General features: G+C 70.9%; 53 protein-coding genes and 1 pseudogene (2 of these 54 only partly in view). 41 read left to right on the top strand and 13 right to left on the bottom strand.

All coding sequences use genetic code 11. The features are described 5' to 3' along the window. The 11 genes from mraY to ACH4S7_RS01455 all read left to right on the top strand — a co-directional run. Positions 1–266, top strand: the 3' end of a protein-coding gene (gene mraY / locus ACH4S7_RS01505; RefSeq protein ID WP_398519007.1) for a phospho-N-acetylmuramoyl-pentapeptide-transferase. 805 nt of this gene lie to the left of the window's left edge; the window shows 266 of its 1,071 coding nt (coding positions 806–1,071); its start codon lies beyond the left edge, outside the window; its stop codon occupies positions 264–266. Continuing rightward, positions 263–1,723 carry a UDP-N-acetylmuramoyl-L-alanine--D-glutamate ligase gene (gene murD / locus ACH4S7_RS01500; RefSeq protein ID WP_398519006.1) on the top strand — a complete coding sequence of 487 codons (1,461 nt, stop codon included), beginning with the start codon at positions 263–265 and terminating at the stop codon, positions 1,721–1,723. Before mraY ends, murD begins: the two co-directional genes overlap by 4 nt. Positions 1,724–1,813: 90 nt before the next feature. Further along, on the top strand, positions 1,814–3,292 hold the full coding sequence (gene ftsW / locus ACH4S7_RS01495; RefSeq protein ID WP_398519005.1) for a putative lipid II flippase FtsW: 1,479 nt from the start codon (positions 1,814–1,816) through the stop codon (positions 3,290–3,292). A 6-nt stretch (positions 3,293–3,298) separates the two neighbouring features. After that, positions 3,299–4,393: an undecaprenyldiphospho-muramoylpentapeptide beta-N-acetylglucosaminyltransferase gene (gene murG / locus ACH4S7_RS01490; RefSeq protein WP_398519004.1), complete on the top strand. Its 1,095-nt coding sequence runs from the start codon at positions 3,299–3,301 to the stop codon at positions 4,391–4,393. Positions 4,394–4,445: 52 nt separating this feature from the next. Then, a complete protein-coding gene (locus ACH4S7_RS01485; RefSeq protein ID WP_398519003.1) occupies positions 4,446–5,252 on the top strand; it encodes a cell division protein FtsQ/DivIB in 807 nt (268 codons plus the stop codon). A 278-nt stretch (positions 5,253–5,530) separates the two neighbouring features. Continuing rightward, the gene (gene ftsZ, locus ACH4S7_RS01480; protein WP_398519002.1) at positions 5,531–6,739 is read left to right on the top strand and encodes a cell division protein FtsZ; all 1,209 of its coding nucleotides are present in this window, start codon (positions 5,531–5,533) and stop codon (positions 6,737–6,739) included. Further along, positions 6,736–7,521, top strand: a complete 786-nt coding sequence (pgeF, locus tag ACH4S7_RS01475; RefSeq protein ID WP_398519001.1) for a peptidoglycan editing factor PgeF — start codon at positions 6,736–6,738, stop codon at positions 7,519–7,521. The genes ftsZ and pgeF overlap by 4 nt, the downstream gene beginning before the upstream one ends. Further along, the gene (locus ACH4S7_RS01470) at positions 7,518–8,237 is read left to right on the top strand and encodes a YggS family pyridoxal phosphate-dependent enzyme (RefSeq protein WP_398519000.1); all 720 of its coding nucleotides are present in this window, start codon (positions 7,518–7,520) and stop codon (positions 8,235–8,237) included. Before pgeF ends, ACH4S7_RS01470 begins: the two co-directional genes overlap by 4 nt. A 122-nt stretch (positions 8,238–8,359) precedes the next feature. Next, on the top strand, positions 8,360–8,989 hold the full coding sequence (locus ACH4S7_RS01465) for a cell division protein SepF (RefSeq protein ID WP_398518999.1): 630 nt from the start codon (positions 8,360–8,362) through the stop codon (positions 8,987–8,989). Between the two features lie 70 nt (positions 8,990–9,059). Continuing rightward, positions 9,060–9,350, top strand: a complete 291-nt coding sequence (locus ACH4S7_RS01460; RefSeq protein WP_352190508.1) for a YggT family protein — start codon at positions 9,060–9,062, stop codon at positions 9,348–9,350. 63 nt (positions 9,351–9,413) lie between these two features. After that, entirely contained in the window at positions 9,414–10,661 is a 1,248-nt protein-coding gene (locus ACH4S7_RS01455; RefSeq protein WP_398518998.1) for a DivIVA domain-containing protein, read from the top strand. Positions 10,662–11,060: 399 nt separating this feature from the next. On the opposite strand, the gene ileS is transcribed toward ACH4S7_RS01455, so the two are convergent. Further along, positions 11,061–14,198, bottom strand: coding sequence for an isoleucine--tRNA ligase (gene ileS, locus ACH4S7_RS01450; protein ID WP_398518997.1), 3,138 nt, complete (start codon positions 14,196–14,198; stop codon positions 11,061–11,063). Positions 14,199–14,767: 569 nt separating this feature from the next. Between ileS and ACH4S7_RS01445 the strand changes: the two genes are divergently transcribed. The 5 genes from ACH4S7_RS01445 to ACH4S7_RS01425 all read left to right on the top strand — a co-directional run bounded on the left by ACH4S7_RS01445 (position 14,768) and on the right by ACH4S7_RS01425 (position 19,573). Further along, entirely contained in the window at positions 14,768–15,619 is an 852-nt protein-coding gene (locus ACH4S7_RS01445; protein WP_398518996.1) for a TraR/DksA family transcriptional regulator, read from the top strand. Positions 15,620–15,679: 60 nt separating this feature from the next. After that, positions 15,680–16,240 (top strand): signal peptidase II, encoded by a 561-nt coding sequence (gene lspA, locus ACH4S7_RS01440; RefSeq protein ID WP_398518995.1) that lies wholly within the window; start codon positions 15,680–15,682, stop codon positions 16,238–16,240. A gap of 84 nt (positions 16,241–16,324) precedes the next feature. After that, positions 16,325–17,266, top strand: a complete 942-nt coding sequence (locus ACH4S7_RS01435) for an RluA family pseudouridine synthase (protein ID WP_398518994.1) — start codon at positions 16,325–16,327, stop codon at positions 17,264–17,266. Positions 17,267–17,269: 3 nt separating this feature from the next. Then, positions 17,270–17,800, top strand: coding sequence for a GNAT family N-acetyltransferase (locus tag ACH4S7_RS01430; protein ID WP_398518993.1), 531 nt, complete (start codon positions 17,270–17,272; stop codon positions 17,798–17,800). A 186-nt stretch (positions 17,801–17,986) separates the two neighbouring features. Beyond that, complete coding sequence (locus ACH4S7_RS01425) at positions 17,987–19,573, top strand: Na+/H+ antiporter (protein WP_398518992.1); 1,587 nt, start codon at positions 17,987–17,989, stop codon at positions 19,571–19,573. Between the two features lie 47 nt (positions 19,574–19,620). Here ACH4S7_RS01425 and ACH4S7_RS01420 read toward each other — a convergent pair whose 3' ends face one another. Beyond that, positions 19,621–20,748: a mechanosensitive ion channel family protein gene (locus tag ACH4S7_RS01420; RefSeq protein WP_398518991.1), complete on the bottom strand. Its 1,128-nt coding sequence runs from the start codon at positions 20,746–20,748 to the stop codon at positions 19,621–19,623. Positions 20,749–20,771: 23 nt separating this feature from the next. On the opposite strand from ACH4S7_RS01420, the gene ACH4S7_RS01415 reads away from it, so the two are divergent. Then, entirely contained in the window at positions 20,772–21,374 is a 603-nt protein-coding gene (locus ACH4S7_RS01415) for a dienelactone hydrolase family protein (protein ID WP_398518990.1), read from the top strand. 171 nt (positions 21,375–21,545) lie between these two features. Here the strand turns inward: ACH4S7_RS01415 and ACH4S7_RS01410 are convergent, their stop codons facing one another. The 3 genes from ACH4S7_RS01410 to ACH4S7_RS01400 all read right to left on the bottom strand — a co-directional run bounded on the left by ACH4S7_RS01410 (position 21,546) and on the right by ACH4S7_RS01400 (position 24,655). Continuing rightward, entirely contained in the window at positions 21,546–22,364 is an 819-nt protein-coding gene (locus ACH4S7_RS01410; RefSeq protein WP_398518989.1) for a thioredoxin domain-containing protein, read from the bottom strand. Between the two features lie 180 nt (positions 22,365–22,544). Then, positions 22,545–23,228 (bottom strand): hypothetical protein, encoded by a 684-nt coding sequence (locus ACH4S7_RS01405; RefSeq protein WP_398518988.1) that lies wholly within the window; start codon positions 23,226–23,228, stop codon positions 22,545–22,547. A gap of 62 nt (positions 23,229–23,290) precedes the next feature. Continuing rightward, complete coding sequence (locus tag ACH4S7_RS01400) at positions 23,291–24,655, bottom strand: DUF2252 domain-containing protein (RefSeq protein ID WP_398518987.1); 1,365 nt, start codon at positions 24,653–24,655, stop codon at positions 23,291–23,293. A 239-nt stretch (positions 24,656–24,894) separates the two neighbouring features. On the opposite strand from ACH4S7_RS01400, the gene dnaE reads away from it, so the two are divergent. Then, entirely contained in the window at positions 24,895–28,434 is a 3,540-nt protein-coding gene (gene dnaE, locus ACH4S7_RS01395) for a DNA polymerase III subunit alpha (protein WP_398518986.1), read from the top strand. A gap of 165 nt (positions 28,435–28,599) precedes the next feature. On the opposite strand, the gene ACH4S7_RS01390 is transcribed toward dnaE, so the two are convergent. After that, positions 28,600–28,779: a hypothetical protein gene (locus tag ACH4S7_RS01390; RefSeq protein WP_398518985.1), complete on the bottom strand. Its 180-nt coding sequence runs from the start codon at positions 28,777–28,779 to the stop codon at positions 28,600–28,602. Between the two features lie 352 nt (positions 28,780–29,131). Here ACH4S7_RS01390 and ACH4S7_RS01385 point away from each other — a divergent pair, with 352 nt between their 5' ends. The 4 genes from ACH4S7_RS01385 to ACH4S7_RS01370 are packed head-to-tail and all read left to right on the top strand — an operon-like array spanning position 29,132 to position 32,882. Continuing rightward, entirely contained in the window at positions 29,132–30,376 is a 1,245-nt protein-coding gene (locus tag ACH4S7_RS01385; protein WP_398518984.1) for an NYN domain-containing protein, read from the top strand. 37 nt (positions 30,377–30,413) lie between these two features. Continuing rightward, positions 30,414–31,388, top strand: a complete 975-nt coding sequence (locus ACH4S7_RS01380) for an ABC transporter ATP-binding protein (protein ID WP_398519989.1) — start codon at positions 30,414–30,416, stop codon at positions 31,386–31,388. After that, on the top strand, positions 31,385–32,212 hold the full coding sequence (locus ACH4S7_RS01375; protein ID WP_398518983.1) for an ABC transporter permease: 828 nt from the start codon (positions 31,385–31,387) through the stop codon (positions 32,210–32,212). The genes ACH4S7_RS01380 and ACH4S7_RS01375 overlap by 4 nt, the downstream gene beginning before the upstream one ends. 34 nt (positions 32,213–32,246) lie before the next feature. Continuing rightward, positions 32,247–32,882, top strand: a complete 636-nt coding sequence (locus ACH4S7_RS01370; protein ID WP_398518982.1) for a DUF2567 domain-containing protein — start codon at positions 32,247–32,249, stop codon at positions 32,880–32,882. A gap of 447 nt (positions 32,883–33,329) precedes the next feature. Here the strand turns inward: ACH4S7_RS01370 and ybaK are convergent, their stop codons facing one another. The 4 genes from ybaK to ACH4S7_RS01350 all read right to left on the bottom strand — a co-directional run bounded on the left by ybaK (position 33,330) and on the right by ACH4S7_RS01350 (position 37,591). Then, positions 33,330–33,824, bottom strand: coding sequence for a Cys-tRNA(Pro) deacylase (ybaK, locus tag ACH4S7_RS01365; protein WP_398518981.1), 495 nt, complete (start codon positions 33,822–33,824; stop codon positions 33,330–33,332). Positions 33,825–33,843: 19 nt separating this feature from the next. Then, positions 33,844–34,584, bottom strand: a complete 741-nt coding sequence (locus ACH4S7_RS01360) for an LON peptidase substrate-binding domain-containing protein (RefSeq protein ID WP_398518980.1) — start codon at positions 34,582–34,584, stop codon at positions 33,844–33,846. Positions 34,585–34,595: 11 nt separating this feature from the next. Beyond that, positions 34,596–35,627 carry a hypothetical protein gene (locus ACH4S7_RS01355; RefSeq protein WP_398518979.1) on the bottom strand — a complete coding sequence of 344 codons (1,032 nt, stop codon included), beginning with the start codon at positions 35,625–35,627 and terminating at the stop codon, positions 34,596–34,598. Positions 35,628–36,046: 419 nt separating this feature from the next. Then, positions 36,047–37,591, bottom strand: a complete 1,545-nt coding sequence (locus ACH4S7_RS01350) for an oxidoreductase (protein ID WP_398519988.1) — start codon at positions 37,589–37,591, stop codon at positions 36,047–36,049. Positions 37,592–37,842: 251 nt separating this feature from the next. Here ACH4S7_RS01350 and hisD point away from each other — a divergent pair, with 251 nt between their 5' ends. The 8 genes from hisD to ACH4S7_RS01310 all read left to right on the top strand — a co-directional run bounded on the left by hisD (position 37,843) and on the right by ACH4S7_RS01310 (position 44,539). Then, on the top strand, positions 37,843–39,174 hold the full coding sequence (gene hisD / locus ACH4S7_RS01345; RefSeq protein ID WP_398518978.1) for a histidinol dehydrogenase: 1,332 nt from the start codon (positions 37,843–37,845) through the stop codon (positions 39,172–39,174). Then, a complete protein-coding gene (locus tag ACH4S7_RS01340; RefSeq protein ID WP_398518977.1) occupies positions 39,153–40,268 on the top strand; it encodes a histidinol-phosphate transaminase in 1,116 nt (371 codons plus the stop codon). Before hisD ends, ACH4S7_RS01340 begins: the two co-directional genes overlap by 22 nt. Further along, on the top strand, positions 40,265–40,858 hold the full coding sequence (gene hisB / locus ACH4S7_RS01335; RefSeq protein WP_398518976.1) for an imidazoleglycerol-phosphate dehydratase HisB: 594 nt from the start codon (positions 40,265–40,267) through the stop codon (positions 40,856–40,858). Before ACH4S7_RS01340 ends, hisB begins: the two co-directional genes overlap by 4 nt. After that, positions 40,855–41,019: a hypothetical protein gene (locus ACH4S7_RS01330; protein ID WP_398518975.1), complete on the top strand. Its 165-nt coding sequence runs from the start codon at positions 40,855–40,857 to the stop codon at positions 41,017–41,019. Before hisB ends, ACH4S7_RS01330 begins: the two co-directional genes overlap by 4 nt. Continuing rightward, positions 41,016–41,660 (top strand): imidazole glycerol phosphate synthase subunit HisH, encoded by a 645-nt coding sequence (gene hisH, locus ACH4S7_RS01325; protein ID WP_398518974.1) that lies wholly within the window; start codon positions 41,016–41,018, stop codon positions 41,658–41,660. Before ACH4S7_RS01330 ends, hisH begins: the two co-directional genes overlap by 4 nt. After that, positions 41,657–42,382, top strand: coding sequence for a bifunctional 1-(5-phosphoribosyl)-5-((5-phosphoribosylamino)methylideneamino)imidazole-4-carboxamide isomerase/phosphoribosylanthranilate isomerase PriA (priA, locus tag ACH4S7_RS01320; RefSeq protein WP_398518973.1), 726 nt, complete (start codon positions 41,657–41,659; stop codon positions 42,380–42,382). The genes hisH and priA overlap by 4 nt, the downstream gene beginning before the upstream one ends. 58 nt (positions 42,383–42,440) lie before the next feature. Further along, a complete protein-coding gene (gene hisF / locus ACH4S7_RS01315; protein WP_398518972.1) occupies positions 42,441–43,196 on the top strand; it encodes an imidazole glycerol phosphate synthase subunit HisF in 756 nt (251 codons plus the stop codon). A 137-nt stretch (positions 43,197–43,333) separates the two neighbouring features. Beyond that, positions 43,334–44,539, top strand: a complete 1,206-nt coding sequence (locus ACH4S7_RS01310) for a cytochrome P450 (RefSeq protein ID WP_398518971.1) — start codon at positions 43,334–43,336, stop codon at positions 44,537–44,539. 261 nt (positions 44,540–44,800) lie between these two features. Here the strand turns inward: ACH4S7_RS01310 and ACH4S7_RS01305 are convergent, their stop codons facing one another. Continuing rightward, positions 44,801–45,439, bottom strand: coding sequence for a TIGR03085 family metal-binding protein (locus ACH4S7_RS01305; RefSeq protein ID WP_398518970.1), 639 nt, complete (start codon positions 45,437–45,439; stop codon positions 44,801–44,803). Between the two features lie 85 nt (positions 45,440–45,524). Here ACH4S7_RS01305 and hisI point away from each other — a divergent pair, with 85 nt between their 5' ends. The 11 genes and pseudogenes from hisI to lgt all read left to right on the top strand — a co-directional run bounded on the left by hisI (position 45,525) and on the right by lgt (position 55,198). Further along, positions 45,525–45,968 carry a phosphoribosyl-AMP cyclohydrolase gene (gene hisI / locus ACH4S7_RS01300; RefSeq protein ID WP_398518969.1) on the top strand — a complete coding sequence of 148 codons (444 nt, stop codon included), beginning with the start codon at positions 45,525–45,527 and terminating at the stop codon, positions 45,966–45,968. 11 nt (positions 45,969–45,979) lie between these two features. Further along, entirely contained in the window at positions 45,980–47,479 is a 1,500-nt protein-coding gene (locus tag ACH4S7_RS01295) for an anthranilate synthase component I (RefSeq protein ID WP_398518968.1), read from the top strand. Between the two features lie 6 nt (positions 47,480–47,485). After that, on the top strand, positions 47,486–48,133 hold the full coding sequence (locus tag ACH4S7_RS01290) for a TIGR02234 family membrane protein (protein ID WP_398518967.1): 648 nt from the start codon (positions 47,486–47,488) through the stop codon (positions 48,131–48,133). A gap of 286 nt (positions 48,134–48,419) precedes the next feature. Further along, positions 48,420–48,656: pseudogene (locus ACH4S7_RS01285) on the top strand (HGxxPAAW family protein); the annotation flags it as partial. A gap of 190 nt (positions 48,657–48,846) precedes the next feature. Continuing rightward, positions 48,847–49,284, top strand: a complete 438-nt coding sequence (locus ACH4S7_RS01280) for a DUF2752 domain-containing protein (RefSeq protein WP_398518966.1) — start codon at positions 48,847–48,849, stop codon at positions 49,282–49,284. 160 nt (positions 49,285–49,444) lie between these two features. Further along, a complete protein-coding gene (trpC, locus tag ACH4S7_RS01275; RefSeq protein WP_398518965.1) occupies positions 49,445–50,254 on the top strand; it encodes an indole-3-glycerol phosphate synthase TrpC in 810 nt (269 codons plus the stop codon). Between the two features lie 8 nt (positions 50,255–50,262). Next, complete coding sequence (gene trpM / locus ACH4S7_RS01270; protein ID WP_398518964.1) at positions 50,263–50,460, top strand: tryptophan biosynthesis modulator TrpM; 198 nt, start codon at positions 50,263–50,265, stop codon at positions 50,458–50,460. A gap of 309 nt (positions 50,461–50,769) precedes the next feature. After that, positions 50,770–52,008: a tryptophan synthase subunit beta gene (gene trpB / locus ACH4S7_RS01265; RefSeq protein WP_398518963.1), complete on the top strand. Its 1,239-nt coding sequence runs from the start codon at positions 50,770–50,772 to the stop codon at positions 52,006–52,008. Then, entirely contained in the window at positions 52,005–52,829 is an 825-nt protein-coding gene (trpA, locus tag ACH4S7_RS01260) for a tryptophan synthase subunit alpha (protein ID WP_398518962.1), read from the top strand. The genes trpB and trpA overlap by 4 nt, the downstream gene beginning before the upstream one ends. Positions 52,830–53,075: 246 nt before the next feature. Then, complete coding sequence (locus ACH4S7_RS01255; protein WP_398518961.1) at positions 53,076–53,915, top strand: DsbA family protein; 840 nt, start codon at positions 53,076–53,078, stop codon at positions 53,913–53,915. Positions 53,916–54,169: 254 nt separating this feature from the next. After that, positions 54,170–55,198, top strand: coding sequence for a prolipoprotein diacylglyceryl transferase (gene lgt / locus ACH4S7_RS01250; protein WP_398518960.1), 1,029 nt, complete (start codon positions 54,170–54,172; stop codon positions 55,196–55,198). 274 nt (positions 55,199–55,472) lie between these two features. Here the strand turns inward: lgt and ACH4S7_RS01245 are convergent, their stop codons facing one another. Continuing rightward, positions 55,473–56,378 (bottom strand): HpcH/HpaI aldolase/citrate lyase family protein, encoded by a 906-nt coding sequence (locus ACH4S7_RS01245; protein WP_398518959.1) that lies wholly within the window; start codon positions 56,376–56,378, stop codon positions 55,473–55,475. Further along, positions 56,375–57,385: the 3' portion of a CaiB/BaiF CoA transferase family protein gene (locus ACH4S7_RS01240; RefSeq protein WP_398518958.1), read on the bottom strand. It continues 213 nt past the right edge of the window; 1,011 of the gene's 1,224 nt are visible here — the last part of the coding sequence; its start codon lies beyond the right edge, outside the window; it ends in the stop codon at positions 56,375–56,377. The genes ACH4S7_RS01245 and ACH4S7_RS01240 overlap by 4 nt, the downstream gene beginning before the upstream one ends.

Below are 57,385 nucleotides of genomic sequence, written 5' to 3'. Positions count from 1 at the left end.
CGGGCCTGGCGATCTGTTCCCGTACGGAGCTGCTGCTGGCTCTGCTCGGCGGACTCTTCGTGCTGATCACCATGTCCGTGGTCATCCAGGTCGGTTCGTTCAAGATGACCCGGAAGCGGGTCTTCCGTATGGCGCCACTCCAACACCACTTCGAACTCAAGGGGTGGTCCGAAGTCCTTGTCGTGGTCCGCTTCTGGATCATCCAGGGCATGTGCGTGATCGTGGGCCTGGGCCTGTTCTACGCGGGCTGGGCGGCGGACAAGTGAGTGCGCCGCACGGGTCGGACGGCCCGGACCCGCGCACGGAGCAGTGGCGCGGCAAGCGCGTCACCGTCGCCGGTCTCGGGGTCTCCGGGATCCCCGTGGCGAAGGTCCTGCACGGGCTCGGCGCCGTCGTCACCGTCGTCAACGACGGGGACGACGAGCGCTCCCGCACCCAGGCCGCCGAGCTGACGGCGCACGGCGTCACCGTGCGCCTCGGCGACGGCGACACCCTGCCCGACGGCACCGAACTGATCGTCACCACCCCGGGTTGGCCGCCGCACAAGCCGCTCTTCCGGGCCGCCGCCGAGGCGGGCGTCACGGTCTGGGGTGACGTCGAACTCGCCTGGCGGCTGCGCGATCTGGACGGCCGGAAGCCGGCCGCCTGGCTCGCCGTCACCGGCACCAACGGCAAGACCACGACCGTACGGATGCTCGCCGCGATCCTCGAAGCGGCCGGGCTGCGCACGGCGGCCGTCGGCAACATCGGCGTCTCGCTGCTGGACGCGGTCCTCGGCGACTTCACGTACGACGTCCTCGCCGTCGAACTCTCCAGCTACCAGCTCCACTGGGCGCCCTCGCTGCGGGCCCACTCCGGCGCCGTGCTCAATCTGGCGCCGGACCACCTCGACTGGCACGGCTCGATGGCTGCGTACGCCGCCGACAAGGGCCGGATCTACGAGGGCAACAGCGTCGCCTGCGTCTACAACGCCGCCGATCCGGCGACCGAGGACCTGGTGCGCGCCGCCGACGTCGAGGAGGGCTGCCGGGCGATCGGCTTCACCCTCGGCACCCCGGGGCCCTCACAGCTCGGCGTGGTCGACGGCATCCTCGTCGACCGCGCCTTCGTCGAGAACCGCCAGCAGCAGGCGCAGGAGCTGGCCGAGGTCGCCGACGTCAACCCCCCGGCGCCGCACAACGTCTCCAACGCCCTCGCGGCGGCGGCGCTGGCGCGCGCCTACGGCGTCCCCCCGGCCGCCGTGCGCGACGGACTGCGGGCCTTCCGGCCCGACCCGCACCGGATCGAGAAGGTCGCGGAGGTCGCGGGCGTCGACTGGATCGACGACTCCAAGGCCACCAACACCCACGCGGCCGAGGCGTCCCTCGCCGCCTATGATCCGATCGTGTGGATCGCCGGTGGTCTCGCCAAGGGCGCGACCTTCGACGAACTGGTCCAGAACGCCGCCCCGCGGCTGCGCGGCGTCGTCCTCATCGGCGCCGACCGCGCACTGATCCGGGAAGCCCTCGCGCGACACGCCCCCGAGGTCCCGGTGGTCGACCTCGACCGGACAGACACTGAGGCCATGTCCGCTGCCGTGCGCGAGGCGGCCCGGCTCGCCCGGCCGGGGGATACGGTTCTCCTGGCCCCCGCCTGCGCCTCGATGGACATGTTCGTCAACTACAACAAGCGGGGCGAGGCGTTCGCGGACGCGGTCCGCGCACTCGCCGCCGAGCGCGCCTGACCGGCCCGACCTCCGCGCCGTGCCGAGCGTCCCGGGGACGGTCCCCGGGACGCCGACGGGCCTCACGCACGACTGGAGGGGACAGCGTCCATGCCGGCCGATGACACCAACCCCGCCCACCACCGGGCCGGGCCGCGCGCCCGCGGCTGTTTCCCGGCCTCCCCGGCCTTCGCGGGACTCCCCGGCGGGACCTGCCCGGCCGGCGCCGCAGCGGCGCCGGAGCGCCCCGGCCTCGCCCTGCGCGGGCGTACCGGGGGCGCGACCGGGCGTCGGCCGCCCGCCGCCGCCGGGCGCGCGCCCCGCCGCACCACCGGCTCCTCCCGGCCGCCACGCGGCAGCGGTCTGCGCCGGCTCTACGAGCGCGCCCGCCGCACCTGGGACCGGCCGCTCACCGCGTACTACCTGATCCTCGGCAGCAGTCTGCTGATCACCGTGCTCGGTCTGGTGATGGTGTACTCCGCCTCGATGATCAAGGCCCTGGAGCTGAACCTCTCGGCCTCGTACTTCTTCCGTAAACAGTTCGTGGCGGCCGTCATCGGCACCGGACTGCTGCTGCTCGCCTCCCGGATGCCCTCCAAACTCCACCGGGCGCTGTCCTACCCGCTCCTCGCGGTCAGCGTCTGTCTGATGGCGTTGGTGCAGGTTCCGGGCATAGGGCGGTCGGTCAACGGCAACCAGAACTGGCTCTACCTCGGTGGCCCGTTCCAGCTCCAGCCCAGCGAGTTCGCCAAGCTGGCGCTGATCCTGTGGGGCGCCGATCTACTCGCCCGCAAACATGACAAGCGGCTGCTGGCCCAGTGGAAGCACATGCTGGTGCCGCTCGTGCCGGTGGCCTTCATGCTGCTCGGGCTGATCATGCTCGGCGGCGATATGGGCACCGCGATCATTCTCACCGCGATCCTCTTCGGGCTGCTCTGGCTCGCCGGGGCACCCACCCGGCTCTTCGCCGGGGTGCTCGGCATCGCCACCCTCGTCGGCTTCATGCTCATCAGCACCAGCGAGAACCGGATGTCGCGGCTCTCCTGCATCGGCGCCATCGACCTCGGCCCGAAGGGCGAGTGCTGGCAGGCGGTGCACGGAATCTACGCCCTGGCCTCCGGAGGATGGTTCGGATCCGGGCTCGGTGCGAGTGTGGAGAAATGGGGGCAACTGCCGGAGCCGCACACCGACTTCATCTTCGCGATCGCCGGCGAGGAACTCGGTCTGGCGGGGACACTGTCGGTCCTCGCCCTGTTCGCGGCCCTAGGCTATGCGGGTATCCGCGTGGCCGGACGCACGGAGGACCCCTTCGTGAGGTACGCCGCGGGAGGTGTGACCACCTGGATCACGGCCCAGGCCGTGGTCAACATCGGTGCGGTGCTCGGCCTGCTGCCGATCGCCGGTGTCCCGCTCCCGCTGTTCTCCTACGGAGGGTCGGCCCTGCTGCCGTCCATGTTCGCGATCGGACTGCTGATCGCCTTCGCGCGAGAGGATCCCGCCGCGAAAGCGGCCCTGGCCATGCGGAAGCCAGGGGTGAGATGGAAGACGATGAGACGGCGCGTCAAGAAGCGCCCGTCCGGAGAGCGGTGAATTTCGGTGCATGTCGTACTCGCCGGTGGGGGGACCGCCGGCCACATCGAGCCCGCGCTCGCCCTCGCGGACGCCCTGCGCAGGCAGGACCCGACCGTGGGAATCACGGCCCTCGGCACAGAACGCGGACTGGAGACCAGGCTCGTCCCGGAGCGCGGCTATGAGCTGGCACTCATCCCCGCCGTACCCCTGCCGCGCAAACCCACGCCGGAGCTGATCACCGTACCCGGGCGGCTGCGCGGCACCATCAAGGCGGCCGAGCAGGTCCTGGAGCGGACCAAGGCGGACTGCGTCGTCGGCTTCGGTGGCTATGTGGCGCTGCCGGGCTATCTCGCCGCCAAACGGCGCGGTGTCCCGATCGTCGTCCACGAGGCCAATGCCCGCCCGGGGCTCGCCAACAAGATCGGATCGCGGTACGCCGCCGGGGTGGCCGTCGCCACGCCCGACAGCAAACTGCGCAACGCCCGCTATATCGGCATTCCGCTGCGGTACTCGATCGCCACCCTCGACCGGGCCCGGGTGCGTCCGGAGGCGCGGGCCGCCTTCGGCCTCGACCCCCATCTGCCGACGCTATTGGTCTCCGGCGGCTCCCAGGGCGCGCGCCGGCTCAATGAGGTGGTGCAGCAGGTCGCCCCGGTGCTCCAACGCTCCGGAATCCAGATCCTGCATGCGGTCGGCCCGAAGAACGAGCTGCCCCACGTCGACAACATGCCCGGAATGCCGCCCTACATCCCGGTACCGTATGTGGACCGGATGGACCTCGCGTACGCCGCGGCCGACATGATGCTCTGCCGCGCTGGCGCGATGACCGTCGCCGAACTCTCCGCCGTCGGGCTCCCCGCCGCCTACGTCCCGTTGCCGATCGGCAACGGCGAACAGCGGCTCAACGCCCAGCCGCTGGTGAAGGCCGGGGGCGGAATGCTGGTGGACGACGCCGAACTGACCCCCCAGTGGGTCCAGGGCAACGTCCTGCCGGTGCTGGCCGATCCGCACCGGCTGTACGAGATGTCCCGCGCCGCCGCCGAGTTCGGCCGCAGGGACGCCGACGAACTGCTGGTCGGCATGGTGTACGAGGCAATCGCGGCGCGCCGGCAGGCGTGAGGCCGCGCGGCCCGGGGGAGCCCCCGGGCCCCACCGGAAGGAGACCGGGAGCGTGGCCGGACCCACCACCGCCGAACGGGGTGTGCGCACCCCATCGCGCCGTCCGCGGGGGGCGTCCGGCCCGCCCGCGCGGGGGCCGTGGTTCCGCCGGCCCCGGCTTCCCGGCCGCCGTCTCCTGCTGATCGCGCTCGCCGTCGCCGTCCTGCTCGGTGGCGTGATCTGGGCGCTGTACGGGTCCTCCTGGCTGCGGGTGGAGCAGGTGCGGGCCACCGGCACCCGGGTGCTGACGCCGGACCAGGTGACCGCGGCGGCCGACGTTCCAATGGGGTCGCCCCTGGTCTCCGTCGACACGGACGGCCTGGCGGACCGGTTGCGTGAGCGGCTGCCCCGGATCGCCTCGGTGGAGGTGTCCCGTTCGTGGCCGCACGGAATCACCCTGGACGTCACGGAACGTACCCCCGTTCTGCTGATCGAAAAGGGCGGGAAGTTCATCGAAGTGGATGTCACCGGCCGGCGATTCGCGACGGTCGCCAAGGCCCCCGAAGGCGTACCGCGGCTGGAACTGACCCTGACTCAGTCGGCCGCTTCCCGTCGTTTCCCGACGGATCGGCTCATCACCGAGGCCGTACGGGTCCGGGACGAGCTCCCCAGAAGGGTCGCCGCCGACACCCGCGCGGTAGTAGTCCGCTCATACGATGATTTCTCGGTCGAGTTGACGCGTGGTCGTACTGTGGTGTGGGGCAGCCCCGATGACGGCGAGGTGAAGGCGCGCGCGCTCACCGCGCTGATGAAAGCGGCTCCCGAGGCCGAGCACTTCGATGTGAGCGCCCCCACCGCCCCATCCGTCTCGGGGAGTTGACGCACACCTGCGCGGCGCCACCCCCTGGCTGGTCAGCGCAACGGCTGATCACATAGGGTGAAAAGAAAAACGGGAGGTTCGGCGTGTTCGTTGAACGCGCGCCACTTGTCGACTTAGTGTCCTGTTCGGAAGAGTCCAACGAACAGACACACTGGTAACCCTAAACTTCAACGTTAGGGTTCGGGTCGGCGTTTCGGACCGTCCCTTCGGCATCCGTCGTCCCCGCGCGAGAACCGTGCGGGTAGGCGACACGTAACTCGAGGCGAGAGGCCTTCGACGTGGCAGCACCGCAGAACTACCTCGCAGTCATCAAGGTCATCGGTGTCGGCGGCGGTGGTGTCAATGCCATCAACCGAATGATCGAGGTCGGTCTCAAGGGCGTCGAGTTCATCGCCATCAACACCGATGCGCAGGCACTGTTGATGAGCGACGCCGACGTCAAACTCGACGTCGGCCGTGAACTCACCCGGGGCCTGGGAGCCGGAGCCAATCCGGCCGTCGGTCGCAAGGCGGCAGAGGACCACCGTGAGGAGATCGAGGAGGTCCTCAAGGGGGCCGACATGGTCTTCGTCACCGCTGGCGAGGGTGGTGGCACCGGCACCGGTGGCGCGCCCGTCGTCGCCAACATCGCCCGTTCGCTCGGCGCCCTGACGATCGGTGTGGTCACCCGCCCGTTCACCTTCGAGGGTCGCCGACGGGCCAACCAGGCGGAGGACGGCATCGCCGAACTCCGCGAAGAGGTCGACACCCTCATCGTCATCCCGAACGACCGGCTGCTCTCCATCTCGGACCGCCAGGTCAGCGTGTTGGACGCATTCAAGTCCGCCGACCAGGTCCTGCTCTCGGGCGTTCAGGGCATCACCGACCTGATCACCACCCCCGGCCTGATCAACCTCGACTTCGCCGACGTCAAGTCCGTGATGTCCGAGGCCGGATCGGCGCTCATGGGGATCGGCTCCGCCCGCGGCGACGACCGCGCGGTGGCCGCCGCCGAGATGGCGATCTCCTCGCCGCTCCTGGAGGCGTCCATCGACGGCGCGCGCGGGGTGCTGCTCTCCATCTCCGGCGGTTCCGACCTCGGTCTCTTCGAGATCAACGAGGCCGCGCAGCTCGTGAGCGAGGCCGCCCACCCCGAGGCCAACATCATCTTCGGCGCGGTCATCGACGACGCGCTCGGCGACGAGGTCCGGGTCACCGTCATCGCGGCCGGGTTCGACGGGGGGCAGCCGCCCACCCGCCGTGACACCGTCCTCGGGGCGACCTCCGGCAAGCGCGAGGAGCCGGCCGCCACGCCGTCGCGCGGCACCGAGCAGCCGCGCCAGACCGGTGGCCTCGGCGCCGTACCCTCCCGTGACCGGGAGGAGAGCAGGCCGGAGCCGGTCCCGGTCACGAGCGACCTGGGCTCGTCGGCCCCGCACGTCCCCCCGGCCCGTCCGTACCCGGACACCTCGGCCGAAGAGCTGGATGTCCCGGACTTCTTGAAGTGACCGTGCGGGACCACGCGATACACGAGAACGGCGCGCACTTCGCCTTCACCGACCGGTGGGGCGGGGTGAGCGCCGTTCCGTACGAGGAGCTGAATCTCGGTGGCGCGGTCGGTGACGACCCCGCGGCGGTACGGGCCAACCGGGCCGTCGCGGCCGGGAAGCTGGGGCTCGACCCCGGCGATGTGGTCTGGATGAACCAGGTCCACGGCAGGGAAGTCGCCACGGTGGACGGCCCCTGGGGCGACGGGCCGATTCCGGCGGTGGACGGTGTGGTCACCGCGCGGCGCGGACTCGCGCTCGCCGTGCTGACCGCCGACTGCACCCCGGTGCTGCTGGCCGATCCGGTCGCGGGTGTGGTGGGCGCGGCCCACGCCGGCCGCCCGGGCATGGTCGCCGGGATCGTGCCCGCCACCGTCGGGGCCATGGTGGCCCTGGGTGCCGAGCCGGCCCGGATCGTGGCCCGTACCGGACCCGCGATCTGCGGACGCTGTTACGAAGTCCCCGCGGCGATGCGGTCCGAGGTCGCGGCCGTCGAACCCGCCGCCTGGGCGGAGACGAGCTGGGGGACGCCCGCCGTCGACGTCACGGCCGGGGTGCACGCCCAGCTCGCGGCGCTCGGGGTGTGGGACCGAAAGCCCTCCGCGTTCTGCACACTGGAGTCGAACGACCATTATTCGTACCGCCGGGACCGCACCACCGGGCGGCTCGCCGGATATGTCTGGCTGGCACCGCTTTCCGGGGGGACGGACGACGCTTCCCCCGCAGGAGGGGCCGCAGCATGACGGACCGTAGGACAGAACTCGCCGCCAATCTGGCGACGGTGGAGGAACGTATCGCCTCCGCCTGCGCCGCGGCCGGGCGCAAGCGGGACGAGGTGACGCTCATCGTGGTCACCAAGACCTATCCGGCGAGTGATGTTCGCCTCCTCCATGAACTCGGTGTGCGCCACGTCGCGGAGAATCGTGACCAGGACGCGGCGCCCAAGGCGACCGCTTGCGCGGATCTGGATCTCAGTTGGCACTTCGTCGGTCAGTTGCAGACCAATAAAGTCCGTTCTGTGGCGGGATATGCCGATGTTGTGCAGTCGATCGATCGCGTGAGGCTTGTCACCGCGCTCTCCGCCGCCGCGGTCCGGGCCGGGCGGGAACTGGGCTGTCTGATTCAGGTCGCCCTGGACGCCGACGCGGGGACGCGCGGGGACCGGGGCGGTGTCGCACCGGACGGAATCGAGGAGTTGGCCGCCGCCGTGGACGGCGCGCCGGGACTGCGGCTCGGTGGTCTGATGACCGTCGCGCCGCTGGCCGGACCGTACGCGGGGCGGCAACGGGCGGCGTTCGAGCGGCTGGTGGAATTCTCATCCGGCCTGCGCGTCGGGCATCCTGCTGCGAACATGGTGTCAGCGGGGATGAGTGCGGACCTCGAAGAGGCCGTGGCGGCCGGGGCGACACATGTACGCGTCGGCACTGCGGTACTCGGAGTCCGTCCTCGGCTCGGGTAACGTCGCCAAGAAGTCGGACCACAGCACAAAATATGGTCATTCCCGTGTTCGAACGGGCGGGCCCCGTGGATCGCGGGCACTTGGTGACGAACCGATCCACCACAGAGCGGAGGATTCAGAGAATGGCCGGCGCGATGCGCAAGATGGCGGTCTACCTCGGCCTCGTGGAGGACGATGGATACGACGGCAGGGGTTTCGATCCCGACGACGACTTCGAGCCCGAACCGGAACCCGAGCGGGAGCACCGGCGGCATCAGCCCGCGCATCAGGTGGAGCGCGAGGAGCCGGTGCGGGTCGTGCAACCCCCGGCGCAGCGCGAGCCGCTGGCGCACGCCGCCCCGCACGCCGCTTCGCTATCCGCAGAAAGCGGACGTCCGGCACGAATCGCCCCCGTGGCATCCATCACACCTGAACGCCCGAGCCTGGAGAAGAACGCACCGGTGATCATGCCCAAGGTCGTGTCCGAGCGGGAGCCTTACCGCATCACCACATTGCATCCACGGACCTATAACGAGGCCCGTACCATCGGGGAACACTTCCGTGAGGGCACCCCGGTGATCATGAATCTGACCGAGATGGACGACACCGACGCGAAGCGACTTGTCGACTTTGCCGCGGGACTTGTCTTCGGTCTGCATGGCAGCATTGAGCGGGTGACCCAGAAGGTGTTCCTGTTGTCGCCTGCTAACGTCGATGTCACGGCGGAGGACAAGGCCCGTATCGCAGAGGGCGGATTCTTCAACCAGAGCTGAGACACGACAACCGGGACGAGCCGGCCACAGGCCGGAGCGAGTAGAGCAACAGGGGAGAGGGAAGCGCGGGATGGGCGTCGCACTACAGGTGGTCTACATCGCGCTGATGTGCTTCCTCATCGTGCTGATTTTTCGGCTGGTCATGGATTACGTCTTCCAGTTCGCCCGTTCATGGCAACCCGGTAAGGCGATGGTGGTCGTTCTTGAAGCCACCTACACTGTCACCGATCCACCGCTCAAGCTTCTTCGGCGGTTCATCCCGCCGTTGCGTCTCGGGGGCGTGGCACTCGACCTGTCCTTCTTCGTTCTGATGATCATTGTCTACATCCTGATCTCCATCGTGAGCGGTTTCGCGAGGTGAGTGGGTAACAGTGGACGATACGGTCTTGCCGACTGCCGACGACTACGTAGAGGTGAAGAAGAGATGCCGCTGACCCCCGAGGACGTGCGGAACAAGCAGTTCACGACGGTCCGCCTCCGGGAAGGCTATGACGAGGACGAGGTCGATGCCTTCCTCGACGAGGTCGAGTCGGAATTGACCCGCTTGCTCCGTGAGAACGAGGACCTGCGCGCCAAGCTGGCCGCGGCGACCCGAGCGGCGGCGCAGAATCAGCAACAACAGGGGATGCGCAAACCGCCGGAGCCGCAGGACGGCCGCGGCGGACCGGGAGCACCGGTGCCCGCCGCCATATCTGGCCCCCCGGTTCAGCAGCAGCAGCCCCCGCAGATGGGTCCCCCCCAGCTGCCCGGTGGAGCGCCGCAGCTGCCGGCCGGCCCGAGCCACGGCGGTCCCATGGGTGGACCCGGTGGCCAACTGCAGGGCGGTCCCATGCAGGGCAACCCGATGCAGGGTGGTCCGATGCAGGGCCAGATGCAGAACGGCCAGATGCAGGGCAACCCCATGCAGGGTGGTCCGATGCAGGGCCAGATGCAGAACGGCCAGATGCAGGGCCAGATGCAGGGTGGTCCCATGCAGGGCGGCCCGATGGGTGGCCCCATGGGCGGTCACCCCGGTGGCCATGGCGGACCGCAGCACCCGCAGCCCGGTCAGGGCCCCGGTGGCGACAGTGCCGCCCGGGTGCTCTCGCTGGCGCAGCAGACCGCCGACCAGGCGATCGCGGAGGCCCGTTCCGAGGCCAACAAGATTGTCGGCGAGGCGCGTTCGCGTGCGGAGGGTCTGGAGCGGGACGCCCGCGCCAAGGCCGACGCGCTGGAGCGGGACGCCCAGGAGAAGCACCGCGTGGCGATGGGCTCCCTGGAGTCCGCGCGGGCGACGCTGGAGCGCAAGGTCGAGGACCTGCGGGGCTTCGAGCGTGAGTACCGGACGCGGCTGAAGTCCTACCTGGAGAGCCAGCTTCGTCAGCTGGAGACCCAGGCGGACGACTCGCTGGCGCCGCCGCGGACCCCCGCGGCCGCCTCGCTGCCGCCGTCGCCCTCGATGGCCTCGGCCGGCGCGGGCGCGATGGGTCACTCCATGGCCGGTGGGCCGTCGATGGGTCAGTCCATGGGCGGTAACCCGTCGATGGGTGGCGGCCCTTCGTACGGTGGCCAGCAGCAGATGTCCCCGGCGATGACTCAGCCGATGGCACCGGTCCGGCCGCAGGCGCCGCAGCCGATGCAGCAGGCGCCGGCGCCGATGCGGGGCTTCCTGATCGACGAGGACGACAACTGACGGCGGGAGCGCGCTGAGCGCGTAGCCGTCGGCAGGCGGGGGCCGGGCCCGGGACATCAGTCCCGGGCCCGGCCCTTTTGCTGTGCGGGGACCGGGTGCCGTGCGGGCGGGGCCCGGGTGCTTGTGCGGGTGCGTGGGTGGTGCCGGGGTGCGCTCCGGTGTGGCGGCGGGACTGCATGATTTACGGCGCTACTCGGGTGCTCGTTTTCCGGGGCACCTTCAGCGCCACAAATCACGCTCTACGTCCCGCCACCACTCCTGCGCGCCCCCCTCCCGCCCTGGTGTTCCGCAGCCCTCGTGCTTCTGTCTCCCTGGTTTCGGGGCGGTTGCCAGGTGGTGGGGGATGGGAAAGGGGGCCGGGGGCCAATGCCCCCGGCCCCCTCAGGGGTGGTGCGGTGCTTACGCCTTGCGGAGCTGGAACGTCAGCGACAGTGGTTCGTCCGTGAACATTTGTCCGAAGGAGTCGTCAGCGGGGGCGGGGGTGAAGGCCGTCGCCAGCACCTCGTCAGCGATCAGGGACGCATGTGTGGTGAGCGCCTCCGTCGTGGCCGGGTCCGCCGAGGTCCAGATCACCGAGATCCGGTCCGCCACGTCCAGGCCGCTGTTCTTACGGGCCTCCTGGATCAGCCGGATCGCGTCGCGGGCCAGGCCCGCCAGACGCAGCTCCGGGGTGATCTCCAGGTCGAGGGCGACCGTGGCACCCGAGTCGGACGCCACCGACCAGCCCTCCCGGGGGGTCTCGGTGATGATGACCTCCTCGGGGGTGAGCGTGATCGTCTCGCCGTCGACCTCCAGCGCGGCCGTACCGTCGCGGAGCGCGAGGGAGAGCGCCGCGGCGTCGGTCTCGGCAACCGCCTTGGCCACCGCCTGCACGCCCTTGCCGAACCGCTTGCCCAGCGCCCGGAAGTTCGCCTTCGCCGTGGTGTCGACCAGCGAGCCGCCGACCTCCGACAGGGACGCCAGCGAGGAGACGTTCAGCTCCTCGGTGATCTGGGCGCGCAGCTCCGGCGACAGGGTCTCGAATCCATGGGCCCCGACGAGCGCGCGGGACAGCGGCTGGCGCGTCTTCACGCCCGACTCCGCGCGGGTCGCCCGCCCCAGCTCCACCAGCCGTCGTACCAGGGTCATCCGGCGCGACAGCTCCGGGTCGATCGCGGTGAGGTCCGCGGCCGGCCATTCGGTCAGATGCACCGATTCCGGGGCGTCCGGCGTCACCGGCACCACCAGGTCCTGCCAGACCCGCTCGGTGATGAAGGGAACGAGCGGGGCCATGACGCGGGTGATCGTCTCGATCACCTCGTGCAGGGTCCGCAGCGCGGCCGGGTCACCCTGCCAGAAGCGGCGGCGGGAGCGGCGTACGTACCAGTTCGAGAGGTCGTCGACGAACGAGGAGAGCAGCTTCCCGGCCCGCTGGGTGTCGTACGCCTCCATCGCCTGGGTGACCTGGTCCACCAGCGCGTTCAACTCGCTGAGCAGCCAGCGGTCCAGGACCGTGCGCTCCGCCGGCGCCGGATCGGACGCGGACGGCGCCCAGTTCGACGTCCGTGCGTAGAGCGCCTGGAAGGCCACCGTGTTCCAGTAGGTCAGCAGGGTCTTGCGGACCACTTCCTGGATGGTGCTGTTGCCCACCCGGCGCGCGGACCACGGCGAGCCACCGGCCGCCATGAACCAACGGACGGCGTCGGCGCCGTGCTGGTCCATCAGCGGGACCGGCTGGAGGGTGTTGCCCAGGTGCTTGGACATCTTCCGGCCGTCCTCGGCCAGGATGTGGCCCAGACAGACGACGTTTTCGTACGAGGACTTGTCGAAGACGAGGGTGCCGACCGCCATCAGCGTGTAGAACCACCCGCGCGTCTGGTCGATCGCCTCCGAGATGAACTGCGCCGGGTAGCGCTTCTCGAAGACGTCCTTGTTCTGGTGCGGGTAGCCCCACTGCGCGAACGGCATCGACCCGGCGTCGTACCACGCGTCGATGACCTCGGGGACGCGCGTCGCCGTGCCCGTGCACTGCGGGCAGTCGAAGGTGACATCGTCGATGTACGGGCGGTGCGGGTCCAGCTCCGCCTGGTCGGTGCCGGTCAGTTCGGACAGCTCGGCGCGCGAGCCGACGCAGGTGAGGTGGTTCTCCTCGCAGCGCCAGATGGGCAGCGGGGTGCCCCAGTAACGGTTGCGGGAGAGCGCCCAGTCGACGTTGTTGTTGAGCCAGTCGCCGAACCGGCCGTGCTTGACCGAGTCCGGGAACCAGTTGGTGTTCTCGTTCTCCTCGATCAGCCGGTCCTTGACCGCGGTCGTACGGATGTACCACGACGGCTGCGCGTAGTAGAGCAGCGCGGTGTGACAGCGCCAGCAGTGCGGGTAGCTGTGCTCGTACGGGATGTGGCGGAAGAGCTTGCCGCGCTCCTGGAGGTCCGCGGTCAGTTGTTCGTCCGCCTTCTTGAAGAAGACGCCGCCGACCAGCGGGAGGCCCTCCTCGAAGGTGCCGTCCGGGCGGACCGGGTTGACCACCGGCAGGCCGTAGGCGCGGCAGACCTTGAGGTCGTCCTCACCGAAGGCGGGGGACTGGTGGACCAGACCCGTACCGTCCTCGGTGGTGACGTACTCGGCGTTCACGACGTAGTGCGCGGGGGCGGGGAACTCGACCAGGTCGAAGGGGCGCTCGTACGTCCAGCGCTCCATCTCCGCGCCGGAGAACGACTCTCCCGTCGGCTCCCAGCCCTCGCCGAGCGCCTTCTCCAACAGGGGCTCGGCGACGACGAGCCGCTCCGTGCCGTCGGTCGCCACCACATAGGTGACGTCAGGGTGCGCGGCGACCGCGGTGTTCGACACCAGTGTCCACGGGGTCGTCGTCCACACCAGGAGCGCGGCCTCGCCCGCGAGCGGGCCGGAGGTCAGCGGGAAGCGGACGAAGACCGAGGGGTCCACGACCGTCTCGTACCCCTGCGCCAGCTCGTGGTCGGAGAGGCCCGTGCCGCAGCGCGGGCACCAGGGGGCGACCCGGTGGTCCTGGACCAGCAGTCCCTTGTTGAAGATCTCCTTGAGCGACCACCAGACCGAGTCGATGTACTCGGGCTTCATGGTCCAGTACGCGTCGTCGAGGTCGACCCAGTACCCCATGCGCTCGGTCAGCTCGGCGAAGGCGTCCGTGTGCCGGGTCACCGACTCACGGCACTTGGCGTTGAACTCGGCGATGCCGTACGCCTCGATGTCCTTCTTGCCGGAGAAGCCCAGCTCCTTCTCGACGGCCAGCTCGACCGGCAGTCCGTGACAGTCCCAGCCGGCCTTGCGGGCGACGTGGTAGCCACGCATCGTACGGAACCGGGGAAAGACGTCCTTGAAGACGCGGGCCTCGATGTGGTGGGCACCGGGCATGCCGTTGGCGGTCGGCGGGCCCTCGTAGAACACCCACTCGGGGCGGCCTTCGGACTGGGCCAGGGTCTTGGCGAAGACCTTGTTCTCGCGCCAGAAGTCGAGCACGGCGTGCTCCAGCGCGGGCAGGTCGACCTGGGCGGGTACCTGGCGGTACTGCGGGGGTGTCATCGGCGAACTCCTCCGGCGGACAGATTCTCTTCCGTCGGAGGGACGAGAGCTGTGCTGCTCCCGCGGTACCACCCTCCTTGGCGGCGCAGGAACGCACCGCCCCCTCATTGGGGTCGCGACACCGGTTCTACTCGCCTGACGGCTTTCTTCCGGCGGCTCCGGGGTGATGCTTCACCGCGCGCTCACCCCCGGGCTCACACCGTCCCCGGGTCGCTCTTGGCCGCCTGCGCCGCTACTCGTCCCCATCCAAGCCTTTCGCTCAGGCCAGTGTACGGGGCCCCGACGTGGTACTCCGACCGCTTTTCCCGCGCCGCGCACGGGGCCCCGCGGATGACCCGAATGGCCAACCGGGTGGGGCCCGAATGGCCGGACCCGGCGGAAGGGGCGCGGATGCTCCCGGGGGGTGGATGACGCGGCGGGGGCGGGGCGGGACGGCTGTGCGGAGCGTCTCCGGTGGGGGCGGGGACCGGCGCGGCGGCGGCGTGGTCCGTTTGCCGCGGGCCCAGAGTCGATTTATCGTCCCAGCACGATTCGCGTGCAAGATCACAATATGTGAAGGGGCCGCGGCCATGGTGGCGAAGAAGACCGCCGAGAGACATCCGGCGTCCGCGAGATCCACCGCCGCCGAGGCGGCTGCCGACGATCCTCCGGAGGCGACCGGCGACGCTCCCCCGGAGACCGCTGGCGGGGGAGCCCCCGTCGCCGGAGCGAAGAAGGCGTCGGGGGTGAAGAAGGCCACCGGGGGGAAGGGTGCCGCGAAGAAGGCGGTGGGGAAGAAAGCGGCGGGGAAGAAGGCTGTCGGGGAGAAGGTCGCGGTGAAGAAGGCGGTCGCCAAGAAGGCGGCCAAGAAGAGCGCGAAGAAGACGGCCGCGAAGAAGACGGCCGCGAGTGCGGCCGGGGCCACCGGGGTCCCGGCCGATGGCGCACAGCAGACAGGAGCCAGGACGGTGGGATCGAAGAAGACCGTGGCCGCTCGGAAGAGCGCCACAGCCGTGCCCACGGCCCGTGCGGCGGCGACGGCTCCGGACGGGCTGGCGGTGCGGCCCGGCGAGGACCCCTGGACCCCGGAGGAGGTCGCCGAGGCCCGGTCCGAGCTGGCGGGCGAGGTGGTCAGGCTGAACGCCGAGCTGACCGCGTCCGAGGCGGCGCTGGCCGGGCTGATGCGGGACTCCGGCGGTGGCGCGGGCGACGACGACGCCGACACCGGGACCAAGAACATCACCCGCGAGCACGAGCTGGCGCTCGCCGCCAGCGCCCGCGAGATGCTGGAGCAGACCGAGCGGGCGCTGCGGCGGCTCGACGCGGGGACCTACGGGATCTGCGAGAACTGCGGCAAACCCATCGGCAAGGCCCGTATGCAGGCGTTCCCGCGGGCCACGCTCTGTGTGGAGTGCAAGCAGAAGCAGGAACGGCGGGGCTGATTCGGCAAATGCCGTGCCGTACCCTCGACGTCAGTCAAGCACCTAGGTTGAGGGACTCACGTGGCAGAGGCGGAGCGCATCATCGGTACGCCAGACGGGGACGGCGAGGCCGCGGCCCCCGCCGACCGGCCCAAGGGCGGGCGCAGGATCGCCGTGCTGTTCGGTGTGGCGGCCGTCGCGTATCTGATCGACCTGGTCACCAAGATGCTCGTGGTGGCCAAGCTGGAGCACCACGAGCCCATAGAGATCATCGGTGATTGGCTGAAGTTCGAGGCGGTACGGAACGCCGGCGCGGCCTTCGGTATCGGCGAGGCGTTCACCGTGATCTTCACCGCCATCGCGGCGACGGTGATCCTCGTGATCATCCGGCTGGCGCGCAAGCTCTACAGCCTGCCCTGGGCCATCGCGCTCGGTCTGCTCCTCGGCGGTGCGCTGGGCAATCTCACCGACCGGATCTTCCGCTACCCCGGCGTCTTCAAGGGCGCGGTCGTGGACTTCATCGCGCCCGCGCACTTCGCCGTCTTCAACCTCGCCGACACCGCGATCGTCTGCGGTGGCGTGCTGATCGTGATCCTCTCCTTCAAGGGGCTCGACCCCGACGGCACCGTCCACAAGGACTGACCCCGGGGCCGTCCCGCCCGGCGTGTTGTCCACAGGGAATCGTCCCCGGGCACGTGGTGCCCGGGAACAAGGCATACTCGACGGGTGAGTACGCTTCCCGAGATCCGCACCCTGCCCGTACCCGATGGCCTTGAGGGCGAGCGCGTCGACGCCGCCATTTCCCGGATGTTCGGGTTCTCTCGTACGAAGGCGGCCGAGCTGGCCGCCGCCGGGAAGGTGCTGGTCGACGGCGCGGCCGTCGGAAAGTCCGAGCGGGTGCACGGCGGCGCCTGGCTTGAGGTCGAGATGCCGCAGGCGCCCGCGCCGGTCCAGGTCGTGGCCGAGCCGGTCGAGGGCATGGAGATCGTCCACGACGACGACGACATCGTCGTGATCATGAAGCCGGTGGGCGTGGCCGCGCACCCGAGCCCCGGCTGGACCGGGACCACGGTGATCGGTGGCCTCGCCGCCGCCGGGTATCGCATCTCCACCTCGGGCGCCGCCGAGCGCCAGGGCATCGTGCACCGGCTGGACGTCGGCACCTCGGGCCTGATGGTGGTGGCGAAGTCGGAGCGCGCGTACACCCTGCTCAAGCAGCAGTTCCGGGAGCGCACGGTCGACAAGCGCTACCACGCGCTGGTGCAGGGGCACCCGGACCCGATGAGCGGGACGATCGACGCCCCCATCGGCCGCCACCCGAACCACGACTACAAGTGGGCCGTCGTCGCCGAGGGCAAGCCCTCCGTGACCCACTACGACCTGCTGGAGGCGTACCGCGCGGCGTCCCTCCTCGACATCAAGCTGGAGACCGGGCGCACCCACCAGATCCGGGTGCACATGGCGGCCCACCGGCATCCCTGTGTGGGCGATCTGACCTATGGCGCTGACCCGACGATGGCCAAGCGCCTCGGACTGACCCGCCAGTGGCTGCACGCGGTGCGCCTCGGCTTCGAGCACCCGTCGGACGGCCGCTGGGTGGAGTACGAGAGCGGCTACCCGGACGATCTGCGCGGTGCGCTGGACAAGATCGCCGCAGAGAGCGCCTGAGGGATGAGTGCCGACCCGCTGGACGGGAGCGTGACCGTCGCGGGGTGCTCCGCACCGGCGGAGCGGTCCTTCCTGGTCCGGGTCGCCGAGGGGCCCGCGGACCGGAAGGCGTGTTTCGCGGTCCGCGAGGACGTCTTCGTCATCGAACAGCGGGTCCCCGTCGAGATCGAGTACGACGTCTTCGACGAGGACGGCGCCGACACCGTGCATCTGCTGGCACTGGCCGGTGACGGCACCCCGCTGGGCGCGGGGCGGCTGCTCCACGGCCCGGCGGCGGCCGACCGGACGGGCGGCGATCCCCGCGTGGGCTCGCTGGGCCGGCTGGCCGTGGTCCCCGCGGCGCGCGGTCTCGGCGTCGGTGTCGCACTGGTCCGCGCGATCGAGGACGCGGCGCGCGAGCGGGGTCTCACGGTCATGGACCTGCACGCCCAGACCCATGCGCGCGGGTTCTACGAACGGCTGGGATACACGGCCTACGGGCCGGAGTACGACGAGGCCGGAATCGGCCACCAGGGGATGCGGCGGGAGCTGTAGGTCGTGTCCGCACCGTCCTGAAGACACTCCCCGGGCCGCCCCTGTCGGAGCCGGCTGCGCGCCGCGCGCCGACCCCGCGCTCACGTTGGTGGGGGAGCCACCGCCCGTCATGCAGGCTTATGTCCGACTATGCGTGGCAGGCTGAGCCCTTGATCGTGGTGGTTTCCAACCCCCGGAGGGCCCACCGTGGACCAACTCGCGCTACTGCTCGTGCTGTTGCTCGGAGCCGTGGTGACCGTACCGCTCGGGGCGCGGCTCGATCTTCCCGCACCGGTGCTGATGACCCTCGCCGGGGCCGGTGTGGCCTTTCTCCCCTTCGTACCGACCGTCGAGATCCCACCCGAGTTCATCCTGCCGCTGGTGCTGCCGCCGCTGCTGTACGCGTCCGTCCAGCGCACCTCCTGGCGGCAGTTCACCGCCCATCTGCGGCCGATCCTGCTGCTCGCCGTCGCCCTGGTGTTCGTGACCACAGCGGCGGTCGCCGCCGTCGCCCAGGCCATCGTGCCCGGACTGCCGATCGCCGCGGCCGTCGCGCTCGGCGCCCTGGTCGCACCGCCCGATCCGGTCGCCGCGACCGCGGTCGCCGGCCGGCTCGGGCTGCCGCGCCGGCTGGTCTCCATCCTGGAGGGCGAGGGACTCTTCAACGACGTCACGGCGATCGTGCTCTACCACGTGGCCGTCGCGGCGGCGGTCAGCGGAACCTTCTCCTGGTCCGGTGCGGCCGAGCGGCTCGTGCTCTCCGCCGTCGTCGCGGTCGCCGTCGGATTCGCCCTCGGCTGGCTCTCCAACAAACTGATGAGCTTCCTCGGCGATGCCACCCTCCAGGTCGGGCTCTCCCTGATGGTGCCGTTCGTGAGCTATGTGCTGGCCGAGGAGCTGCACGGTTCGGGTGTCCTCGCCGTACTCACCACCGCGCTCTTCCTCGCCGAGCACACCGCCGACGCGGACGACGTCATGGGCCGGCTGGCCGGGAACACCTTCTGGGGGATCATCGACACCCTGGTGACCGGGGTGGCCTTCGGGCTCATCGGGCTGGAACTGCACACCGTCTTCGGTACCGAGGACGGCCGGCTGCCCGAGCTGATCGGCTGGGGCGCCACGGTCGCGGCGGTCGTCGTCGGCGTACGGCTGCTGTGGCTGCTGCCCGCCACCTGGGCCGCCAAACGGCTCCACACCCGGCGGGACTACGACGAGGACATCCCCGTGAGCTGGCGCGAGACGGTCGTCATGTGGTGGTCCGGGATGCGTGGGGTGGCCTCGGTCGCGCTGGCCCTCGCCATTCCGCTGACCACCGACAGCGGTGCGCCGTTCCCGGGCCGGAGCGAGATCGTCTTCATCGCCTTCGTGGTGATCCTCGCCACCCTGGTGATCCAGGGGCTCACCCTCCCCTGGCTGGTCCGGCGGCTGGGGGTGCGCGCCGACACCGAATCCGAACGCGAACTGGAGCGTGGCCTCGCGATCCGGGCCGCCCGCGCGGCCAGACACCGGCTGCGGGAGATCGAACAGGTCGAGGAGTTGCCGGAGGAGGTCAGCGAACGGCTGCTGCGCGGCGCGTACGAGGTGGCGGCCTGGATCAGCCCGGACATCATCGACGAGGACCGGCGCGAGTGGTACGCCCGGCGTACCGAGCGGGCCAGGACCGTCCGCCGCATCCAGCGGGAGATGATGTCCGCCGCCCGGCACGAGGTCCTCGCCGCCCGGAGTGAACCCGGCGCGAATCCGGAGGTGGTGGACCGGGTGCTGCGGCATCTGGACGTGCGCAGCCTGCGCTGAGGCCGGGGCGCCACCCCGGGTGGGATGGCGCCCCGGCACCGCAGGGGTCAGCCCCGGCCCGTCCGGGGGCGTACCTCGTCCGCCGCCACCGGTTCGCTCTCGGGCCGCTTCGTCAGCGGCGGGCTCACCGCCGCCGTCGCCTCCGCCGCCGGTGCCGTGGCGATCCGCGGCAGCGCGTACGGATGGTGCTCGTACAGCCAGGCGATCAGCCGCTCGCGCACCACGCACCGTACGGTCCAGATGTCGTCCGCGTCCTTCGCGGTGACGACCGCCCGCACGTGCATGGTCGACGGGGTGGTGTCCGTGACGGCGAGCGACCAGTCGCGGCCGTCCCAGGCCGGGCAGTCGCGCAGCACCTCATGGAGCTTCTCGCGCATCTCCGGCACCGGGGCCGCGTGGTCCAGGTGGAAGAAGACGGTACCGGTCATCTGCACGCCGCCGCGCGACCAGTTCTCGAACGGCTTGCTGGTGAAGTACGAGACCGGCATGGTGATCCGGCGCTCGTCCCAGGTCCGTACGGCGAGGAAGGTGAGGGTGATCTCCTCCACCGTGCCCCACTCGCCGTCCACGACCACCGTGTCCCCTATCCGCACCATGTCGCCGAAGGCGATCTGGAATCCGGCGAAGAGGTTTCCCAGCGTCGACTGGGCGGCGACACCGGCGACGATGCCGAGCACACCGGCCGACGCCAGCATCGACGTACCGACCGTGCGCATGGCCGGGAAGGTCAGCAGCATCGCCGCGACCGCCACCACCCCGACGACGGCGATGACGACCCGCTGGATCAGCGTGACCTGGGTCCGCACCCGGCGCACTCGGGCCGGATCGCGGGTCGCCGCCGCGTAGCGGCTGTAGGTGGACTCGACCACGGCCGTGGCGACCTTGACGGCCAGCCAGGCGGAGGCGCCGATCAGCACCAGGGACAGGATCCGTCCGATGCCGTCGTGGTGGCTTCTGAGGCTGCCGATCTCGGCCTGTCGGTAGGTCCCGCTCAGCAGCGCCGTGATCAGTACGAACTGCAGGGGAAGGCGGCAGCGGCGCAGCAGACCCCACAGCGGGGTCTCCGGATGCCGGGTGTCGGCTCGGCGGAGCAGCAGGTCGACCAGCCAGCCCACGACCAGCGTGAGCACGACCGAACCGCCGATGACGATCAAAGGGCGCAGCACGTTCTCCATGTCTTCGAACGTAACCTGACCTCATGGACATCATGCTTTTCTCTTCGACATACGGTCTTCGCCCCGCCGTCCGGTCGGCCGCCGAACGCCTGGAAACGGCTGGTCACCGGGTGTGGACGCCCGATCTTTTCGAGGGCAGGACCTTTGGCGACGTTGAGGCGGGGATGGCCTACAAGGACGAGCTGGGCAAGGACGAGCTGCTGAAGCGGGCGGTGCTGGCCGCCGCGCCCTACTCGGACCGGGGGCTGGTCTACGCGGGGTTCTCGCTGGGCGCCTCGATCGCGCAGACGCTGGCGCTGGGCGACGAGAAGGCCCGCGGGCTGCTGCTGTTGCACGGCACGTCCGACATTGCGGCGAACGCGGCCGTCGACGAACTGCCCGTACAACTGCATATCGCCGATCCCGATCCGTTCGAGCCGCATGACTGGCTGACGGCGTGGTACCTGGGAATGAGCAAGGCGGGCGCGGACGTCGAGGTCTACCGCTACCCGGGCGCCGGACACCTCTACACCGACCCGGAGCTGCCGGACTACGACGCGGAGGCGGCCGAGCAGACCTGGCGGGTGGCGCTCGGCTTCCTGGAGACCCTGGAGACGCCGGAGACCTTGGAGACGCCGGAGAAGTAGCGCGGGCGGGACCCGCCATCGGCCGCCGGGGGGGCCGGGCCCGAGGGGCGGGCGAACCGGGAGGTCCGCCCGCCCCCAGGGAGCCGCGCGGGCTCGGAAGAGCCTGAGGCTTTGACGCCGTGCGGGTTCCGCGGGCCTCGGACTCCGATGCCGTGCGCGGGTTCCGCGGGCCTAGGCGGCCTTGAGCGCCTTGCCCACGGCCGTGTTGAACTCGTCGGCCGTCATCGGCGGGTTATCCGAACCCTCCACCGTGATCTTCTTGCCGTCCATCCGGAGCGTCGGCGTACCCCCGACACCGCTGTCGTCGAACTCCTTCGACATCTTCATCGCCCAGGCGTCGAACGTGCCGTCCTTGACGTTCTTCTCGAACGCGGCGTTGTTCTTCAGCGCCGGCACGCTGTCGGCGATCTCCAGCATGTACGAGTCCTTGGCGAAGGTGTCCTTGCTCTCCGTGGGGTGGAACTTCTTCGAGTAGAGGGCCGCCTTGTACTCGGTGAACGCCTCCGGGCTGACGTCCAGCGCCGCGCCCAGGGCGCTGAGCGCGTTCTTCGAGCCCTCGCCGTCGTCCATGTTGTCGATGAAGGTGGCGCCGACGAACTTGAGCTTGTACTTACCGGCCGCGAGGTCCTTCTTGACCGTCTCGCTGACCCCCTGCTCGAACTGGGCGCAGGAGGGACAGCGGGCGTCCTCGAACACTTCGAGGGTCTTCTTGGCGGTCGCCTTGCCGACGACGACCTCCGTGCCGTGGGTGCCCGAGGTGTTCTTGGGCGCGGTCACGGTCTTCGCGTCCTTCGCCGACTCCCAGGCGGTCGGTTCGTTGCTCTGGATCACCGCGTAGCTGATGCCACCGGCCACGGCGAGGACCGCGACCGTCGAGGCGATGACGATGAGCTGCCGACGGGTCTTCTCCTTCTTGGCCTGCTGCTCGCGCTCCACCCGGAGCCGCTCACGGGCCGCCGCCTTGTTGGCCTTGTTGTTACGTGCACTCATGCTGATTCACTCCGGAAGGATGTCGTATCGCCGGGATACGGAAAGCGGGAAAGCCGAAAATACGCAGAATTCACGACAGATGTGCGCGCGGAAATGAGATGTGCGCGCGGATTGTGTGCGCCAGAGGCACGCAGCCGTACGCGGGTCCCGGATCGAGAGGGTCCCGGGGGCGCGGTGCGCTCAGGCGCAGAGCCCGAAGGCGGGCGGCGGTCCCCGTCGTGCGACGGAGTGGACCAGCGTGCGGGTGCGGGAGGCGGCGCCCGGCGGCACGGGGCGCACCGGGCGCCGTACCGGCCGGTGCGCCGCCGTCACCACGGCGAACGCGATGAGCAGTGGCCGGAAGGCGTACGCGCCCACCGCCCGCACCAGACCGGCCAGCGCGGCCTCGCCGTGCCGGAGCCAGCCGGCCGCGAGCAGTCCGACCGCGATATGGGCGGCGAGCAGCAGCCAGGGAGCGGCGGAGTCGGTGGCGGCCGGCAGACCGGCGGCGCCGTCCCCGGCAGCCGTGACCCCGGGCAGTTGGGTGCCGACCCCGCCCCCGCAGAGCACATCGAGCCCCAGCGCCCGCAGCGAACCGGAGACCGGTCCGCCGGCGGGGCCGTAACAGGCGTCCTGGCCGGCCGTGAAGATCGTGTCGGCGGCGAGTTCAAGCGGGACGAGCAGAGCGGCGATGCGCCAGAACCCCCGCTCCCGGCTCGAGAACGCGTACGCGACGGCGAAGACGCCCACCGACAGCCCGGCGACCGTGAACCACGGCAGCGGGGCCCGGGAGAGCAGCACATGGGAAGCGGCGGACAGCGTCACGACCAGTGCCGTGAAGATCGCCGCCCGCAGCGCCCTGAACTGCATTCCCGATACGTCCATCGTCTGCCGAGTGTGCCATGGCTCCGTGAGAGGAGCCTTAAGGGATCCGGTCCTATTCGGTCCTACAGGCCAGGTATCCGGCCATTGCGGAAGAGGTCCACAAAGATCTGGTGGTCACGCCGGGCGCGGGCGCCGTAACGGTGCGCGAAATCGACCAGCAGCTCCGGGAAGCCGTCCTCGTCGGCGGCGATGGCCGCGTCGATGGCCCGCTCGGTGGAGAACGGCACCAGGGAGTGGCCGCTCTGCTCGTCCGCCGCGCCGTGCATGGTGGCCGTGGCCCGGCCGAGGTCCGCGACGACCGCCGCGATCTCCTCCGGGTCGTCGATCTCCGACCAGTCCAGGTCCACCGCGTACGGGGAGACCTCGGCGACGAGCTGACCGGCGCCGTCCAGCTCGGTCCAGCCCAGCCAGGGATCGGCGTGGTCCTGGAGGGCGCGCTGTGAGATCACCGTGCGGTGGCCCTCGTGCTGGAAGTACTCCCGCACGGTCGGATCGTCCAGATGCAGGGAGACCGCCGGGGTCTGCGCCTGCTTCATGTAGATCACGACGTCGTTCTCCAGGGCGTCGCTGTTCCCCTCCAGCAGGATGTTGTAGGAGGGGAGGCCGGCGGAACCTATACCGATGCCGCGCCGGCCGACCACGTCCTTCACCCGGTACGAGTCGGGCCGGGTGAGGCTGGAGTCCGGCAGGGTCTCCAGATAGCCGTCGAAGGCCGCCAGCACCTTGTACCTGCTCGCCGCGTCCAGCTCGATCGAGCCGCCCCCGGGGGCGAAGCGGCGCTCGAAGTCACGGATCTCGGTCATCGAGTCCAGCAGCGAGAAGCGGGTGAGCGACCGGGCGGAGCGGAGCGCCTCCAGCAGCGGGCCGTCGGCGGTGTCCAGGGTGAAGGGCGGGACCTCGTCGTGCTTCGCGCCGGCGGCGAGGGCGTGGATCCGCTCGCGGTAGGCGGCGGCGCAGATCCGCACCAGCTCACTGATCTGTTCGTCGCTGAACGCCTTGGTGTAGCCGATCAGCGCCAGGGAGGCGGCGAGCCGCTTCAGGTCCCAGGTGAAGGGGCCGACATACGCCTCGTCGAAGTCGTTGACGTTGAAGATCAGCCGGCCGTTGGCGTCCATGTAGGTGCCGAAGTTCTCGGCGTGGAGATCGCCGTGGATCCAGACCCGGCTGGTGCGCTCGTCCAGATACGGCCCCCGCACCTCGGGTCCGGAGCCGGCGTCCGTGACCGTGTGCTCCCGCTCCAGATCGCCGTAGAAGACGCAGGCCGCGCCCCGGTAGAAGGCGAACGCGGAGGCGGCCATCTTCCGGAACTTCACCCGGAAGGCCGCGGGATCGGCGGCCAGGAGCTCACCGAAGGCGGTCCCGAAGACGGCGAGGATCTCCTCGCCGCGCTCTTCGGCCGTGACCTCGGTCGAGTGGGGTACCGGCATCGCTGTGCGCCTCCTGGTGCGGTGACTGTGGTGACAAGGGTCTCCCCGGGCAGCGGCGCCGGGGGAGGGGGTACGTCTGGTTCGTTCAACGCCCGGGGCGCCCCGAGAGTGCCCCCCGGCGGGGGGCCATGAGGTGGCTCGGTCGGCCCGTCGGGTGTCGGCGGGGAGTCGTAGACTTCCACGCTGTCCCCCGCAGACGTCCGCCGCCCCCCATCGCCCGCCCTCTGGAGGCCCCCGCCGTGACCAAGCCGCCCTTCACGCACCTGCATGTGCACACTCAGTATTCGCTGCTGGACGGTGCGGCGCGGCTGAAGGACATGTTCAACGCCTGTAATGAGATGGGCATGTCGCATATCGCGATGACGGACCACGGCAATCTGCACGGCGCGTATGACTTCTTCCATCAGGCGAAGAAGGCGGGGGTGACCCCGATCATCGGTATCGAGGCGTATGTGGCGCCGGAGTCGCGGCGCAACAAACGTAAGGTCAAGTGGGGGCAGCCGCATCAGAAGCGGGACGATGTCTCCGGCTCGGGTGGTTACACGCACAAGACGATCTGGGCGGCGAACCGCACGGGTCTGCACAATCTGTTCCGGTTGTCGTCGGACGCGTATGCGGAGGGTTGGCTCCAGAAGTGGCCCCGGATGGACCGGGAGACCATTTCCCAGTGGTCGGAGGGGCTGATCGCGTCGACCGGGTGTCCGTCGGGCGAGTTGCAGACGCGGCTGCGTCTCGGGCAGTTCGACGAGGCGGTGCAGGCGGCCTCGGACTACCAGGACATCTTCGGCAAGGGCCGGTATTTCCTGGAGTTGATGGACCACGGCATCGAGATCGAGCGCCGGGTGCGGGACGGTCTGCTGGAGATCGGAAAGAAGCTCGGTATTCCGCCGTTGGTGACGAATGACTCGCATTACACATATGCGAGTGAGGCGACGGCGCATGACGCGTTGCTGTGCATTCAGACGGGTAAGAATCTGTCGGATCCGGATCGTTTCCGGTTCGACGGGACGGGTTATTACCTGAAGTCGACGGACGAGATGTATGCGGTGGACTCGTCGGACGCCTGGCAGGAGGGGTGCCGCAATACGCTGCTGGTGGCCGAGCAGATCGATGACTCCGGCATGTTCGAGGCGAAGAACCTCATGCCGAAGTTCGACATCCCCGACGGTTACACCGAGGTCACCTGGTTCCAGGAGGAGGTCCGGGTCGGCATGGACCGCCGCTTCCCAGGCGGTGTCCCCGCGGACCGCCAGAAGCAGGCCGAGTACGAGATGGACGTCATCATCCAGATGGGGTTCCCCGGGTACTTCCTGGTGGTCGCCGACTTCATCATGTGGGCGAAGAAGAACGGCATCGCGGTCGGCCCCGGCCGAGGCTCCGCGGCCGGCTCGATCGTCTCGTACGCGATGGGCATCACCGACCTCGACCCGATCGAGCACGGGCTGATCTTCGAGCGGTTCCTCAACCCCGAGCGCGTCTCGATGCCCGATGTCGACATCGACTTCGACGAGCGTCGGCGCGTCGAGGTGATCCGGTATGTGACCGAGAAGTACGGCGCGGACAAGGTCGCCATGATCGGCACCTACGGAAAGATCAAGGCGAAGAACGCCATCAAGGACTCCGCGCGGGTCCTGGGCTATCCGTACGCCATGGGTGACCGGCTGACCAAGGCGATGCCGGCCGATGTTCTCGGCAAGGGCATCGACCTCTCCGGGATCACCGACCCCAAGCACCCCCGCTACAGCGAGGCGGGCGAGATCCGGGGGATGTACGAGAACGAGCCGGACGTACGGAAGGTGATCGACACCGCCAAGGGCGTCGAGGGCCTGGTCCGGCAGATGGGCGTGCACGCGGCCGGCGTGATCATGTCCAGCGAGACGATCACCGACCACGCCCCGGTCTGGGTCCGGCACACCGACGGCGTCACGATCACGCAGTGGGACTATCCGCAGTGCGAGTCGCTCGGCCTGCTGAAGATGGACTTCCTCGGCCTGCGCAACCTCACGATCATGGACGACGCCATCAAGATGGTGAAGGCCAACAAGGGCATCGAGCTGGAGATGCTCGCGCTGCCGCTCGATGACGCGCCCACCTTCGAACTCCTCTGCCGCGGTGACACGCTCGGCGTCTTCCAGTTCGACGGCGGCCCGATGCGCTCGCTGCTGCGACTGATGAAGCCCGACAACTTCGAGGACATCTCCGCCGTCTCGGCCCTGTACCGCCCGGGTCCGATGGGCATGAACTCCCATACGAACTACGCGCTGCGGAAGAACAAGCAGCAGGAGATCACCCCGATCCACCCGGAGCTGGAGGAGCCGCTCCGGGAGGTGCTCGACATCACCTACGGCCTCATCGTGTACCAGGAGCAGGTGCAGAAGGCCGCCCAGATCATCGCGGGCTACTCGCTCGGCGAGGCCGACATCCTCCGCCGCGTGATGGGCAAGAAGAAGCCCGAGGAGCTGGCGAAGAACTTCACGATCTTCCAGGCCGGCGCCCGGAAGAACAACTACTCGGACGAAGCGATCCAGGGCCTCTGGGACGTGCTGGTCCCGTTCGCCGGATACGCCTTCAACAAGGCGCACTCCTCCGCCTACGGTCTGGTCACCTACTGGACCGCGTATCTGAAGGCGAATTATCCGGCGGAGTACATGGCGGCGCTGCTGACGTCGGTGAAGGACGACAAGGACAAGTCGGCGGTCTATCTGAACGAGTGCCGGCGGATGGGCATCAAGGTGCTGCCGCCGAACGTGAACGAGTCGCAGTCGAACTTCGCCGCGCAGGGTGACGATGTGATCCTGTTCGGTCTCACCGCGGTCCGGAACGTCGGTACGAACGTGGTGGACTCGATCATCCGGTGCCGGAAGGCGAAGGGGAAGTACGGGTCGTTCCCGGACTTCCTCGACAAGGTGGAGGCGGTGGTCTGCAATAAGCGGACCGTGGAGTCGCTGATCAAGGCGGGCGCCTTCGACGAGCTGGGGCACACCCGCAAGGGGCTGGTCGCCCACCATGAGCCCATGATCGACAACGTGGTGGCGGTCAAGCGCAAGGAGGCCGAGGGACAGTTCGACCTCTTCGGCGGCATGGGGGACGAGGGGGACGATGAGCCGGGGTTCGGGCTCGATGTCGAGTTCTCGGACGTGGAGTGGGAGAAGTCGTACCTGCTGGCGCAGGAGCGCGAGATGCTCGGGCTCTACGTCTCGGACCATCCGCTCTTCGGTATCGAGCACGTCCTCTCGGACAAGTCGGACGCGGCGATCTCCCAACTGACCGGGGGCGAGCACGCGGACGGCGCGGTCGTCACCATCGGCGGCATCATCTCCGGTCTCCAGCGCAAGATGACCAAGCAGGGCAATGCCTGGGCCATCGCCACGGTGGAGGACCTCGCCGGATCGATCGAGTGCATGTTCTTCCCGGCCACCTACCAGCTCGTCTCCACCCAGCTCGTGGAGGACACCGTCGTCTTCGTCAAGGGACGCCTCGACAAGCGCGAGGACATTCCCCGCCTCGTCGCCATGGAGCTGATGGTTCCCGATCTCTCGTCGGCGGGGACCAACGCTCCGGTGGTCGTCACCATCCCCACGGTGAAGGTGACCCCGCCGATGATCACCCGGCTCGGGGAGATCCTCCGCCATCACAAGGGCAACACCGAGGTGCGGATCAAGCTCCAGGGCCCCCGGTCGACCACGGTGCTCCGGCTCGACCGGCACCGGGTGCAGCCGGATCCGGCGCTCTTCGGTGACCTGAAGGTGCTGCTCGGCCCGTCCTGCCTGGCCGGCTGAGCTGGCGTACCTCCGCACGTACCCGCCCGGCACACGGAGGCATACGGAAGGGGCGCACCCGTCGTCACGGGTGCGCCCCTTCCGTGCTCTCCGCCACGGTCGGCGGTCGGCCGGCGATCGGTCGGCGGCCGGTCAGCAGTCGGTCGGCGGATGGTCAGTGGCCGGTCAGTTGTGGCCGAAACGACGCTGGTGCTTACGGGCGACATCGGCCGGGCTGCCCTGAGCCTGCGACTGGGGCCGGACCTGTGATTCGTAGGCGGTCGACTTCGTCTGCTCGGGTTCGCGCTCAGGGGCCGCCGAGCGGTCCTGCTGATGGCCACCCTTGCGATTCTTGTTCTTGGCCATGGTGTGCCTCCATCGAGGGGTCTGGGGGGCCAGGGCCTGGGGGCCGGGGCCGCGACCAGACTCACATATAGGACGATACGCCGCATTTTGGATCATTGCTGTAGGTAAACGGCCCTTGCGACGGACCTCGCGATGCCCCCGCCACGCCGATGATCGAGTTCCGGCCGTTAACCCCCACGAGGTCGGGCAGACTCCAGGGAAACCCGGAACAATCCCCGGTCCGGCAGCTCCCGGCCGGAAGGCCGTAGCCTGTCCCGATCGTCGAAGATCTTCCGTCTGTCCCGATTCCCCAGCTCGCTCACCCCCCCCACACCCAGACCACTTACCCAGACGTCGAAGTACCCGAAAGAGGGTGGAACGCGTGGACCGCTGCGTTGTGCTGGTGGACGCCGGCTATCTGCTCGGCGCCGCTGCGAGCCTGCTCGCCGGGGAGCCGGCGCGTTCCCGGATCACCGTCGACCACGCCGCCCTCATCCAGGGCCTGCGCGAACTCGCGGAGGCCGATACGGAGCGCCCACTACTCCGTATCTACTGGTTCGACGGCGCACCCGACCGGGTGCCGCAGCCGGAGCACCGTCGGCTGCGGGTGATGCCCCGGGTGACGGTCCGGCTCGGCGCCCTGACCCGCAGCGACGGTCGTTGGGCCCAGAAGGGCGTCGACGCGGCCATGCACGCCGAGCTGACCGAACTGGCCAGAAACCGCGCCTGCTCGGATGTGGTGCTGGTGACCGGGGACGGGGATCTGCTGCCCGGTCTGATGTCCGCCAAGGAGCACGGCGTCGCCGTCCACCTCTGGGCGGTGCAGGCCGCCGACGGCGACTACAACCAGTCCGAGGACCTGGTCGCCGAGGCCGACGAGCGCCGGGTCCTCGACCGGGCCTGGATCACCGGCGCCGTACGGGCCAAGGACCTGGCCGGTATCTGTGCTCCGCCGCCGGTGCCCCGCCCCGAGATCGCGGCCATCCTCTCCGCGCCGCTGCCGGAGTCGGCGCTCGCCGCGTCCCAGGCGTCGGCAGGTGAGAGCGCGCGCAACGGCTCCCGGCCCCCGGCCGCCGAGAACGGCCACGGCGACCCCGGTCCGGCGCCCGCCATCGTCAAGGGAGTGCCCACCCCGAAGGATCTGGCCAGCCTGCGCGCCCCCGGCCCCCACGTACCGCACCACCCCGCCAGCGCCACCCTGCGCTGGTCCTCCGACAAGGGTTGGGTCGAGCGGCCCGGCGCCGGAGCGCTCGGGGAGCCGTCGGAGACGGCGTCACTGCCCACCCTGGCCCAGCTCACCAGCGCCGAGCAGCGTTGGGCCGACCGCGAGGAGGACATCACCACGGTCGGCGGCGACCCGTTCGAAGTCGGCCAGGTCTTCGCCCGGCGCTGGATGGAACGGCTCCCGGAGACCGGTCATGTCCAGAAACTCTCCACCATGTACCCCCGGGTCCCGCACCGCATCGACGGGGAACTCCTCCGCTACGCCGCCCGCTTCGGACTGCTCGCCCACAAGGACGACCAGATCGACGAGCACGACCGCTATGCGATCAGGGCCGGATTCTGGCGCGAGATCGATGTACGGGCGGCGGCGGAACACGCCCCGGCCGGGGAGTAGTGCGCGGGACCCCGTAGGCTCGTGCCTCGTGAGTACGGTGTGCGTGGTGCGGCGGCTGGTCAAAACGTATCCCGCCGCGCGCGCCCGCCGGGGCGTGCCGGCGACCCCTGAAGTGCGGGCGACGGACGGAATCAGCCTGGAGGTCCAGGGCGGCGAGATCTTCGGCCTGCTCGGCCCCAACGGCGCGGGCAAGTCCACGCTCGTGCGCCAACTGACCGGTCTGATGCGCCCCGACTCGGGCAGTGTCGAGGTGCTCGGCCACGATCTCGTACGCCATCCGGAGCGCGCCGCGCGGCTCATCGGCTATCTCGGTCAGGAGTCCACCGCGCTCGACGAACTGACCGTGTCGCTCGCCGCCGAGACCACCGGGCGGCTGCGCGGACTCTCCATCCGGGACGCGCGCGCCGAGCGCGACACCGTCCTGGCGGAGCTGGGCCTGACCGAACTGGCCGGACGCCCGCTGAAGAAGCTCTCCGGGGGACAGCGACGGCTGGCCTGTTTCGCCACCACCCTGGTCGGCGAGCGCCCGCTGCTCGTCCTGGACGAGCCCACCACCGGAATGGACCCCGTCGCGCGCCGCGCGGTGTGGGCCGCGGTCGACCGGCGTCGGGCCCTGCACGGCACGACCGTCGTCCTGGTCACGCACAATGTCATCGAGGCCGAGACCGTTCTCGACCGGGTCGCCGTGCTGGAGCGGGGTCGGGTCATCGCCTGCGACACTCCCAGTGGGCTGAAGGAACGGGTCGCCGGCGAGGTACGAGTGGAATTGGTGTGGCGCGAACGGGCGCCGCTCGATGTGCCCGAGGTGGCCGCGCTCCGCGGATCCGCGCAGGAGTTCGGCCGCCGCTGGGTGCTCAGACTCGCGCCGGACGAGGCGCGGGCGGCCGTCGCCGCAGTGACTGGCGGCGCGGCGTTCGCGGCGCTCGACGACTTCTCGCTGGCGACGCCCAGCCTGGAGGACGTGTACTTGGCGCTCGGGGGGAACGCGACGAAGGGGCTGGTCAAGGCGTGAGTATCGTGCCCATGGAGGCGGTGTCCGGGCAGACACACATCCGGGGGAAGGACGTGGCACCCGCGGTCGCCGCGCCGCTGGCGCCCCGGGCGCGGCTGCTGCCCGCGCTCGGCGCGGTCTACACCGCACAGCTGTCGCGGGCCCGGGTCGCCCGGATCCCACTGCTCTTCGTGGCGACCTTCCAATCCGTCGGGATCATGGTCCTGATGCGGGGGGTCGTCGACGGCGGTGCCGAGGCGCGGGCCGTCGTCGCGGGCTCCTCCGTCCTGGTGGTCGCCTTCGTCGCGCTCAATCTGCTCGCGCAGTACTTCGGGCAGCTACGGGCGAGCGGCGGCCTCGACCACTACGCGACGCTGCCGGTGCCACCCGCGGCCGTGGTGCTGGGGGCGGCCGGCGCGTACGCCTCCTTCACCGTGCCCGGCACCGTCGTCACGGCGGTCACGGGCAGTGTGCTCTTCTCGCTGCCGATGACCCATCTCTGGGTGTTGGTGGCCGTGATCCCGCTCTCGGGGGCGGCGCTCGCCGGTCTCGGCGCGGCGCTCGGACTGCTCGCACCCCGTCAGGAACTCGCCACCCTGCTCGGACAGTTGGGCATGTCGGCGGCGCTGCTGCTGGGTGTGCTGCCGGCCGCCAGGCTGCCGGAGCCGATCTCGTACGCGCGTGATCTGCTGCCGTCGACCTATGGCGTCGAGGCGCTGGCCAGGACCTTCGACGCGCATCCCGACTGGGCGTCGGTCGGATTCGATCTCGCGGTCTGCGCGGTGGTCGGCGTCGTTTCGCTGACGGTCGCGACCTGGGCGTATCGGCGGGCGGCGGTCCGGTGAGGCGCCGGGGGCGCACGCCTGGCACGATGGCGGTGTGACCGCACCGCTGACTCCGCCGCCACCGCCGAACGACAACCCCTGGCAGGCCCCGCCGACGTACGAGGGCCCCGGAGGGGAAGACCCGGACGGCCCGGGGCCGCGGCAGGACCTGCGGGACGGGATCGTCGTGGTGGCGGCCGTGACCCTGGCCGGTATCGCGCTGGGGCTGCTGTGGCTGTGGCTGGCCCCGAGGGTGCCGCTGATCTCCGACGGTAAGGCCGTCTTCCTGAAGAATTCGGAGGGCGAGGCCGCGGTCGGCGCGGACGGGACGTTCGCCCTGCTCGCCCTCGGCCTCGGTGCGCTGAGCGCGATCGGCGTGTTCCTGTTCCGCCGCCGCGGGGGCATCGTGCTGGTGTTCGCCCTGGCGCTCGGCGGTGTGCTGGCGTCGCTGCTGGCGTGGGGTGTCGGGGTGTGGTTCGGGCCCACGGACGATGTGGTCGCGCACGCCCGTGCGGTGGGTGAGGGCGTCACCTTCGACGCGCCGCTGAAGCTGAACGCGAAGGGCGCGCTGCTCGCCTGGCCGGTGGCGGCGATGCTGGTCCAACTGATCCTGACGGCGCTGCTGGCGCCGAGGGACCCGGAGCCGGAGTTGCCGCCGCCGCCCCCGCAGTGGGGCCCGGCCGAGCAGTAGCCCCCGGCCCGCTCCCCGCCCGCCCCCGGCTCGTACGGGCGGTGTCCCGGAGCGCCGGCGACGTCGGGAACCGGGCCCCCCGCCGGTGGCCCGGCGACCTCGGGAACCGGGCCCCCCGCCGGTGCGGGAGTGGCCCGGTCCTCACGAGCCGGGGGGCGGGACTACGCCGGACGGCGACCGTGGTTGGCCTTGCGGGTGCGCCACTTCCGTTTACGGGTGCGTTTGGACATGTCCTCGCCTCCTCGGGAGTCAGTCCTACGGTCGTAGTCGAGGAACGCGCCCCCGTCGACCCCCTGGACACCACCGATCCGAGCGACCGGCTCCCGCACCGGATGCGACCGGCTCCGACGAGAGAGGGCGAGAGAGGGCGAGAAGCCCCACGGAGCCTGGGGAGGCCCCAGGCACCAGACCCCGCTCACTGATCCAGCCTGATCCGAACGAAAGACCCTAGCCGCGGCCGATCGGCGCCAGCACCGCCGAAGTGAGCGCGGCCAGGTCCGACGGCGACAGCTCGACCTCCAGCCCCCGCCGCCCCGCCGACACACAGATCGTCGGGTGCGCCGCCGCCGAGTCGTCCAGCACCGTGCGCAGCCGCTTGCGCTGGCCCAGCGGAGAGATGCCGCCCCGGACGTAGCCGGTGGTCCGCTCCGCCGCGGCCGGGTCCGCCATCGCCGCCCGCTTGCCGCCCACGGCGGTCGCCAGCGCCTTCAGGTCGAGTCGGCCCGCCACCGGCACCACCGCGACCGTCAGCTCTCCGTCCACGTCCGCGACCAGCGTCTTGAAGACCCGGTCCGGGGACACCCCGAGCGCCTCGGCCGCCTCCTCGCCGTACGACGCCGACTCCGGATCGTGCTCGTACGCGTGCACGGTGAACTCCGTGCCCGCCGCGGTCAGCGCCACCGTCGCCGGGGTACCGCCCGGCTTTCTGGCCTTCTTCGCCACTTCGCAGGCTCCCGAGTGCTCAGTTGGGGTTGGTCGGCCCCGTCGTCAGATTGATCGCCGGCAGCGACGGCAGATGCCGGATCACCGCCGTTTCGGAGCGGAGCAGCCGCAGTTCTTCCTGGAGCCGTGCGGCCGTGGTCCCCGCCTCCAGCAGCCGCTGCTTGGTGGGGGTGTCCAACATCGCGGCCGCCGCGACCAGATAGGAGACCACCGACGGTTCGTCGGGCAGTTCCGTCCCCGACGCCAGCGACCGCTCGCGCGCTCCCGCCAGCCTCTTCTGGTAGGCGCGGAACGCCCGTAGGACACCTTCGGCCAGCACTTCCGCGCCCTCCCCTGACTCCTCCGGGATCTCCTCCAGCTCGGCCGTCAGAAACGGCCCGCTCGCGTCGACGGAGAGCAGTCTGACCCGGGTCGTCCCGGTCGCGAGGACTTCGAAGCCGCCGTCCTCCCGCTCCCGGATGGTGGCCGCGTCCGCGACGCACCCCACCGGGTGGAACACCTTGATCGGGTCGTCGCCGAAGCCCGCGGCCGGGCCGCGGTCCCGCGGTGCGGGCCCCTCCGGCATCCCCGGTGCGGTGGGCGCCACCTCGCGGCCGTCGCGGATGGCGACCACGGCGAAGCGGCGCTGCTCGGACTCGTCGGTCTTCAGCAGCTCCCTCATGACAGCGCGGTAGCGCTCCTCGAAAACGTTCAGCGGCAGGACGAGGCCCGGGAACAGCACCGAGTTCAGCGGAAAGAGCGGTAGACGTGCGGTGGTCACGACGGACAAGCCTAATGGTCGGGCGGCCCGCTTCGGTCTGCCCGGGTCCGCAGCGGTGTCATCGAGGCCACCTGGAGCCGTACTCCGTCCCGTACGTTCAGGAACTGGCCGAGCGGATCGTCGGAGAAGTGGTTCCACGGGAAGGAGGTCGCACACGGTCCGATCTGCCGGAACTCTTCCAGCGCAGCCTCCCACCGCCCCCGGCCCACCAGGACGTACGCCGTCAGATTGCGGACCTCGGCCGGCCAGGGGTCCCCTGGCGGATAGCCCGCCGAGAGCGCCGTCGCCAGATCGGCCGCCGCGTCGATGCGGTCCCCGAGCACGGAGGAGAGGGAGTCGAGGTCCCCGCTCTCCAGCCGGGCGAACGCCGCCCGTACCGGCAGTGCCTGGACGAGTGAGCCGGGCAGCGCGTCGGCCGCCGCCTGCTCCGCGAAGTCGAAGCACTCGCGGTGGGAGCCGTACCACTGCGCCGACAGATAGCGCAGCGCGGCCACATGGCAGCCGTAGTGGTGGGACGAGCGGCGCACGGCCTGCTCCCAGAGGGCCTCGAAGGTGGTGTGGGAGGCGTGGGTGCCGCGCGCGTGGTCCAGGGCGATCCGCCAGGGCACCGGGTCGCCCGGCGCCCCCTGGGCCGCCGCGTCGATCAGTGGGCCGATCTCCCGCAGCCGTTCGGCGCGCGCCGGTGAGTCCCAGGCCCTGCGGACGGCCAGTTCCGCCTTGATGAGCAGTGCGTCCGGATCGCGCGGTGTGGCCGCGAGCCATGAGGTCAGCCAGCCGTCCCGGGCGTACGCGAAGGTCGCGAGCCGCATCACATACCGGTCGCGGTTCTCCCATTCGCCCTCCCCGCGGGTGGTCTCCAGGAGCTTGGCGGCCGGTTCGTGATCGCCGAGCGCCGCCGCCACGAGTGCCGGGGCGATCTGCGCGTCGGGAGCGTCGAGCAGGACCGTGTCGTCGGGCGGCAGTCCGTCGGAGAGCCGCGGCGTATGGCGGATCATGCGCGCGGTGCGCTGCAGCGCTCGAAGCAATGACATGGTGCGGACCATTGAAAAACGCAGGTGGGGGCCGCGCCAGAGAACGGCTGTGAAGCTTTCGTGGCGGCGTAATGGTTGTCCTGGCGTAAGCCAAGAGACTGCAAAGAAACCAGTCGGATACGGCGCAGGGGTCACCGGGGTCTCAGTGGTTCCCGCCAGCACGCCCCCGGACCCGATGCGAGCCCGTCCTGTCCCGTCCCGACCGCCCCGATGAGACCCCGACCCGATCCGTCTCGCCCGCCCCGATGAGACCCCGACCCGATCCGTCTCGCCCGCCCCGATGCGAGCCCGACCCAATCCGTCCCGTCCGGGCGACCGCGACTCCCCCCACCCTGGTGACCGGGACCGGGACCGGGATCGGGACCGGGACCGGGACCGGGACCGAGGCCGCCGCCGCCCGGCGACCGAGACGCCCGGGCCGCCGCCGCGGATCACCCCCGGCTGAGCAGCCGCGTCGCCCCCGCCGCCACCGTCGTTGCCAGGATCCACCCCAGCATCACCAGCACCGCCCCCACCCACTGCCAGTGCCCCTCCAGCCGCCAGTAGCCGTCCTGGCCGAGGTTGATCACCGGAATCAGCAGGTCCAACGAGTAGAGCGCCGCGTTCCAGGGCGGATGCTCGTCCGCCTTGATCGGCGACGGATCGACCCGGGAGAAGGCCAGCGCGCCCGCCGCCCACAGCACCGCCATCCACAGTGCCGCCCGTCCCGGCCGGTAGCCGTACGCCACCGTCCAGTCCTGGAGGAAGCCCCACAACTTCGCCGCCATCGGCAGCGTCTCGCGGCGCCGGCGCTGTTTGGCCAGCAGCACCTCACGGGCGTCCGCGTCCTCGCCGCTGTTGCGGAGCACGGTCGCCAGCCGCTCGTACGGCTCGGGGGAGTACTCGGGGGTCGCCGACGCCACCCACTCCAACCGGCGGCTGAGCGGGAACTCCGCGTACGGCACCAGGTTCTCGTACACGAACCCGCCCATCGCCAGGCCCCCGGGCCCCGGCCAGCTCGCCGCCAGGTCGACCAGGGTCACCACCTTCGCGCCGTTGAGCACCACCCGCCCCTCCTCCGGGCGCTGCGCGTTGAACCGCAGCTCGGGGGTGACGATCCGGCGCAGCGACAGTTCCTCGCTGGGGCTGAGCACGAATCGCGCCCGGTGCAGGTCCACCGCGTCCCCGAACCTGCCGTCGTCCAGCCGCACCCCGCCGTGGCACTCGAACGGCTTGAGCCGGGTCGCGGGCCGAGCCGGCGCGCCGGGTCCGACGCCGAACGGAGGCGTCGCGCCCTGGTCGCCGGTGGCCTCGCTCACCCAGGCGCCGGTCATATAGAGGGTCCGCTCCACGGTGAGCTGGGGGGCGTTGAGCGCCCGGCGCTCGGCGGCGGCCCGCAGCCGGCTGCCGCGCAGACTGAGCGAGACCCCGACCTTCGCCCCGCGCAGGCTGAACTCCCCGTAGGTCTCGATCAGCTCCGCCTGGAGGTCCTGCGCGACCGAGAGACCGTCCGCGGTGATCGCCCGCCCCCGGCGGTCCGGCCGGACATGGATCTGGTTGATCAGCAGGTCGGTGCCGATCTGTGCGTCGGTGAGCCGGATGCCGTGCTCCACCCGGCAGCGCGGCAGATGCAGATCGCCCTCGGTGCGCAGCCGGGCCGCCTCCAGCCGGGGAATCGCGCACCCGATCATCCGTACGGTCGTGAAATGGGCCTCCGGCAGCCACACCTCACTGTCGAAGCGACAGCCGCTCAGCTCCACATAGGGCGCCACACTGCCACCGGCGAGCTTGAGCGTCCCGGTGATCTGCACCCCGCGCAGCTTGAGCGCCGCGACCCGCCCGGGGCGCGGCGCCGGGCCGCTCAGCAGCAGCCGGGCCACGACCGAGGCGCGGACCCGCCGCTCGGGCCCCCAGGGGCGTGGCGAGAAAGGATCGTTCAGCAGGGGGTCGGGATCGCTGAGGTCATACGTACTGCCGTTCCGGAACGCATTCCACATGCGCTGCTCGGTCGGGCTCAGCCCGCCGGGAGGCCCGTCGTCCAGCGGGTCGGTCACGGGCCGCCCCCTCCTGTTCCTCGTACGTCCTCGTACAGCGGACCCACCGCGGCGGACCGTCGTACAGCAGTTCTTTCTCGCTGAGTGACGGCATGAACGCTAGTGGTCATCGGAGACCCGTGGGTGTCCCGGGGTGTGTATCAGCCAGTGATACGGGAGACGGCAGCCCAAACGGGTCTGCGAGAATTGGTGCTGTGATCTCCCGAATCGATCTGCGCGGTGACACCCTCCCCGAGGGTGCCGCCCTGCGCGACCTGCTGCCCCGTGCCGAGTTCGACGTGGAAGCCGCCCTGGAGAAGGTGCGGCCCATCTGCGAGGACGTGCATCATCGTGGCACCGCGGCGCTCATCGAATACGCGGAGAGGTTCGACGGGGTCACGCTGGAGCGGGTGCGCGTACCCGCCGCCGCGCTCGCCGAGGCGCTCGAACAGCTCGATCCCGGGGTACGGGCGGCCCTGGAGGAGTCCGCCCGGCGCGCCAGGATCGTCCACCGCGCCCAGCGCCGTGACCGGCACACCACCCAGGTCGTCCCCGGCGGCACCGTCACCGAGAAGTGGGTCCCCGTCCAGCGGGTCGGGCTCTACGCGCCCGGTGGCCGGTCCGTCTACCCCTCCTCCGTGATCATGAATGTGGTCCCGGCGCAGGAGGCGGGTGTCGAGTCCATCGCGCTGGCGTCACCGCCGCAGAAGGAGTTCGGCGGCCTGCCGCACCCCACCATCCTCGCCGCCTGCGCCCTCCTCGGCGTGGACGAGGTGTACGCGGTCGGGGGCGCCCAGGCCGTCGCGATGTTCGCCTACGGCACCTCGGGCCCCGACGGCTGCCCGCCCGCCAATATGGTCACCGGCCCCGGCAACATCTGGGTCGCCGCCGCCAAGCGCTACTTCACCGGCCGGATCGGCATCGACACCGAGGCCGGACCGACCGAGATCGCCGTGCTCGCCGACGCCACCGCCGACCCGGTGCACGTCGCCGCCGACCTGATCAGCCAGGCCGAGCACGACCCGATGGCAGCCGCCGTGCTGGTCACCGACTCGCCGGAGCTGGCCGACGCGGTCGAGAAGGAGCTGGCGCCGCAGCTCGCGGCCACCCGGCACGTCGAGGACCGGATCCTGCCCGCGCTCACCGGGAAGCAGTCGGCGATCGTCCTGGTCGACGACGTCGAGGCCGGGCTGCGGGTGGTCGACGCCTACGGCGCGGAGCACCTGGAGATCCAGACCGCCGATGCCGCCGCCGTCGCCGACCGGGTCCGCAACGCCGGAGCGATCTTCATCGGCCCCTGGTCGCCGGTCTCCCTCGGCGACTACTGCGCGGGCTCCAACCACGTCCTGCCCACCGGCGGCTGCGCCTGCCACTCGTCGGGCCTCTCCGTCCAGTCCTTCCTGCGCGGCATCCACCTGGTGGACTACACCCGGGACGCCCTCGCCGACGTCACCCACCACGTCGTCACGCTCGCCGAGGCCGAGGACCTGCCCGCGCACGGCGCCGCCCTGAAGGCCCGGTTCGGATGGAAGGTGCCGACCCCGTGAGCGAGCTGCCCATCCGCGAGGAGCTGCGCGGCAAGTCCCCGTACGGCGCCCCCCAGCTCCAGGTCCCCGTACAGCTCAACACCAACGAGAACCCCTATCCGCTGCCGGAACCGCTGGTCGAGCGGATCGCCGAGCGGGTGCGGGAGGCCGCGCGCGGGCTCAACCGCTACCCCGACCGGGACGCGATCGAGCTGCGCACCGAGCTGGCCCGCTATCTGACCCGTACCACCGGGCACCCCGTGACGACGGCGAACGTCTGGGCGGCCAACGGCTCCAACGAAGTCATCCAGCAACTGCTGCAGACCTTCGGCGGCCCCGGCAGGACCGCCATCGGCTTCGAGCCGTCGTACTCGATGCACGCACTGATCTCCCGGGGCACCGGCACCGGGTGGATCTCCGGTCCGCGCGGCGAGGACTTCACCATCGACCTGCCCGCGGCCGAGCGGGCCATCGCCGAGAACCGGCCCGACGTCGTCTTCATCACCTCGCCCAACAACCCCACCGGTACCGCCGTCGACGCCGGGACCGTGCTCGCGCTGTACGAGGCGGCCCAGCGGGCCAGGCCGTCCCTGGTCGTGGTGGACGAGGCGTATGTGGAGTTCAGCCACCGCCCCTCGCTGCTGTCACTGATCGAGGGCCGCCCGAATCTGGTGGTCTCGCGCACGATGTCCAAGGCGTTCGGCGCCGCCGGACTGCGCCTCGGCTATCTCGCCGCCGACCCCGCCGTGGTCGACGCCGTCCAGCTCGTCCGGCTGCCGTATCACCTCTCCGCCGTCACCCAGGCCACCGCGCTCGCCGCGCTGGAGCACACCGATACCCTGCTCGGGTACGTCGAAGAGCTCAAGACCGAGCGGGACCGCCTGGTCACCGAATTGCGGGCGATCGGGTTCGAGGTGACGGACTCGGACGCCAACTTCGTGCAGTTCGGCCGCTTCCCCCGTGCGCACGACGCCTGGCAGCGCATCCTCGACCGGGGTGTCCTGGTCCGGGACAACGGCGTACCGGGCTGGCTGCGGGTCACCGCCGGCACCCCCGCCGAAAACGACGCGTTCCTCGACGCGGTCCGTGAGTTGAAGAAGGAGCAGAGCGCATGAGCCGCGTAGGACGGGTCGAAAGGACCACGAAGGAGACATCCGTCGTCGTCGAGATCGATCTCGACGGCACCGGAAAGGTCGATGTGTCGACCGGGGTCGGTTTCTACGACCACATGCTCGACCAGCTCGGCCGCCACGGCCTCTTCGACCTCACGGTCAAGACCGAGGGCGACCTCCACATCGACACCCACCACACCATCGAGGACACCGCCCTCGCGCTCGGTGCCGCCTTCAAGCAGGCGCTCGGCGACAAGGTCGGGATCTACCGCTTCGGCAACTGCACGGTCCCCCTGGACGAATCGCTCGCCCAGGTCACCGTGGACCTCTCCGGCCGCCCGTACCTGGTGCACACCGAGCCGGCGAACATGGCGCCGATGATCGGCGCCTACGACACGACAATGACCCGGCACATCTTCGAGTCCTTCGTCGCGCAGGCCCAGATCGCCCTGCACATCCACGTCCCGTACGGGCGCAACGCGCACCACGTCGTCGAGTGCCAGTTCAAGGCGCTCGCCCGCGCGCTCCGCTACGCCGCCGAGCGCGACCCGCGGGCCGCCGGCATCCTCCCCTCCACGAAGGGCGCCCTGTGACCGGCCTCGCCACCATCCTGATCGTGGTCGGGCTCTTCCTGCTCGGCGGCGCCTACTCCTTCGTCAAGCAGGAGCAGCCCCGCGGTGTGATCGTGCTGCTCGCCCTGGGAGCCTCGATGTGTCTGATCGCGGGCGTACTCCGATTGGACGTGTGGTCATGAGCACGCCGTCCAAGAAGGTCGTCGTCCTCGACTACGGCTTCGGCAACGTCCGCTCCGCCGAGCGGGCACTCGCCCGCGTCGGCGCCGACGTCGAGATAACCCGCGACTTCGACACCGCCATGAACGCCGATGGACTCCTCGTCCCCGGCGTCGGCGCCTACTCCGCCTGCATGGAGGGCCTCCGCAAGGTCCGCGGCGAGTGGATCATCGACCGCAGGCTCTCCGGCGGCCGCCCGGTGCTCGGCATCTGCGTCGGTATGCAGATCCTGTTCGCCCGCGGCATCGAGCACGGCGTGGAGACCGAGGGCCTGGACGAGTGGCCCGGTACCGTCGGCCCGCTGAAGGCGCCGGTCGTCCCCCACATGGGCTGGAACACCGTCGACGCCCCCGCCGACAGCCGGCTCTTCGCCGGGGTCGACCCCGACTCCCGCTTCTACTTCGTGCACTCCTACGCCGCCCATGACTGGGAGCTGGAGATCACCAACGCCGCCATCCGCGCTCCCCAGGTCACCTGGGCCACCCACGGCGAGCGCTTCGTCGCCGCCGTGGAGAACAGCGCGCTCTGGGCGACGCAGTTCCACCCCGAGAAGTCCGGCGACGCCGGCGCCCAGCTGCTGACCAACTGGATCGGAACACTGTGACCAAGCTCGAACTCCTTCCCGCCGTCGATGTCCGCGACGGCCAGGCCGTCCGTCTCGTGCACGGCGAGTCCGGTACGGAGACCTCGTACGGCTCCCCCCTCGACGCCGCCCTCGCGTGGCAGCGCTCGGGCGCCGAGTGGCTGCACCTGGTCGACCTGGACGCGGCGTTCGGCACCGGCGACAACCGGGAGCTGATCGCCGAGGTCGCCCGCGCGATGGACATCAAGGTGGAGCTGTCCGGCGGTATCCGCGACGACGCCTCGCTGGCCGCCGCCCTCGCCACCGGCTGCACCCGGGTCAACCTGGGGACCGCCGCGCTGGAGACCCCCGAGTGGGTCGCCAAGGTCATCGCCGAGCACGGCGACCAGATCGCGGTCGGTCTCGATGTGCGCGGCACCACGCTGCGCGGGCGCGGCTGGACCCGGGACGGCGGCGACCTCTACGAGACCCTGGCCCGCCTCGACGCCGAGGGCTGCGCCCGCTACGTCGTCACCGACATCGCCAAGGACGGCACCCTCCAGGGCCCCAACCTGGAGCTGCTGAAGAACGTCTGCGCCGCCACCGACAAGCCCGTCGTCGCCTCCGGCGGCGTCTCCTCGCTGGATGATCTGCGCGCCATCTCGGCGCTGGTCCCCGAGGGCGTCGAGGGCGCGATCGTCGGCAAGGCGCTCTACGCGAAGGCGTTCACGCTGGAGGAGGCGCTGGCCGTGGTGTCGGCATGAGTCGGGTCGGCATGAGCCGCGTCCCGGGCCGGGCCGCGGTGGAGCGGGGTGGGTCCCGGTGACCCTGGCCGTCCGAGTCATCCCCTGTCTGGACGTCGACAACGGCCGGGTCGTCAAGGGCGTCAACTTCCAGAACCTGCGGGACGCGGGCGACCCGGTGGAGATGGCGAAGCTGTACGACGCCGAGGGCGCCGACGAGCTGACCTTCCTCGACATCACCGCGTCGTCCGGCAACCGTGAGACCACGTACGACGTGGTCCGCCGCACCGCCGAGCAGGTCTTCATCCCGCTCACCGTCGGCGGCGGCGTCCGCTCCACCGACGACGTGGACAAACTGCTCCGCGCGGGCGCCGACAAGGTCGGGGTCAACACGGCGGCGATCGAGCGCCCGGAGCTGATCCGGGAGATCGCCGAGCGCTTCGGCCGCCAGGTGCTGGTGCTGTCGGTCGACGCCCGCCGCACCGCGACCGGCTCCTTCGAGGTCACCACGCACGGCGGCCGTCGGGGGACCGGGATCGACGCCGTGGAGTGGGCGCACCGGGCCGCCGAGCTGGGCGCGGGAGAGATCCTGCTCAACTCGATGGACGCCGACGGCACCAAGGACGGCTACGACACCGAGATGATTGCGGCGGTACGGAAGCGGGTGACCGTCCCCGTGATCGCGAGCGGTGGCGCCGGTCGGCTGGCCGACTTCCCCCCGGCCATCGAGGCGGGCGCGGACGCGGTCCTCGCGGCCTCGGTGTTCCACTTCGGCGATCTGCGGATCTCCCAGGTGAAGGACGCGCTGCGGGAGTCCGGGCACCCGGTGCGCTGAGCACCCCGCCCGCCGACGACATCCCGCCATCTCGGCACTCGGACACCCGTATCACGGACATACATCCGAAAACCGGTGTCCGATCGGCACGTGGCCGGGTTGGCTTGCGGTTCCACCCACACCCAGGGGGTAACCGCATGCCGACCCGGCCCGTCGTCGATCTGCTCGAACTCAGCCCGGACTTCGTCCGCGACCCCTACCCCGTCTACGCCAGGCTCCGCGCGCGCGGACCCGTCCATCGGGTGCGTGGCGCCGACGGCCAGGAGATGTGGCTCGTCGTCGGGTACGAGGCGTGCCGTACCGCCTTCACCGACCCCCGGCTGAGCCGCGACTGGTTACGCCACGGCGAACCCGGCCTGATCATGAACACCGGTGAGGCCACCTCCGGCTTCGCCCATATGCTGATCGCCGACCCGCCCGACCACACCCGGCTGCGCCGGCTGGTGGCCCGCGAGTTCACCCCGCGCCGGATCGAGGCGCTGGCGCCGCGCGTCAGGCGGATCACCGACGATCTGCTGGACGCGATGCTGGCGGGTCCGGAGCGGCGGGCCGATCTGATCACGGCCTTCGCCTTCCCGCTGCCCATGACCGTCATCTGCGAACTGCTCGGCGTGCCCGAGCTGGACCGGGACGCCTTCCGCGGCTGGTCCAACGAGGTGGTGGCCCGCACCACCCCGGAGGCCCAGGGCGCCGCGTTCACCGCGGCCACCGGCTATCTGGCCGAGCTGATCGCCGCCAAACGGTCGCGACCCGCCGATGACCTGCTCAGCGGCATGATCCACGCCGTCGATGACGGCGGTGACCAGCTCTCCGCCGATGAGCTGGTCGGGATGTCCCTCCTGCTGCTCGTCGCCGGACACGAGACCACCGTCAATCTGATCGGGAACGGGCTGCGCGCCCTCTTCGCCCACCCGGACCAGCTCGCCGGCCTGCGCGCCGACCCCGGGCTGCTGGACGGGGCCATCGAGGAGATGCTCCGCTACGACGGCCCGGTGGAGACCGGCACGGCCCGGCTCGTCCTGGAGGACGTGGAGATGGGCGGGGTGACGATCCCGGCCGGCTCCACCGTCCTGATCGCGATGGCGGACGCGGACCGCGATCCGGAGCGCTTCCAGCGGCCGGACCGGTTCGACATCCGCCGGGACGCCCGGGGGCACATCGCCTTCGGCCACGGTCTGCACTACTGCCTGGGCGCCCCGCTGGCCCGGCTGGAGGGCCGGATCGCCGTCCGCGCACTGCTGGAGCGCTGTCCGGAGCTGGCGCTGGACGCGGCCGAGACGGAGCTGTCGTGGCTGCCGGGGATGCTGATCAGGGGGGTGCGGGAGCTGCCGGTGCGCTGGTGACGACAGCGGTACGGGCCGGGGGCCGGGGCCCCCGCCCGCGCCGGCCGGGGGGCCCGTACCGCCGAGCGCCCTGGCTCCCGGGGCCCGCACCGATCACGAGTCCCGGCCCGTACCCGATCACGAGTCCCGGCCCGTACCCGATCACGAGTCCCGGCCCGTACCGATCACGAAGAGATGGCCCTCGCGTCGATCACGGCGAGATGCCGAGCCCGGCCTCCCGTATCGATCACGGCGAGATCCGAGCCCGGACTCCCGCACCGACTACGACGAGATGCCGAGCTTGGCCTCCCGCACCCGCGACACCGCCTCCTTGTCGCCCTCCAGCTCCACCTGGGCCACGTCCTGGCGGCCGAAGATGAACATCATCACCTCAGCGGGGTCACCCGTCACCGTCACCACGGGGGCGCCCCGGTGGGCCACCACCGTCTGTCCGTCCGGGCGGCGCAGCACCAGCCCCACCGGCGATTTGCGCCCCAGTACCCGGGCCGCCTTCTCCAGCCGGGCCCAGAGCGCGTCCTCGAAGACCCGGTCCAGCGGGCGCGGGGTCCAGTCCGGCTGCGCCCGGCGCACGTCCTCCGTGTGGACATAGAACTCGACCGTGTTCGAAGCCTCGTCGAGCTGCTTGATCCCGAGCGGGGACATCCTGGGCGGACCGGTGCGGATGAGCTGGATCAGCTCCTCGTACGGTTTCGCCGCGAACTCCGCCTGCACCCGTTCCAGCCGGTTTCGCAGCGCGCCGATCAGGATGCCGCCCGCCGCGTCGGGCCGCCGCTCCCGCACCACCACATGGGCGGCGAGATCGCGGGCCGTCCAGCCGGTGCACAGGGTCGGGGCGTCGGGGCCCACCGCTTCCAACAGATCGGCGAGCAGAAGCCGTTCACGCTTCGCATGTTGGGACATGGTGGCCAGGGTACGGCCGCCACGCCGGGTCCGCCCAGTGGACGCTCCGTCCGCCATGCCTCCGGAGCGCGGCACAATGGACGTCATGACCAGCAGTTCCCCCGCCGGCCCCCGCGATCCCGCCGACCGGCCCGCGCCATCCGACGGCACCGAGGCCCCGGCCCGGCCCGGCCTGGAGCCGGCCATCGCCGCCCGCCTCAAGCGCGACGCCGATGGACTCTTCCCCGCCATCGCCCAGCAGTACGACACCGGCGAGGTGCTGATGCTCGGCTGGATGGACGACGAGGCCCTGCACCGCACCCTCACCACCGGCCGCTGCACCTACTGGTCCCGCAGCCGCCAGGAGTACTGGGTCAAGGGCGACACCTCCGGCCATGTCCAGTGGGTCAAGTCGGTCGCCCTGGACTGCGACGGCGACACCGTCCTCGTCAAGGTCGACCAGATCGGCGCCGCCTGCCACACCGGGGACCGCACCTGCTTCGACGCCGACGTGCTCCCTCTCGCGCCCGGACAGGACCCGGCCGAGTAGGGTCGGACGCCATGGATCTGGAGACCTTCCGCAAGCTCGCCGCCGACCGCCGTGTCATCCCCGTCGGCCGCCGCCTCCTCGCCGACGGAGACACCCCGGTCGCGCTCTACCGCAAGCTCGCCGCCGAGCGCACCGGAACCTTCCTCCTGGAGTCCGCCGAGAACGGAAGGTCCTGGTCCCGCTACTCCTTCGTCGGCGTCCGCAGCGCCGCGACGCTCACCGAGCGCGACGGACAGGCCCACTGGCTCGGCACCCCGCCCGTCGGCGTCCCCACGGACGGCGATCCGCTCGCCGTCCTGCGCGCCACGGTCGAGACCCTGCACACCCCGCACGACCGCGCGGTCGCCGGAATGCCGCCGTTCACCGGTGGCATGGTCGGCTACCTCGGCTACGACATCGTGCGCCGGCTGGAGAAGATCGGCCCCGGTGAGCACGACGACCTCCAGCTCCCCGAGTTGACCATGCTGCTCACCTCGGACCTCGCGGTGCTCGACCACTGGGACGGCACCGTCCTGCTGATCGCCAACGCCATCAACCACAACGACCTCGAAACCGGTGTGGACGAGGCGTACGCGGACGCCGTCGCCCGGCTCGACGCCATGGAGCGCGATCTCGCCCGGCCCCTCGTCTCCGTACCGGCCGCCCTGCCGCCGTCCGAGCTGCCCGAGTTCTCCGCGAAGTGGGGCGGCCCCCAGTACCAGGACGCCGTCGAGGACATCAAGGAGCGCATCCGGGCCGGTGAGGCGTTCCAGGTGGTGCCGTCGCAGCGGTTCGAGACCCCGTGCGAGGCGAGCGCCCTCGACGTCTACCGGGTGCTGCGGGCCACCAACCCCAGCCCGTACATGTACCTCCTCCGCTTCGACGGCTTCGACGTCGTCGGCTCCAGCCCCGAGGCGCTCGTCAAGGTCGAGGACGGGCGCGCCATGGTCCACCCCATCGCCGGGACCCGCCCGCGCGGTGCCACCCCGCAGGAGGACCAGGCCCTCGCCGACGAACTGCTGGCCGACGCCAAGGAGCGCGCCGAGCACCTGATGCTGGTCGACCTCGGCCGTAACGACCTGGGCCGGGTCTGCGAGCCGGGCAGCGTCGAGGTGGTGGACTTCATGTCCATCGAGCGGTATTCCCATGTGATGCACATCGTCTCCACCGTGACCGGCCGGGTCGCCCCCGGCCGTACCGCCTTCGACGTGCTCACCGCCTGCTTCCCGGCGGGCACCCTCTCCGGCGCGCCCAAGCCCCGCGCGATGCAGATCATCGATGAGCTGGAGCCCTCCCGGCGCGGGCTGTACGGCGGCTGTGTCGGCTATCTCGACTTCGCCGGGGACTCCGACACCGCCATCGCCATCCGGACCGCGCTGCTCCGCGACGGGACGGCGTACGTGCAGGCGGGAGCGGGTGTGGTGGCCGACTCCGACCCGGTCGCCGAGGACACCGAATGCCGCAACAAGGCGGCGGCCGTGCTGCGCGCGGTCCACACCGCCAACCGGCTGAAGAGCCGCGCGGACGGGTAAGGGATAGTGGGGTATGTGACTGCTGTTTCCGTACCCCAGCCCCGCGACCGGTCGACGGCGTCCGCCACCGCGAACGGCGGGCGCCGCAGCCTCGCGGCGGCACTCCTCCTGGGCGCCGTCGGCGCCACTGTGGTCCTGCTCACCTCCGGTCAGATCTGGGCCGAGGGCACGGCGGCCGTCGGCGGCGGCAGTGTGCCGCTGGAAGCCAAGGGCAGCGCCGTCACCGGTGTGCCCACCGCCCTCGCCGTCGTCGGCCTGGCCGCGCTCGTCGCGATCTTCGCCGTACGGCGCACGGGCCGGTTCCTCGTCTCCGCGCTGCTGGCCCTGAGCGGCGCGGGCGCCGCGCTCGCCGCCTTCCTCGGGGCGTCCGACAGCACCGCGCTCGACGCCAAGGCCGCGAAGACCACCGGTAACACCGCCGCCACCGTCGATGCGCTCACCCACACGGCCTGGCCCTTCGTGACCGTGGCGGGCGGAGTGCTCATCCTGCTCGCCGGGCTGCTGGCGCTCCGGTACGGCGGCCGGTGGCCGGCGATGTCGGGCCGGTACGAGCGGGACGGCTCGCCCCGTACCCGTACCGCACCCGTGGTCGACCCGGACCGGCCCGAGGACCTCTGGAAGGCCCTGGACCGGGGCGAGGACCCCTCCCAGTGAGTATCTTCACCTTCCCGACCCCCTGCTCCGGGCCGCGCGCGGGGTGCGGGACAATGGGAGTGAGCACAGGCTCATCCGCCGGGCGGCGGCTCGCCAGGACGGACGGCCCTCGTACGGCCGGAGCGGTGCTCACCGATCGAGCGGCGCCCCACCGGGCGGTGCTCACCCAAGCGAGCGGCGTGTAACAAAACGGCGCTTATCGGACGGAATGCCACGCACTGCGGCGCCGTTCACCACAGAGAGCACCCACGCTCACCCCTGAGCATCAGTAACGAGGAGCGAACTCATGTCGGGCACCGCCCACGGACACACCCCGGCCGCCTGGACCGGTGTCAGCATTGCCTTCTTCGGCTTCTGCGTCTCCGGCGTCTTCATGGTCGCCGCCAACCCCCTCGGCGTCTGGGCCGGCTTCGCGATCATCGTCCTCGGCGGTGTCGTCGGCGGAGTGATGAAGGTCGCCGGTCTCGGCATGCCGAAGATGAGCGACGACCGGATCGCCGCCCGTGAGCGGGCCACCGCCGCCGCCCGTGCCAAGGAGCAGACCATCATCGCCTCGCGCGTCGCCGCGAAGCCGGCCGTCGGACAGGCCGCCACGGCGCCGTCCACCGTCTGATCCACGCCCACGGTCGTACGAGCGGGCGCAGTCCTGCGCAGTCCGGCCCGGCCGGACTGCGCCCGCCCGTGACCGCGGGCAGAATCACCGGGTGGACGCCATGACCTCTCCCGTCACACCCGGCCCCCCTCCGGGGCCCGCCCCGCTCGCCCGCCGTCTCGCGCCGCCGCTCGCCGCCCTCGCCGGGGTCGCGGCGGCCTTCGCGTACGTCGGCACGGTCGACCCCAATGAACCCGGTCACTATCCGGTCTGCCCGCTGCTCCGGCTGACGGACGTCTTCTGCCCCGGCTGCGGCGGGCTGCGCAGCGCCCACGCCTTCATCCACGGTGATCTGACCGGCGCTCTCGGCGCCAACGCGCTGGCCGTCGTCGGCTACGGCGTCTTCGCCGTCGTCTGGACGGTCTGGCTGATTCACGCCGTACGGGCGAAACCCCTCAGGATCTCCGTCGCACCGGTGTGGTGGTGGATGCTCGGTACGGTCGTCCTCCTTTTCAGCGTCATCCGGAACCTGCCCTTCGGCTCCGCGCTGGCACCGTGAAACGGCCGGTCAGACGGGTGCGCGCGGTTTCAGCCAGTGGGATGGCCGTCACCGGATGCGGGCCCGGAGCGCTGCTGCGGATACCATCGAGATGGCTGATCCTGAACCATCACGTTCAGGATCAAGATCACCATCAATGTCCCGGAAGGGGGCCGCTCGGGTGAGTGTGCTCGACGAGATCATCGAAGGCGTACGCGCCGACCTCGCGGAGCGGCAGGCACGCGTCAGCCTCGACGAGCTCAAGGAGCGCGCCGCCGCCGCGCCCCCGGCCAAGGACGGTGTCGCCGCACTGCGCGGTGAGGGCGTCCAGGTGATCTGCGAGGTCAAGCGTTCCAGCCCCTCCAAGGGCGCGCTGGCCGCCATCGCGGACCCGGCCGGACTCGCCGCCGACTACGAGGCGGGCGGCGCCGCCGTCATCTCCGTCCTGACCGAGCAGCGCCGTTTCGGCGGCTCGCTCGCCGACCTGGAGGCCGTCCGGGCCCGGGTGGACATCCCGATCCTGCGCAAGGACTTCATCGTCACCGCCTACCAGCTCTGGGAGGCCCGTGCGTACGGCGCCGACCTGGTGCTGCTGATCGTGGCCGCGCTGGAGCAGGAGGCCCTGGTCTCGCTGATCGAGCGCGCCCAGTCGATCGGACTGACCCCGCTGGTCGAGGTCCACGACGAGGAGGAGACCGAGCGCGCGGTCGCCGCGGGAGCGAAGCTCATCGGAGTCAACGCCCGTGATCTGAAGACGCTCAAGGTCGACCGGTCGACGTTCGAGCGCGTCGCGGACGACATCCCGGCCCATATCGTCAAGATCGCCGAATCCGGTGTGCGCGGTCCGCACGACCTGATCGCCTACGCCAACGCCGGTGCCGACGCGGTGCTGGTCGGCGAGTCCCTCGTCACCGGCCGTGACCCCAAGGGCGCGGTCGCCGACCTGGTCGCGGCGGGGGCCCACCCGGCCCTGCGCCACGGACGGAGCTGACCCGAGCCATGCCGGCCGTCACCCCACGCCGTACGCCGTCGCCCGCATCGGGCGACGGCTACGCACGCCTGGCCCGCGGCTGCCGCCCTCGCGGCTGCCGCGCCCCGGCGCGTCGGGTGCACGGTCGCCGGGTCCGCTATGTGATCGGCTCCGAGCCGGGCCAGGTCAACGGGATGCGATGGCATCCCCACCCCGCGCACCGCTGAGACGGACCCTCTCCCCGGCAGGTACTCCCCGCCGGGATTCCAGGGTGGTCCCCCTGCGGTACGGCGGTTGACGGCCGGAGGTCCTCGCGACGCCCGGCCGTGCGGCGCGGTGAGCGTGCCCGTACGGTGCCGCCCGGTACCGGGGGTGCTCCCGTGGCGTTCGTACCCCTCCTCCCGGCCGGTCCCTCAGGGTGACCGGCCCCGGAGCCGTACCGCCGACCGGACCCGCCCCCTCCGCATGTGCGCACATGTCTGTCCCTTGCACACCAGACTTCAGGGGCTTCGAGCCCCTACTGAGGAGTACGTCGGATGTCTTCTGACTTCTTCATCCCGGACCCGGACGGCCAGGTCCCGAGCGCCACGGGCTACTTCGGCGCCTTCGGCGGCAAGTTCATCCCGGAGGCCCTCGTCGCCGCCGTGGACGAGGTCGCCGTCGAGTACGACAAGGCCAAGGCCGACCCCGCCTTCGCCGCCGAACTGAACGACCTGCTGGTCAACTACACCGGCCGGCCGAGCGCCCTCACCGAGGTGCCCCGGTTCGCCGAGCACGCCGGCGGCGCACGGGTCTTCCTCAAGCGGGAGGACCTGAACCACACCGGCTCGCACAAGATCAACAACGTGCTCGGTCAGGCGCTGCTGACCCGGCGGATGGGCAAGACCCGGGTCATCGCCGAGACCGGCGCGGGCCAGCACGGTGTCGCCACCGCGACCGCCTGCGCCCTCTTCGGCCTGGAGTGCACCATCTACATGGGCGAGATCGACACCGAGCGCCAGGCGCTCAACGTCGCCCGGATGCGGATGCTCGGCGCCGAGGTCATCCCCGTGAAGTCCGGCAGCCGGACGCTGAAGGACGCGATCAACGAGGCGTTCCGCGACTGGGTCGCCAACGTCGACCGCACGCACTACCTCTTCGGCACGGTCGCCGGACCGCACCCGTTCCCCGCCATGGTGCGGGACTTCCACCGGGTCATCGGCGTCGAGGCCCGCCGCCAGATCCTGGAGCGGACCGGCCGGCTGCCGGACGCGGCCGTCGCCTGTGTCGGCGGCGGTTCCAACGCCATCGGACTGTTCCACGCCTTCCTGCCGGATACCGCCGTACGGCTCGTGGGCTGCGAACCGGCCGGGCACGGCATCGAGACCGGCGAGCACGCGGCCACCCTCACCGCCGGCGAGCCGGGCATCCTGCACGGTTCGCGGTCGTACGTCCTCCAGGACGAGGAGGGCCAGATCACCGAGCCCTACTCGATCTCGGCCGGACTCGACTACCCGGGCATCGGCCCCGAGCACGCCTACCTCAAGGACAGCGGGCGCGCGGAGTACCGCGCGGTCACCGACGACGAGGCGATGGGCGCGCTGCGGCTGCTCTCCCAGACCGAGGGGATCATCCCGGCCATCGAGTCCGCGCACGCGCTCGCCGGAGCGCTGGACCTCGGTCGTGAGCTGGGCGAGGACGGACTGATGATCGTCAACCTCTCCGGCCGCGGCGACAAGGACATGGACACCGCCGCCCGCTACTTCGGGCTGTACGACGGGAAGGACGCGAAGTGAGCGGGAACGTACAGCTGCTGAGCGACACGCTGGCGGCGGCGAAGGCCGAGGACCGGGCCGCCCTCATCGCCTACCTCCCGGCCGGTTTCCCGACCGTCGACGGCGGCATCGAGGCGATCAAGGCGGTCCTGGACGGCGGCGCCGACATCGTCGAGGTGGGGCTGCCGCACAGCGACCCCGTACTCGACGGCCCGGTCATCCAGACCGCCGACGACATCGCCCTGCGCGGCGGGCTCAAGATCGCCGATGTGCTGCGCACGGTCCGCGAGGCCCACGCCGCCACCGGCAAGCCGGTCCTGGTGATGACGTACTGGAACCCGGTCGACCGGTACGGCGTGGAGCGCTTCACCGCCGAGCTGGCCGAGGCCGGGGGCGCGGGCTGCATCCTCCCCGACCTGCCGGTCGAGGAGGCCGGGGTGTGGCGCGAGCACGCCACGAAGCACGGTCTCGCCACCGTCTTCGTCGTCGCCCCGAGCAGCAGGGACGCCCGGATCGCCCGGATCACCGAGGCCGGCTCCGGCTTTGTGTACGCGGCCTCGCTGATGGGGGTCACCGGCACCCGTGAGTCGGTGGGCGCATCGGCACAGGACCTGGTCCGGCGCACGCGGGCCACCACCGAGCTGCCCGTCTGTGTGGGACTCGGCGTCTCCAACGCCACCCAGGCGGCGGAGGTGGCGGCCTTCGCGGACGGTGTGATCGTCGGCTCCGCGTTCGTCAAGCGGCTCCTCGACGCCCCGGACCCGGCCTCGGGAATCGTGGCGGTACGGGAGCTGGCGGCCGAACTGGCCGCTGGCGTGCGCAAGGGGCGCGTCAGCGCGTAGCGGCGCCGCCCGCCGTACGCGTCCGGTACGCGCCGAGTACGTATTACGTATCCGGTACGCGGCCGGTACGCGACCGGCCTGGGGTCGCCCGTACCCCATGGCCCGTACGCCGTGCTCGTACGTCCTGGTCGGTACGCCTTAGCTCGTACGTGGCCGGCGCGCATCGTCGCTCGTACGTCTTCGCTCGTACGGGTGGAACTGGGACCGGGGAGGCGCGCACGTGCCTCCCCGGTTCGTTTGTGGGGCGTGAGCGACAAGAATCAGGATCGGAAAGGGACCGCGCGCGAGCGGATCCAGCGGGAACGCGAGAGGGAGAAGGCGAACGAGAGACGGCGCCGGGTGCTGATCGTCTCGGCGGCGGTGGTGGGCATCCTCGGTCTCGCCGCCGTCATCGGCGTGATCGCGGCCAACGCCGGCAAGGACGACGGCGGGTCCGGTTCGGGGCCGCTGGTGGCGCCGGCCGGCGCGGAGGGCAAGGACCGGATCGCGATCCCGGTGGGCGCGGGCGACGCCCCCTCCACGCTCACGATCTGGGAGGACTTCCGCTGCCCGGTCTGCGCCCAGTTCGAGAACATCTTCCGGGACACCATCCACGACCTGGAGAAGACCGGTCAGCTCAAGGTCGAGTACAACCTCGCCACCATCATCGACGGGAACATGGGCGGCAGCGGCTCCCTGCGCGCGGCCAATGCGGCGGCCTGCGCCCAGGACGCCGGCAGGTTCGACCCGTACCACGACGTCCTCTTCCAGAACCAGCCCCCCGAGCCGGACGACGCCTTCGGGAACAACGACAGGCTCATCGAGCTGGCGGGCAAGGTCGAGGGCCTCGACACCCCGGCCTTCCGGTCCTGCGTCAAGGACGGCAAGCACGATTCCTGGGTCGCCAAATCGAACACCGCGTTCCAGGAGGGCGGTTTCCGGGGCACCCCGACCGTGCTGCTGAACGGCAAGCCGGTCTTCCCGGACAAGGGCGGTGAGCAGATCTCCGTGGCCAATCTGCGGAAGTGGGTCACCGAGGCGAACAAGGGCAAGCAGCCGGGCACCCAGCGGCCGTCCGTGCCGGCCGCGCCGTCCGGCTCGCCGTAGCCAGGGGTTTCCGACGCGGCCGGGCGGCGGGGGTTCCGCCGCCGTCGGCGCCCGGGGCTGGCGTCTCCGGGGGATTCCGATGCCGTGGGGCAGCGGTCGCCCGGTGGTGGGCGCCGCCGCCCCCGGCACGGGCCCCGGTACGAGCCCCCCCGGCGGGAGACCCGGCGCGTGACCCCGGCACGGGACCCGTTATCCAGACGTTGCCCGGGTGGGTTGCTGCCCCCGCCATGCGGCAGGGTAGCGTCGGACCTGCCATGGAACTTGCCTACATTCCCAGTCCGTCGAGCGGCGCGATCCATCTCGGACCGCTTCCGCTGCGCGGCTACGCGCTCTGCATCATCATCGGTGTCTTCGTAGCCGTCTGGTACGGCAACAAGCGCTGGATCGCCCGGGGCGGCAGAGCCGGCACCGTGGCCGACATCGCCGTCTGGGCGGTGCCCTTCGGTCTCGTCGGCGGCCGGCTCTACCACGTGATCACCGACTATCAGCTGTACTTCAGCGAGGGTGAGAACTGGGTCGACGCGTTCAAGATCTGGGAGGGCGGCCTCGGTATCTGGGGCGCCATCGCCTTCGGTGCCGTCGGCGCCTGGATCGGCTGCCGCCGCCGGGGCATCCCGCTGCCGGCCTGGGCGGACGCCCTCGCGCCGGCCATCGCCTTCGCCCAGGCCATCGGCCGCTGGGGCAACTGGTTCAACCAGGAGCTCTACGGCAAGGCGACGGATCTGCCCTGGGCCCTCAAGATCTCGGAGGGGCCGAACCGGGAGGCGGGCCTCTACCACCCGACCTTCCTCTACGAGTCCCTCTGGTGCATCGGTGTCGCGCTGCTCGTGATCTGGGCGGACCGGCGCTTCCGGCTCGGACACGGGCGGGCGTTCGCCCTGTATGTCGCGGCCTACTGCGTAGGGCGCGGCTGGATCGAGTACCTGCGGGTGGACGAGGCGCACGAGGTGCTGGGGCTGCGGCTCAATGTGTGGACCTCGATCGTCGTCTTCGTCCTCGCCGTGGTGTACATCGTGATCTCGGCACGGATCCGGCCGGGGCGCGAGGAGATCGTGGAGCCCGCGGCCACGGATGACGCCACCGCGGACGGGACCGGGACCGGTGGCGGTGACGCGACCACGACCACGACCGCTGACGCTGACGTCAAGGGTGCCAAGGTCACCAAGAGTGCCAAGCTCACTAAGGGCGAGGCCAAGGCCCAGGGCGCGGAAGCCGGCGGGGGAGCGGCCGGGGGCGGCAGCGCCGACGCGGCCGGGACCACGGACACGAAGTCGGCCAAGTAGGGCTGACGCTCGGCGTACGAGAGGCCGTCAGGGAACATCCGATTCCCTGACGGCCTCTCGGCATGTCCGGGTGTCGGAGCCGGACGTCGGATGTCCAGTGCCCGGTGTCCAGTGCCCGGTGTCGCTGGGCTCGGGTGTGTGCGTGCTCCGGGGCAGCCCGGCAGATGCTCCTCCCGGGTGGCCGGTGGCGGGGTTGCGGGGTGGTCCGGTCCCGGCCGGTGACCTGGTGACCCGGGACCCGTTCGCGCGGCGGCCGTCCGTGCGGCCCCTTCCGTCACACCGGGCTCTCCCGGCGCGCGAGGGCGAGGGTGCGCCGGGCCGCCGCCACGATCGCCGCGTCCACGAAGCGGCCGTCCGGCAGGGCCAGCGCGCCCCCGTCCGTGGCGGCGGCCCGGACCACCTCCGCCGCCGCCTCGATCTCCTGCGGGGTGGGGCGGAAGGCGCGTTCGATGACCGGGAGCTGGCGGGGGTGGATGGCCGCCCGGCCCAGGAAGCCGAGGCCGCGCCCGTGGGTGCAGGAGGCGTACAGCGCGTCGAGGTCGCGGATGTCGGGGAAGACGGACTGCGGCGGGGGCGCGAGACCGGCGGCGCGGGCGGCGATGATCACCCGGGTGCGCGGCCAGTCCAGGGACGAGCCGTCCCGTACGCCGAGGTCGGCGCGGAGATCGGCCTCGCCCAGCGAGATGCCGCGGACGGCGGGGTGCGCGGTGGCGATCTCATACGCGAACTCGATCGCGAGCGCCGATTCCAGTAGCGGGTGGAGCGGCACGCCCGGTGCCAGCTCCGCGATCCGGCGAATGTCAGTGCCGTGTGCGACCTTGGGAACACGGAGAGCGGCGAGGCCGGGGAGACCGGTCAGGGTCGCGATGTCCTGGGGGGAGTTGATGCGGACATGGACGGGCCGTGGCTGTGGGTCGGTGAGCAGTTCGGCCGTGGCGGTGAGGGCGTATTTCCTGCGGTCGGGGGCGACCGCGTCCTCCAGGTCGACGATCACCACATCGGCGCGGGAGGCGAGGGCCTTGCGGACGACCTCGGGCCGGTCCCCGGGGGCGTAGAGATAGGTGAGGGCCAGGGCCGTGCTCGCGGTGCCGGTCGCCTGACTGGTCGCAGCGCTGGTCACGGTACTGGTCGCAGGGCTGGGTGCCGGGCTGGTCGCGGGGTCGATCGCCGGGCTGGTCATAGGGCCCCCTGGGTGCGGAGTGCGCTGATATCGGCCGGGGTCAGGCCGAGTTCGGTCAGGACCTCGTCGGTGTCGGCGCCGTGCGGGCGGCCGGCCCAGCGGATGGCGCCGGGGGTCTCGGAGAGGCGGAAGAGCACGTTCTGCATCCTGAGCGGGCCGAGTTCGGGGTCGGGGACCTCCGTGATGGTGTCCAGCGCCTGATATTGCGGATCCTCCATCACATCGCGGATGTCGTAGACCGGCGCGATGGCCGCCTCCGCCTTCTCGAACGCGGCCAGTGCGTCGGCGCGGGTGCGGTCGGCGATCCAGTCGCCGACGGCCCGGTCGAGTTCGTCGGCGTGCTCCGCGCGTCCGGTGCCGGTGGTGAACCAGGGGCGGTCGATCAGATCGGGGCGGCCGACCAGCCGCATGACGCGTTCGGCGACGGACTGCGCGGAGGTGGAGACGGCGACCCACTGGCCGTCGGCCGTGCGATAGGTGTTGCGGGGGGCGTTGTTGCGGGAGCGGTTGCCGGTGCGCGGCTGGACCAGGCCGAGCTGGTCGTACCAGAGCGGCTGCGGGCCGAGCACGGTGAGGATCGGTTCGATGATCGCCATATCGACCACCTGACCCCGGCCGGTGGTGGCGCGGGCGGTGAGCGCGGTCAGTACGGCATAGGACGTGGCGAGGGCGGCGATGGAGTCGGCGAGCCCGAAGGGAGGGAGTGTGGGCGGTCCATCGGGTTCGCCGGTGATGGCGGCGAACCCGCTCATGGCCTCGGCGAGGGTGCCGAAGCCGGGCCGGTGCGAGTAGGGGCCGAACTGCCCGAAGCCGGTGACCCGGGTGAGGACGAGCCGGGGGTTGGCGGTGTTCAGCTCCGCCCAGCCGAGCCCCCATTTCTCCAGGGTGCCGGGTCGGAAGTTCTCGATGATCACATCGGCGGTGGTGGCGAGCCGGAGGAGGGTGTCCCGGCCTCCGGGGGAGGAGAGGTCGAGGGTGATGGCGCGTTTGTTGCGGCCGAGCATCTT

The sequence above is a fragment of the Streptomyces sp. NPDC020965 genome (assembly GCF_044333555.1).
Classification (GTDB): domain Bacteria; phylum Actinomycetota; class Actinomycetes; order Streptomycetales; family Streptomycetaceae; genus Streptomyces.
This window is presented reverse-complemented; position numbering and strand designations above follow the sequence as displayed.

Excerpts from the sequence above, each read along its gene's own strand:
- ACH4S7_RS01295 (WP_398518968.1), top strand. The coding sequence starts at position 45,980 with ATGGATCTGGAGACCTTCCGCAAGCTCGCCGCCGACCGCCGTGTCATC.
- ACH4S7_RS01280 (WP_398518966.1), top strand. The coding sequence starts at position 48,847 with ATGACCTCTCCCGTCACACCCGGCCCCCCTCCGGGGCCCGCCCCGCTC.
- trpB (WP_398518963.1), top strand. The coding sequence starts at position 50,770 with ATGTCTTCTGACTTCTTCATCCCGGACCCGGACGGCCAGGTCCCGAGC.
- ACH4S7_RS01420 (WP_398518991.1), bottom strand. The coding sequence starts at position 20,748 with ATGGAGAACGTGCTGCGCCCTTTGATCGTCATCGGCGGTTCGGTCGTG.
- ACH4S7_RS01415 (WP_398518990.1), top strand. The coding sequence starts at position 20,772 with ATGGACATCATGCTTTTCTCTTCGACATACGGTCTTCGCCCCGCCGTC.
- ACH4S7_RS01400 (WP_398518987.1), bottom strand. The coding sequence starts at position 24,655 with ATGCCGGTACCCCACTCGACCGAGGTCACGGCCGAAGAGCGCGGCGAG.
- ACH4S7_RS01470 (WP_398519000.1), top strand. The coding sequence starts at position 7,518 with ATGACGGACCGTAGGACAGAACTCGCCGCCAATCTGGCGACGGTGGAG.
- ACH4S7_RS01460 (WP_352190508.1), top strand. The coding sequence starts at position 9,060 with ATGGGCGTCGCACTACAGGTGGTCTACATCGCGCTGATGTGCTTCCTC.
- ACH4S7_RS01305 (WP_398518970.1), bottom strand. The coding sequence starts at position 45,439 with ATGTCCCAACATGCGAAGCGTGAACGGCTTCTGCTCGCCGATCTGTTG.
- ileS (WP_398518997.1), bottom strand. The coding sequence starts at position 14,198 with ATGACACCCCCGCAGTACCGCCAGGTACCCGCCCAGGTCGACCTGCCC.
- ACH4S7_RS01355 (WP_398518979.1), bottom strand. The coding sequence starts at position 35,627 with ATGGTCCGCACCATGTCATTGCTTCGAGCGCTGCAGCGCACCGCGCGC.
- ACH4S7_RS01455 (WP_398518998.1), top strand. The coding sequence starts at position 9,414 with ATGCCGCTGACCCCCGAGGACGTGCGGAACAAGCAGTTCACGACGGTC.
- ACH4S7_RS01465 (WP_398518999.1), top strand. The coding sequence starts at position 8,360 with ATGGCCGGCGCGATGCGCAAGATGGCGGTCTACCTCGGCCTCGTGGAG.
- ACH4S7_RS01340 (WP_398518977.1), top strand. The coding sequence starts at position 39,153 with ATGGAAGGTGCCGACCCCGTGAGCGAGCTGCCCATCCGCGAGGAGCTG.
- ACH4S7_RS01430 (WP_398518993.1), top strand. The coding sequence starts at position 17,270 with ATGAGTGCCGACCCGCTGGACGGGAGCGTGACCGTCGCGGGGTGCTCC.
- ACH4S7_RS01390 (WP_398518985.1), bottom strand. The coding sequence starts at position 28,779 with ATGGCCAAGAACAAGAATCGCAAGGGTGGCCATCAGCAGGACCGCTCG.
- hisI (WP_398518969.1), top strand. The coding sequence starts at position 45,525 with ATGACCAGCAGTTCCCCCGCCGGCCCCCGCGATCCCGCCGACCGGCCC.
- ACH4S7_RS01310 (WP_398518971.1), top strand. The coding sequence starts at position 43,334 with ATGCCGACCCGGCCCGTCGTCGATCTGCTCGAACTCAGCCCGGACTTC.
- hisH (WP_398518974.1), top strand. The coding sequence starts at position 41,016 with ATGAGCACGCCGTCCAAGAAGGTCGTCGTCCTCGACTACGGCTTCGGC.
- ACH4S7_RS01410 (WP_398518989.1), bottom strand. The coding sequence starts at position 22,364 with ATGAGTGCACGTAACAACAAGGCCAACAAGGCGGCGGCCCGTGAGCGG.
- ACH4S7_RS01405 (WP_398518988.1), bottom strand. The coding sequence starts at position 23,228 with ATGGACGTATCGGGAATGCAGTTCAGGGCGCTGCGGGCGGCGATCTTC.
- trpM (WP_398518964.1), top strand. The coding sequence starts at position 50,263 with ATGCCGGCCGTCACCCCACGCCGTACGCCGTCGCCCGCATCGGGCGAC.
- hisB (WP_398518976.1), top strand. The coding sequence starts at position 40,265 with ATGAGCCGCGTAGGACGGGTCGAAAGGACCACGAAGGAGACATCCGTC.
- ftsW (WP_398519005.1), top strand. The coding sequence starts at position 1,814 with ATGCCGGCCGATGACACCAACCCCGCCCACCACCGGGCCGGGCCGCGC.
- ACH4S7_RS01445 (WP_398518996.1), top strand. The coding sequence starts at position 14,768 with ATGGTGGCGAAGAAGACCGCCGAGAGACATCCGGCGTCCGCGAGATCC.
- ACH4S7_RS01245 (WP_398518959.1), bottom strand. The coding sequence starts at position 56,378 with ATGACCAGCCCGGCGATCGACCCCGCGACCAGCCCGGCACCCAGCCCT.
- lgt (WP_398518960.1), top strand. The coding sequence starts at position 54,170 with ATGGAACTTGCCTACATTCCCAGTCCGTCGAGCGGCGCGATCCATCTC.
- ACH4S7_RS01350 (WP_398519988.1), bottom strand. The coding sequence starts at position 37,591 with ATGTGGAATGCGTTCCGGAACGGCAGTACGTATGACCTCAGCGATCCC.